39 protein-coding genes are annotated in these 55,362 nt (G+C 62.2%); 30 read left to right on the top strand and 9 right to left on the bottom strand.

Annotated features, from left to right (window positions below; translation table 11 throughout):
- Positions 1-662: 662 nt before the first annotated feature.
- Genes FWD29_02640 through FWD29_02630 form a run of 3 tightly spaced genes read left to right on the top strand, consistent with a single transcriptional unit; the run spans position 663 to position 4,215 of the window.
- Positions 663-1,412: a ComEA family DNA-binding protein gene (locus tag FWD29_02640; protein MCL2802845.1), complete on the top strand. Its 750-nt coding sequence runs from the start codon at positions 663-665 to the stop codon at positions 1,410-1,412.
- Positions 1,413-3,839 (top strand): ComEC/Rec2 family competence protein, encoded by a 2,427-nt coding sequence (locus tag FWD29_02635; GenBank protein MCL2802844.1) that lies wholly within the window; start codon positions 1,413-1,415, stop codon positions 3,837-3,839.
- The gene (locus FWD29_02630) at positions 3,832-4,215 is read left to right on the top strand and encodes a type II toxin-antitoxin system Phd/YefM family antitoxin (GenBank protein MCL2802843.1); all 384 of its coding nucleotides are present in this window, start codon (positions 3,832-3,834) and stop codon (positions 4,213-4,215) included. The genes FWD29_02635 and FWD29_02630 overlap by 8 nt, the downstream gene beginning before the upstream one ends.
- Positions 4,216-4,260: 45 nt before the next feature.
- Here FWD29_02630 and FWD29_02625 read toward each other — a convergent pair whose 3' ends face one another.
- A complete protein-coding gene (locus FWD29_02625; GenBank protein ID MCL2802842.1) occupies positions 4,261-4,863 on the bottom strand; it encodes a LysE/ArgO family amino acid transporter in 603 nt (200 codons plus the stop codon).
- A 17-nt stretch (positions 4,864-4,880) separates the two neighbouring features.
- On the opposite strand from FWD29_02625, the gene holA reads away from it, so the two are divergent.
- Positions 4,881-5,891, top strand: a complete 1,011-nt coding sequence (holA, locus tag FWD29_02620) for a DNA polymerase III subunit delta (protein ID MCL2802841.1) — start codon at positions 4,881-4,883, stop codon at positions 5,889-5,891.
- A 105-nt stretch (positions 5,892-5,996) separates the two neighbouring features.
- On the opposite strand, the gene rpsT is transcribed toward holA, so the two are convergent.
- Positions 5,997-6,257 (bottom strand): 30S ribosomal protein S20, encoded by a 261-nt coding sequence (gene rpsT / locus FWD29_02615; GenBank protein MCL2802840.1) that lies wholly within the window; start codon positions 6,255-6,257, stop codon positions 5,997-5,999.
- A 1,148-nt stretch (positions 6,258-7,405) separates the two neighbouring features.
- Between rpsT and FWD29_02610 the strand changes: the two genes are divergently transcribed.
- The 6 genes from FWD29_02610 to brxL are packed head-to-tail and all read left to right on the top strand — an operon-like array spanning position 7,406 to position 20,404.
- Positions 7,406-8,005 carry a DUF1819 family protein gene (locus FWD29_02610; GenBank protein MCL2802839.1) on the top strand — a complete coding sequence of 200 codons (600 nt, stop codon included), beginning with the start codon at positions 7,406-7,408 and terminating at the stop codon, positions 8,003-8,005.
- A complete protein-coding gene (locus FWD29_02605) occupies positions 8,002-8,619 on the top strand; it encodes a DUF1788 domain-containing protein (GenBank protein MCL2802838.1) in 618 nt (205 codons plus the stop codon). The genes FWD29_02610 and FWD29_02605 overlap by 4 nt, the downstream gene beginning before the upstream one ends.
- Positions 8,616-12,104, top strand: coding sequence for a BREX system P-loop protein BrxC (gene brxC / locus FWD29_02600; GenBank protein MCL2802837.1), 3,489 nt, complete (start codon positions 8,616-8,618; stop codon positions 12,102-12,104). Before FWD29_02605 ends, brxC begins: the two co-directional genes overlap by 4 nt.
- Positions 12,101-15,700: a BREX-1 system adenine-specific DNA-methyltransferase PglX gene (gene pglX, locus FWD29_02595; GenBank protein ID MCL2802836.1), complete on the top strand. Its 3,600-nt coding sequence runs from the start codon at positions 12,101-12,103 to the stop codon at positions 15,698-15,700. Before brxC ends, pglX begins: the two co-directional genes overlap by 4 nt.
- A complete protein-coding gene (gene pglZ / locus FWD29_02590; GenBank protein ID MCL2802835.1) occupies positions 15,700-18,201 on the top strand; it encodes a BREX-1 system phosphatase PglZ type A in 2,502 nt (833 codons plus the stop codon). Before pglX ends, pglZ begins: the two co-directional genes overlap by 1 nt.
- Before the next feature lie 7 nt (positions 18,202-18,208).
- Positions 18,209-20,404 carry a BREX system Lon protease-like protein BrxL gene (brxL, locus tag FWD29_02585; protein MCL2802834.1) on the top strand — a complete coding sequence of 732 codons (2,196 nt, stop codon included), beginning with the start codon at positions 18,209-18,211 and terminating at the stop codon, positions 20,402-20,404.
- A 262-nt stretch (positions 20,405-20,666) separates the two neighbouring features.
- Here brxL and FWD29_02580 read toward each other — a convergent pair whose 3' ends face one another.
- From FWD29_02580 to FWD29_02570, 3 genes are all read right to left on the bottom strand, one after another.
- Complete coding sequence (locus FWD29_02580; GenBank protein MCL2802833.1) at positions 20,667-22,247, bottom strand: hypothetical protein; 1,581 nt, start codon at positions 22,245-22,247, stop codon at positions 20,667-20,669.
- A 1,039-nt stretch (positions 22,248-23,286) separates the two neighbouring features.
- Entirely contained in the window at positions 23,287-23,769 is a 483-nt protein-coding gene (locus FWD29_02575; GenBank protein MCL2802832.1) for a hypothetical protein, read from the bottom strand.
- Between the two features lie 144 nt (positions 23,770-23,913).
- Complete coding sequence (locus FWD29_02570) at positions 23,914-26,634, bottom strand: hypothetical protein (GenBank protein MCL2802831.1); 2,721 nt, start codon at positions 26,632-26,634, stop codon at positions 23,914-23,916.
- A 263-nt stretch (positions 26,635-26,897) separates the two neighbouring features.
- Between FWD29_02570 and FWD29_02565 the strand changes: the two genes are divergently transcribed.
- The 4 genes from FWD29_02565 to FWD29_02550 all read left to right on the top strand — a co-directional run bounded on the left by FWD29_02565 (position 26,898) and on the right by FWD29_02550 (position 31,563).
- Positions 26,898-27,500 (top strand): thioredoxin domain-containing protein, encoded by a 603-nt coding sequence (locus FWD29_02565; protein MCL2802830.1) that lies wholly within the window; start codon positions 26,898-26,900, stop codon positions 27,498-27,500.
- A gap of 81 nt (positions 27,501-27,581) precedes the next feature.
- A complete protein-coding gene (gene lepA, locus FWD29_02560; protein ID MCL2802829.1) occupies positions 27,582-29,405 on the top strand; it encodes a translation elongation factor 4 in 1,824 nt (607 codons plus the stop codon).
- A gap of 6 nt (positions 29,406-29,411) precedes the next feature.
- A complete protein-coding gene (gene hemW, locus FWD29_02555) occupies positions 29,412-30,743 on the top strand; it encodes a radical SAM family heme chaperone HemW (protein ID MCL2802828.1) in 1,332 nt (443 codons plus the stop codon).
- Between the two features lie 199 nt (positions 30,744-30,942).
- Positions 30,943-31,563: a hypothetical protein gene (locus FWD29_02550; protein MCL2802827.1), complete on the top strand. Its 621-nt coding sequence runs from the start codon at positions 30,943-30,945 to the stop codon at positions 31,561-31,563.
- Between the two features lie 65 nt (positions 31,564-31,628).
- Here the strand turns inward: FWD29_02550 and FWD29_02545 are convergent, their stop codons facing one another.
- Entirely contained in the window at positions 31,629-36,074 is a 4,446-nt protein-coding gene (locus FWD29_02545) for an acyl-CoA dehydratase activase-related protein (protein ID MCL2802826.1), read from the bottom strand.
- A gap of 368 nt (positions 36,075-36,442) precedes the next feature.
- On the opposite strand from FWD29_02545, the gene FWD29_02540 reads away from it, so the two are divergent.
- From FWD29_02540 to leuA, 12 genes are all read left to right on the top strand, one after another.
- Positions 36,443-36,628 carry a hypothetical protein gene (locus FWD29_02540; GenBank protein MCL2802825.1) on the top strand — a complete coding sequence of 62 codons (186 nt, stop codon included), beginning with the start codon at positions 36,443-36,445 and terminating at the stop codon, positions 36,626-36,628.
- Positions 36,629-36,673: 45 nt separating this feature from the next.
- Positions 36,674-37,690, top strand: a complete 1,017-nt coding sequence (hrcA, locus tag FWD29_02535) for a heat-inducible transcriptional repressor HrcA (GenBank protein ID MCL2802824.1) — start codon at positions 36,674-36,676, stop codon at positions 37,688-37,690.
- Between the two features lie 16 nt (positions 37,691-37,706).
- Positions 37,707-38,867 carry a molecular chaperone DnaJ gene (gene dnaJ / locus FWD29_02530; GenBank protein MCL2802823.1) on the top strand — a complete coding sequence of 387 codons (1,161 nt, stop codon included), beginning with the start codon at positions 37,707-37,709 and terminating at the stop codon, positions 38,865-38,867.
- Positions 38,864-39,628, top strand: a complete 765-nt coding sequence (locus FWD29_02525) for a 16S rRNA (uracil(1498)-N(3))-methyltransferase (GenBank protein ID MCL2802822.1) — start codon at positions 38,864-38,866, stop codon at positions 39,626-39,628. Before dnaJ ends, FWD29_02525 begins: the two co-directional genes overlap by 4 nt.
- 15 nt (positions 39,629-39,643) lie before the next feature.
- Positions 39,644-39,985, top strand: a complete 342-nt coding sequence (locus tag FWD29_02520; GenBank protein MCL2802821.1) for an HIT domain-containing protein — start codon at positions 39,644-39,646, stop codon at positions 39,983-39,985.
- Positions 39,986-40,023: 38 nt separating this feature from the next.
- Positions 40,024-41,004 carry a PhoH family protein gene (locus FWD29_02515; GenBank protein ID MCL2802820.1) on the top strand — a complete coding sequence of 327 codons (981 nt, stop codon included), beginning with the start codon at positions 40,024-40,026 and terminating at the stop codon, positions 41,002-41,004.
- Positions 40,994-41,446, top strand: a complete 453-nt coding sequence (gene ybeY / locus FWD29_02510) for an rRNA maturation RNase YbeY (GenBank protein MCL2802819.1) — start codon at positions 40,994-40,996, stop codon at positions 41,444-41,446. The genes FWD29_02515 and ybeY overlap by 11 nt, the downstream gene beginning before the upstream one ends.
- A 15-nt stretch (positions 41,447-41,461) precedes the next feature.
- On the top strand, positions 41,462-42,484 hold the full coding sequence (locus FWD29_02505; GenBank protein ID MCL2802818.1) for a hemolysin family protein: 1,023 nt from the start codon (positions 41,462-41,464) through the stop codon (positions 42,482-42,484).
- The gene (locus tag FWD29_02500; GenBank protein ID MCL2802817.1) at positions 42,481-43,461 is read left to right on the top strand and encodes a GTPase Era; all 981 of its coding nucleotides are present in this window, start codon (positions 42,481-42,483) and stop codon (positions 43,459-43,461) included. Before FWD29_02505 ends, FWD29_02500 begins: the two co-directional genes overlap by 4 nt.
- 201 nt (positions 43,462-43,662) lie before the next feature.
- Positions 43,663-44,175 (top strand): hypothetical protein, encoded by a 513-nt coding sequence (locus FWD29_02495; GenBank protein MCL2802816.1) that lies wholly within the window; start codon positions 43,663-43,665, stop codon positions 44,173-44,175.
- Between the two features lie 132 nt (positions 44,176-44,307).
- Entirely contained in the window at positions 44,308-45,681 is a 1,374-nt protein-coding gene (locus tag FWD29_02490) for a PhoPQ-activated pathogenicity-related family protein (protein ID MCL2802815.1), read from the top strand.
- Between the two features lie 200 nt (positions 45,682-45,881).
- Entirely contained in the window at positions 45,882-47,612 is a 1,731-nt protein-coding gene (leuA, locus tag FWD29_02485) for a 2-isopropylmalate synthase (protein MCL2802814.1), read from the top strand.
- 190 nt (positions 47,613-47,802) lie between these two features.
- Here the strand turns inward: leuA and FWD29_02480 are convergent, their stop codons facing one another.
- The 3 genes from FWD29_02480 to FWD29_02470 form a co-directional block, all read right to left on the bottom strand.
- Positions 47,803-48,237 carry a type II toxin-antitoxin system VapC family toxin gene (locus tag FWD29_02480; GenBank protein MCL2802813.1) on the bottom strand — a complete coding sequence of 145 codons (435 nt, stop codon included), beginning with the start codon at positions 48,235-48,237 and terminating at the stop codon, positions 47,803-47,805.
- Positions 48,234-48,518, bottom strand: coding sequence for a type II toxin-antitoxin system prevent-host-death family antitoxin (locus tag FWD29_02475; GenBank protein ID MCL2802812.1), 285 nt, complete (start codon positions 48,516-48,518; stop codon positions 48,234-48,236). Before FWD29_02475 ends, FWD29_02480 begins: the two co-directional genes overlap by 4 nt.
- A 222-nt stretch (positions 48,519-48,740) precedes the next feature.
- Entirely contained in the window at positions 48,741-49,217 is a 477-nt protein-coding gene (locus FWD29_02470; protein ID MCL2802811.1) for a hypothetical protein, read from the bottom strand.
- A 54-nt stretch (positions 49,218-49,271) separates the two neighbouring features.
- Here FWD29_02470 and FWD29_02465 point away from each other — a divergent pair, with 54 nt between their 5' ends.
- The 4 genes from FWD29_02465 to FWD29_02450 all read left to right on the top strand — a co-directional run.
- Positions 49,272-50,099, top strand: a complete 828-nt coding sequence (locus FWD29_02465; protein ID MCL2802810.1) for a 1-acyl-sn-glycerol-3-phosphate acyltransferase — start codon at positions 49,272-49,274, stop codon at positions 50,097-50,099.
- A gap of 2 nt (positions 50,100-50,101) precedes the next feature.
- Positions 50,102-51,304 (top strand): pyrophosphate--fructose-6-phosphate 1-phosphotransferase, encoded by a 1,203-nt coding sequence (locus FWD29_02460; protein ID MCL2802809.1) that lies wholly within the window; start codon positions 50,102-50,104, stop codon positions 51,302-51,304.
- Between the two features lie 58 nt (positions 51,305-51,362).
- The gene (locus tag FWD29_02455) at positions 51,363-54,668 is read left to right on the top strand and encodes a L,D-transpeptidase family protein (GenBank protein MCL2802808.1); all 3,306 of its coding nucleotides are present in this window, start codon (positions 51,363-51,365) and stop codon (positions 54,666-54,668) included.
- Positions 54,669-54,776: 108 nt separating this feature from the next.
- Positions 54,777-55,362, top strand: a 586-nt coding sequence (locus tag FWD29_02450) for a 3-deoxy-7-phosphoheptulonate synthase (protein ID MCL2802807.1), incomplete at its 3' end; no start/stop codon positions are given.

Below are 55,362 nucleotides of genomic sequence, written 5' to 3'. Positions count from 1 at the left end.
TGGAGGTCTCGCCGCAGATTTCGGCCTCCGATCTTCAGGCCATTGTCCTGGCCGACGGCGAGGTCCAGCGCCTAGTCGCGGGCCGGGACATCCGGCGGGTGATTGTCCGTCCGCCCGGCCTGGTCAACCTAGTCGTCGCCTAGACCCGCCCCAACTCAATACCCGCGAGATCAAGCCTTGGCTGGAAAGGCCGGGGCGGCACAGCATCGTGGTCACGCGCCTTGACCCGGGAAACGCCCCGGCGTTTCTCGGGTCAAATGCCCGGAGCCAAACCCCGACCACAACACTGCGCCGCCCCTCGGTTCACCAGCGCGCACCTTGCGCCCGCGAGGTTGAGCCTTGGCATGAACCAGAGTGTGCCAAACCTCGATCTCGCGGCAGAAGCACAGGTGGAACCCACTTTCCCCGCGAGGTTGAGCCTTGGCATGAACCAGAGTGTGCCAAACCTCGATCTCGCGGCAGAAGTGCAGGTGAAACCCACTTTCCCCGCGAGGTTGAGCTTTGGCATAAGGGGCCGGGGCGGCCCGGGGCGGCCCGTCCCAGTTTTGGCCAGACCCAATTCGCGGTGCGAGGGCCGAATTAGGCGGGCCTAGGCCACCAGTGTTTTCCCATCGTCCACAGGCCGGGGTGCAAGGTTAGCCGGGCCTAGATACGGTGCGGCCATGAGTGAGGCCGACGACGTCATGGCACGGCTGCGGCTGCGGGCATCTCTGGCCGAGGCGGCAGATCCGGCTCTGCAACCCAAGGCCAGGTCCAGTGGTGCGGTAGGCCGGGCCCGCCAGGCCCTGGCCATGCATCCGGCGGCCGGTTTGGGCGCGGCCTTGGCTGTGGTAGCCCTAGTGGTTGGGGTCGGTACCTGGCAACTGGCTGGAGGCGGGACGGGAACTGACGGGCCGGCATCGGGCATTGAAATATCAGGTCAGGCCAGCCCGACACTAGACGAGACAGCAACCAGCCAGGCTGAACCCGGCCCGGTCATGGCATATGTCACCGGCGCGGTCAACCAACCAGGCGTGGTCGAATTGCCAGCCGGCGCTCGGGTTCAAGACGCCTTGGCCAAGGCCGGCGGGCCGCTGGCCGCAGCCGACCTAACAGTGCTCAACCTGGCGGCGGTAGTTGCCGACGGCGAACGGATCTATGTCCCGCTGCCAGGCGAGACGCCGCCACCGGTGATAGGGGGTGATAGTGGCAGCTCGGTCGGCAACGGCCAAAGCGGGTCTGGCCTGGTCAACGTCAATCTGGCCAGCCAAGAGGAGTTGACCGCCCTGCCCGGCATTGGACCGGTTCTGGCCGGACGAATCGTCGACTTCCGGGAAACCAATGGGCCGTTTGGTGGCCTGGGCGACCTGGCGCAGGTCAGCGGCATCGGGCCAAAATTGACCGCTTCGCTTGACGGCCTGGTGGCGTTCTAGGTGGCCCGGACCGGCCGCAAGTTTGACTTGCGGCTGGTTCTGCCGGCAGTGGTCGCCTGGCTCAGCGCCTTTGTCGGGGTGTTGCCGCCGCGGCTGCCGGTACTGCTGGGCGGGGTCTGCCTAACGACAGGCGGACTGGTCGCCCTGGTGGTTGAGCGGCGGCGGGGTGGGCGGCCCGGCCTGGCCGCCACCATCACCTTGGCGGCGGTGGCCAGCGGGGCGGTGGCTGTCTCGATCGGGTTGCAGGGTCTGATGGACCAGCGAGCCGACCTGGTCAAGGCGGCCAGCCAGGGCGAATTGGTGACAGTCTGGCTCAGAGTCGACGCCATGCCCAAGACGGTCACCTCGCAGCTAGGCGGTCCAGACCGGCTGATCATCGAGGGTCAGGCCGGCGGTGTGCGGACCCTGGCCTGGACCTGGCCGGATGGTCCAGATGGGCGAATCACCGCCGGTCACCAGGTCAAACTGAGGGCTAAAGCGGAGTTGACTGGCCGCGCCGAGGCTGCCCGCGTGGTGCTACTAAGCGCCCAGGTGGTGGAGGTGGTGTTGCCTGAGGGATGGCGCCGAGTTGTCTTCGACCTGCGGGCCGGGCTGCGCCAGGCGGTCGAGCCTCTGCCCGCCGAGGCTGCCGGGTTGTTGCCTGGAATCACAGTGGGCGACCGTTCCGGTTTGCCCGCGGCCTTGGATCAGGCCATGAAGGACACGTCGACCAGCCACATCACGGCGGTCTCGGGCGAGCATATGGCCATTGTCCTAAGCGCAGTACTTGGCCTGTTGACGTTGTTGCGCCTGCCCCGCGCGGCGGTGGCGGGTCTGGCCGGGGCGATCCTGGCTGGCTTCGCGGCCCTATGCGGCGGGCAGCCGTCGGTGTTGCGAGCCGGGTTGATGGCCGGGGTCAGCTTGATGGCCCTAGCCATGGGCCGGCGGCGGATCGCCCTGGGAGCGCTTTGTGCTGCGGTGATGGTGCTAGTGGTGATTGACCCATATATGGCCCGGTCCTATGGGCTGATGATGTCAGCCTCGGCCACCGGTTCGCTAATCCTGCTGGCGCCTTGGATGGGCTCTCGACTGGAGAGGGTCATGCCGAAACGGCTGGCCCAGGCCGTGGCACTGCCGACCTCGGCCCAACTGGCCTGTGCGCCCATCATCGTGATCTTCGCCGGACAGGCCTCGCTGGTTTCGGTGGTAGCAAACGTGCTGGCTGTGCCGGCTTTGCCAGTGGCCACCATGGGCGGCTTGTGGACCTGCCTGGTTTGGCCTTTTTCGTCGGAGTTGGCAGCTCTGGGCCTGTGGCCGGCTGGCCTAGCGGCCTGGTGGATCGCCACGGTAGCCCGCTGGTGTGCCACTTGGCCGATGGCGACCATCGCCTGGCCCAGCGGCCCGGCCGGAGGGCTGGGGTTACTTGGGGTGGTACTGGCGGTGGCCGGATTGGCCTGGTGGGCGCAGCGGTGGTCTATTCGCGGCCGGGGGGCCTTGGCTGCGGCCTTGGTTGCGGTGGTGCTGGTGGCTGGTCCGGGCCGCCAGCAGCTGAGACGGTTGTGGGAGCCAGGTCCCCCGGTTGATTGGCTGGTGGCGGTTTGCGACGTTGGCCAAGGCACGGCTGTTGTCCTGAATGCTGGCGGCGGTGCGGCCGTGCTTGTCGACGCCGGGCCTGAACCAGAAGCGGTCGACCGGTGTTTGTCCCGCCTCAAAGTGATGCGCCTTGAGGCGGTGGTCTTGACTCATTTTCACGCCGACCATATGGCCGGCCTAGAAGGTGCGGTCCGGGGACGCAACTGGCTGACCTTGGTTCATGGGCTGCCATGCGGTGGGCCGGACGCAGCCAGCCAAATCAGCGCCCAAGCCAGGCACGAAAATGCGCAGGAAATCACAATCGATTCAGTGGCTGGCCCCCGAGCGGCCCGGGCTGGGCCGGTTGACCTTTGGTTGATCCCTTCCAGATGGGACCGGCTTTGCCCTTCGGTGCCGGCTGGAAATGCCGCCGCCGGGGCGGAGGCGTCAAACCCGACGAAAACCGGCGCAGGCGAAGACTCCCTGTCGAATGACGCTGGCCTCAGTATCTTCGCCCGGGTCGACGGCCTGGCCGTTTGGCTGTTGGGGGATCTCGAGTCCGACGGTCAACAGGCCCTGCTGTCCTCGACCAGTGACCTGAGGGCTGCCGGTGATGCCGCCGGCGGGATCGTGGTGGTGGCCCACCACGGCTCGGCCCGCCAATCCGAGCCGCTGGGCCGGGCCCTGGCTCCGGCTTTGGCCGTCTTTTCGGTTGGCCCCAATGCGTATGGCCACCCCACCGAGGCCGCCCTGAAGCTTTACGGCCAGGCCGAGGTCGCCCGGACTGACCAATGTGGCCTGGTCACGGTGTCGAAGAGGGGCAATGCCGTGGTCTACACCGGGGACAAATGCGCCCCTGGAGGAGCCAGTGATTGATTCGACCGCCGGGGGCCCGAATAGTGGGATTCTTGGCCACAAGGCACCGCGCCGCCGCCGCGGTGTCGATACTGCTGGTATGACCGACCAGACCGGTGTCTACAAGGCGGTCTCCGCCTCGCAGTTCAGATCCAACTTTGGCGACACCATCGCCCACGCCGAGAAGAGAGACCACGCCGTCATTGTGACCCGCCACGGCACACCGGTCGCCGCGGTGATCGACTTTGGCCTGTTCGAGCGGATCTTCTCCATGCGGGCGGCTCTCGACCGCCTCTCGGCCCAGATAACCCGGGCCTTTTCCGACAAGCAGCTGCTCAATGGGATCGGCGAAATCGACCGCCTGGTAGAGGCCGCACGCCGCCGCCGGCCCTTTTGAAGTGGCGACCATGCCCCTAGTCTCAGGTGGCCGGCGAGGGCCAAGTCAGCCCAGGATGAGCGAGACAGCCAGGGTCCACATGATGGCGGTGATGACAATGTCCAAAACGCGCCAGGCTACGGGTGAGGCGAAAACTGGGCGCAGCCAACGGGCGCCAAAGCCAAGCGCAGTGAACCAGATCCAGCTTCCGGCCATGGCGCCGGCGGCGAAGGACCATTGGAGGGGTCGGTGAGAGTTCGCCACCGAACCGATCAACAGCACCGTGTCGATATAGACATGGGGGTTGAGGTAGGTCAATGCCAGGCAGGTGGCCAGGCAGCGGCCCAGGCTGACTGGCCTTCCTTCGCCGGTAGCGCTCATCGACTCAGATTTGAAAGCCCGGCGCAAGGTCAGGACACCGTAGACGATCAGGAATCCGACGCCGGCCCAGCGCAGGACTGGCAGCAACCAGTACGCCAGCCGGCTGACCTGCTCCAAGCCACCGGTACCAAGCGCCATCAGGATCATGTCCGAGGCGGCGCAGGCCACCACCACCCAGAAAACATGCTCGCGGCGCAGCCCTTGGCGCAGCACAAAGGCGTTTTGGGCGCCAATCACCACGATCAACGACAGACCGGTCCCCAGGCCGGCCAGCACTACCGGTAGCACCCGTCTAGGCTAGTTGCATGTCGTCACCCCGCAACCCGGTTATCAGCCACGATCAAGCCAAACCGGCTCCATTTGTGCTGATCACTGGGCCAGAAGAGTTGCTGGGTGAGCGGGCTGTGCAGCGGATAGTGGCTCTGGCGCGGCAAGACGACCCCGAGGTCGAGTTGAGCTATCTCGATGCCTCCGATCCGGCCGGTCCGCTGGTTCAAACCGCGGCCGGCGGGTCGCTTTTCGCCGAATCGAGTGTGGTGGTGGCCCAAAACGTGGGCCAGCTTTCGGAAGCCTTTTTGAACGATTCGCTGGCCTATCTGACCGCTCCGAACGACCTGGCCACCGTCATCTGGCGCCATCAAGGCGGCCAACGGGGCAAAAAGCTGCTCGACGCCCTGCGCCAAGCCGGCGCCAGCGAAGTGGCCTGCCTCGAAATCAAGTACGACTCCGAAAAATCCCGCTTCGCCCAAGGTGAGTTCGATGCCGCCCAGCGCCCAGCCGAGCCCGCCGCCATTCAGGCTCTGGTCGAAGCCGTCGGGGCCGACCTAAGGGAGCTCGCTTCGGCCTGCCAGCAGCTGATCAGCGACACCGATGGCCCCATCACCAAGGCCACCGTGGATCGCTATTACGGCGGGCGGGTCGAAGCCACCGGCTTTGCCGTAGCCGATTCGGCCATCCAAGGTGATGCGGCCAAAGCCATCGCCTTGGCCCGCCACGCCATGTCCTCCGGGGTTGATCCGTTACCGCTGGTGGCGGCCCTGGCGGCGAAGCTGCGCACGCTGGCCCGGGTCGGTGGCGCCAGGCGGGCCGGTTTGAATCCAACCAAGGACCTCAAGGTGGCGCCCTGGCAGGTTCAGAAGGCCCAGCGTGAGCTCCACCGCTGGAACGGCGCCACTTTGGGGCAGGCCATTAGGGCGGTAGCGAGGGCCGATGCCGAAATCAAGGGTTTGGGTGGAGCCCCGGGCAAGGTAGCCCGCGCCTATGCCGCCGAAAGAGCGATTCTGAAGGTGGCGCAGCTCAGCCGGTCCGGTTCGTAGGTGGCGCAGGGTAACGGCCACACCGCGTCGCACGCGATGCAGCTCTGCTCCCCGGAGAGGACGCGGTAAGAAAGCGCTGTGCGTTGGGTTTGTAGTAGGCGCCTACTACAAAGCTGCTACCTGCTTGGCCAGCGCTGATTTGCGGTTGGCCGCCTGGTTCTTGTGGATCACGCCTTTGGAGACGGCCTTGTCTAGCTTGCGAGCGGCCACGCGCAGAGCGCTGGTGGCGGCTGGCTTATCGCCTTCGTCAATCGCTTCGCGGGTGCGCCGGACGTAGGTCTTCAGCTCCGACTTGACGGCCTTGTTACGCAGCCGCCGCTTCTCATTGGTGCGGATGCGCTTCATCTGCGACTTAATGTTTGCCACTGGTTGCTTTGTCTTCCCTGTTAGCTCATGGGTTCACTGCCGCGCACACCAACCGGGCGCGCGCCAACCGCCAAGCCTACCAGCCAGGCCGGTTGGCCCTGGACAACCTACCTAGTTGGCCACTAGTCAGAGTTTTCCGCCTCCCGGGTGGACCGTTGCCTGCCCTTTCTGTGAATCAGCAGAGTGAAGGTTGCGACCGCTGCAACGAGGATGAGGCCGCCCGTGATCAAAGAGCCTGCCAAATATGCTCCGGGAGTGTTTCCATCCGACAGCCCTGGTCCGCTGCCTCCCAACGCGGCCACGCCTGCAATGAGGTAGAGCAGTCCCATTGTGCCGACAGACGGGAGCAAAAGTCTTCTCCATTTGCCCTGTGACGCTCCGAATGAGAGTCTCGTGTCGGATGGATAATCGGCCACATCGAGTCGTTCTCGTGGATACCCATCGACTAGGAGCGTCAGTGTCGCAGACTGCCCCTCTCGCAGGCGGCAGGGGGGTATCTCAACAACTGTCACGTCGATTACCGGTTGGCAAAGGCCTTCAAAACGAAGAACGCTCGCAATTTCGCAGCCGACGTCGATCCGCATTGGGCGGCGGTCGTCGAACTGGTCTGGGGTAATGTCTCTGGGCCCAAGATTCCTAAGAATGATCGTCTCCACCCCGGGTGCATCTAAAGCTCTTCCTCCAACCCTGATCTCTAGCTCGCTCGGAACCGGGACTGCAGGCGGCAGCAAGCTCGTGAAACTTCCATCGACCTGAAGGCGTCTAATCCGTGATCGGCGCCAGGTGATGGTGCCAAACACGACGGCCGCAACTAGGCTAAGCCCGCCAAGCCAGAGCCCTGGGTCAGAGGTGGACCAAGTGGTGGCATTCATGGGGCTGTCTCCTCAGAGGCGGCGTGGATTCGTCGCCGCCGTCTTTGTGCAAGGCTTGCCGGTGTTTGGGTGCCGTTGGTTGATCATAGCGGGCGGTTCCGCCTGCGCCGGCGGCCAATGAGCCACAACGGTTGATGCGCGGTAACCCAAGTGGCGAGGGAGCCTACTACGCTTGACGCCAGGTCAGCCGGATGAGTGAGGCTGGTGGCGGGCCGGGCATGTCGGTGCCGGCTTGTAGGCTGCTCTATTCGGCAGACGCTGGGGAAGGAGGCGGTGATGGCAACCAGTGATCCCTACCGCCTCTCATTTACCGTTGGCGGTCTTCTCTCCCAAGAAGCCGCAGTGGCCGCGCCGTTGTTCCTCGAATCGGGCGACTGGGAATTGGCGCGGACCGAGTTGATGGAACGCAACCTGCTAGGCACTCGTCTCCGGACCACCGCTCTTCGCGTCAGTCGTGAGGTTGTGCAGCGGCTAAGCGAGTTGTCCCGTGACGAGTTGCGCTGTCTAGCCCAGGCGCCGGGCACTGACCGCAACCACATAATGTGGGTGGCCGTTTGCCGTCGCTATCAGCTGGTGGGCCAATTCGCACAGTCCGTGCTCCGGGACAAGTATCTACTTGGTGACTTGTCGTTGGCATATGAGGACTTCGACCGGTTCTGCATCAGCCAGGCTTTGTGGCACGCCCAGCTCGAACAGCTCAAAGACTCAACCAGAGATAAGCTCCGCCGGAACCTGTTCCTGGCTTTGCGCCAGGCCGGTTTCCTCACAGAGACGGGCAGTATCGTCGAGCCGCTTCTGTCACCTCAGATTGCCGCACTGCTGGACCAGCGTGCGCCCAGCGACATCCGCTACTTCCCAGCAGGAGGCGCACTTTGACAGGCGAAACAGCCCGTGACCTTGGCCGCGAGGAGCAGAACATCCTGAAGGTGCTCGGCTCCGAGCGGTTCCTCAAGATGCAGGGACTCGGCAACGAGGTGCCATTTTACATATGGGCCTACCCTGCCAACCAGGAGCTAACAGCCCAGGCGGCCGCCAAGAGGATCCGCAACCAGCTCGAAACCAAACATGGCCTGGACGTCCCACAAATCGATCTATTTGCACTGACGGTCGAGTTGTTGGAGCAGCGCAAGGTGCTGCGCCGGCTAATTGAGGTTGAGCCCAAGCGGTCAAGGGAGGCCTTCCGCCGCGACCTCCAAAAGCTCCTGGACCCAGAGACACACTTGGTACCTGCCATCAAAGAGAGGTTGGCCCAAACGCCCAGCTACGACGTTCTGTTGGTAGTCGGGGTTGGCCAAGTCTTCCCTTTCATTCGCTCACACAGTTTGTTGAACAATCTGCACGCGGCCGTTTCCGGGCGGCCCATGCTGATGCTCTTTCCCGGCGAGTATCGCCAATCTGCCGCCCTTGGTTCGACTTTGGTGCTGTTTGATCAGCTCACCGATGATCAGTACTACCGAGCTAAGAACATCCTGGAACAGGAGCCGTCATGAACCCCGCCCCCCTGATTGCCGACATCTTCGCGAAGGACATCAACCGGCCCATCGAGGGAGTCATCAAGGCGGACGATGCCGCCAACCTGGCCACAGAAATTGACGAATACGTCCTGACTGGGGAAACCGCCTCGGCGCTGCTTGATTTGCTCGACAGCTACAACAGTTCCGGCAGCGGTGGCAACGGGGTATGGATCTCGGGCTTCTTTGGCTCAGGCAAGTCCCACCTGTTGAAAATGCTGGCGCACCTGCTGGGGGACGTGGCGGGCCAGTCCATCACGCGCCAAGACGTGGTGGTAACCTTCGCCGGCAAGGCCATTGGCGATTCAATGCTGACGGCCGCGCTGGGCAAGGCGGCCTCGATCCCAGCCACCACCTTGTTGTTCAACATCGACCAAAAAGCACCGCTCATCGACAAGAGCCAGACAGATGCCTTGCTTCAGGTCTTCCTCAAGGTGTTCAACGAGGTCAGGGGATACTACGGCAATGACCCCTCGGTCGCCCGGTTTGAACGAGACTTGGACCGGCGGGGTTTGCTGGACCAGTTCCGCCAAGCCTTCGAGCAGATCGCCGGTGTTCCTTGGGCTCAGGGTCGCGAAGAGGGCATTCTCCAAGAGCACGCCGTCACTCAGGCCTGGTCCATGGTCACCGGCGAGCCACCAAGTGACAGCATCCTAGGTCGCTACGAGGACAAGTACACCCTCTCGATTGAAGAGTTCGCGGATGAGGTCAAGGACTGGTTGGACGGCCAGTCACCCGACCACCGTCTGTTGTTCATGGCCGATGAAGTGGGTCAGTTCATTGGCACCAACACCAAGCTGATGCTGAACCTCCAAACGATTGTTGAGTCGCTGGCCACGCGCTGCCACGGCCGGGCCTGGGTCTTTGTCACCAGTCAGGAAGACATTGAGGGGGTGATTGGCGACCGGACCAAGACACAGGCCAATGACTTCTCCAAAATCCAGGCTCGTTTCGTCGCTCCAATGAGACTAACTAGCCGCGACCTTGAGGAGGTCATCAAGCGGCGTTTGTTGGATAAGACCGACGCGGCGGCCGGCAGCTTTGCCGGGTTGTACCACCAACAGCGGCCCAATTTCCGCACCCTTTTCGACTTCGTTGACGGGGCCAAGTCCTATCGCAACTACTCAGACCAGGACGATTTCACCGACCTTTATCCCTTTGTCCCTTACCAGCTGGCGCTCTTCCAGGATGCCCTAATTGGGCTGTCACTCCACAACGTCTTTGAAGGACGGCATTCTTCCGTTGGTGAGCGGTCAATGCTAGGGGTGGTTCAGGAGGTCGGCAAGCAGATGACCACCCGGCCAGTTGGCGCCCTGGTTTCGCTCGACGCCATGTTTGCTGGTATCGCCAAGTCGGTCAAGTCCACGGCCACCCGCAACCTCACCACCGCCCAAAACCTCCTTCCGGCCGGCAGCGAGACCGCCATCCGCCTGCTCATGGCCCTGTTCTTGGTCAAATACGTCGAGGGTTTCAAGGCCACGCCACGTAACCTCGCGGTCCTACTGATTGACCACTTTGGCCAAGATCTGACTGTTCTGGGTGAAGAGGTCCGCTTGGCCCTGGACACTTTGGAGCGGGAAACCTACGTTCAGCGAAGTGGTTCGAGCTATGAGTATTTGACCAACGAAGAACAGGACATTGAGCAAGAGATCAAGGGCACCGGCGTGGATTCCGGCGAGATTTCTGGCCTGCTGGCCAAGCTGATTGTCGAGGATGTCGCCAAGACCAACTCATGGACCCATGCCGCCACCGGCCGGGTCTTCAAATATGGTCTCCAGCTTGATGACTCTGCATACGGCCGGCAACACACTTTGTCCGTGCACTACATTTCCCCGGCGCTGGGGCAGGACCAAGACATCATCAAGGCCCAGTCGATGGGCCGGCCTGAGCTAAGGGTGGTCCTGGCGCATGACCCCAGGCTCTACGGAGATCTGAAGCTCCACCTCCAGACTGACAAGTACGTCAAGCTGACCATGCATTCTGGGTTGACCGAAACCCGGCGCTACATCCTCGAATCAAGAACTCGACTCAACCGACAGCGTCGTGACGAACTGGTCAAACGAATCCGGGGCGCCTTGGCCAACTCGACCATGGTCATCAACGGCGCCCAGGTTGCCGTCACGGCCACGGAACCAGAGGCCCGCCTAGACGAGGGCGTTGGCCAGCTGGTGGCCACTTTCTACACCCGGCTGCCTGACCTGGGCGGAGTGGCCTATTCCGAACCGGATATCGCCAAGGTGCTGGCCAACGACCCTGTGTTGCTGGCCGGCGACTTTGACAAGCTCCAGCCGCCAGCCGCCGAGCTGGCGTCCTACATCAACCAGCAGCGCGCCCAGGGCGCCATGGTCACGGTAAAGAAGATCATGGAACAGTTTGAGGACCGCCCCTACGGCTGGCCGCCCGGGGCCATTCTTTGCGTCATTGCCAAGCTGTTTGCCACCGACCAGGTGACCCTACACCTGGACGGCTCGGAGTTGGCCCGCACGCAAGTTGCCGAGGTGCTGCGCAACACCGCCAATCATCCCAATGTCGAGGTCACCGAGCAGCGCCAGTTCGACCAGGCCAAGGTCAACCAAGTCCGCACATTTGTTCAAGAGTTCTCTGCGGAGAATATCGCCACGGTTGACCCCAGAGACTTGGCCGCCCAGGTGAAGCTGCGCCTGGAGGACGAGCTGCGCCGCCTTGAGGCTCTCCGGTCCGCTCACGGCAGCTACCCGTTCATTAACGGCCTTGATCAGCCCATCTCCCGGTTGACCCAGGTGGTCAACCGACCCACCAGCTGGTACTTGGACCAGTTCACCGATTACATCGACCAGTTGCTTGAGGCCAAGCAGGACTTCATCGACCCAATCAGCTCGTTCCTGAATTCGTCGCAAAAGGACGTCTTCGATGAAGCCAGCCACCTCCTGGCCGCCAACCAGGACAACCGGCGCTACCTAACCGACGGTCAGGCCGAGCGTGTCGAGGCTTTACTAGCCGACCCGAACTTGATCCGCACCGGGGCCAACCGGCTGAAAGACGCGGCGGCTGCTTTCAAAGTGGCCGCCGGCGCCATCGTCAACGCCGAACGCGAGGCCGCGCTTGAACAGATCAGTGCCCGGATCGATGTCACGGTCCAAGGCGATGTGCTCGAGCAGGCTTCGCCTGAGGTGCTGGGGCAAGTCCAGCAGATCCAGGAGAGGGTTCTTGCGGCGGTGGCTGCGGCTACCAGCATCCCTGTGATCAAGCAGCTCCGAGAGGAGTTTGCCGCACAAGGTTTCCTGGAAATACTTGAACTGCTGGAGCCGGCCGGGCCCAAAGAGGCAGGCCCAACGCCCCGGGCTGCGCCCATTGTGTCGATCAGGTCCTTGCCCGCTCCCGCGCCTAAGGTGTTGCAGACCGTGGCCGATGTCGACGCTTACGTTGAGGAATTGCGTGTCACCTTGCAACAGGCGATCGACCAGGGCAAGAGGATTTCTTTGTGATTGACCGCCGCAAGCTTGAGGCCTTTGCCACATCGTCTCGCACTGAGCTAGTCCAGCAGGTTGCGGCTCGGGTGGGCATTGTCTTGGCGGCCTCGTCCACCGCCAGGGTCGAAGCGTCTGAGGCGGTAAGAGCCCTGGAGAAAGTGATTGCGGCACATGGCGGTGGGAAAGCCGGTCGCCAGTATGTCACCGAACAACAGGCCTATGTCTGGTTCAACCGGATCGTGGCTCTGCGTTTCATGGACGCTAACCGCTACACCAACACCCCGGTGGTTTCGCCGCCGGAGGGTTTTCCTGCCGGCCAGCCAGCATCACTGGCGGTGGTCAAGCGCGGTGACTTCGACCCCGAGGTCTACTGCAAGGCTGAGACCCGCCAGCGTATCACCGGGCTGCTGAATGGCTCTGTGCCCTCGAGTGATCCCCAAGGGGAGGCCTACGGCCTGGTGTTGGCTGCCCACTGCGCCTACTGGTCCAAGTCCATGCCCCTTATGTTCCAGCCGGAGGGCAACTACACCAGCCTGCTAATGCCGGCCAACCTGCTGGTAGAAGGCTCAGTCTTGGATCAGGCTGTGCAGTGCCTGGCACCAGAAGACTGCCAGGATGTCGAGGTTATTGGCTGGCTTTACCAGTACTACATCGCAGAGCGCAAAAACCAGGTCATGGCCGGTTTCAAGAAAGGCCTCAAAGCCGGTCCCAATGAGATCCCGCCGGCCACACAGCTGTTCACACCGGATTGGATTGTCCGCTACTTGGTACAGAACTCAGTGGGCCGGTTGTGGCTGCTGAACCACCCCGAATCCCAGCTGGCCCAGCAGATGGAGCACCTCATAGCGCCGGAAGGTGACCTAGGCGAGTTTCTCCACATCGACTCACCACAGGAACTGACTGTATGCGACCCGGCTTGCGGCTCGGGACACATGCTGACCTACGCCTTTGACCTGCTCTATGCCATCTACGCCGAGCAGGGCTACGCCCCGTCAAAGATCCCCGGGTTGATCCTGACCCACAACCTCTTTGGTCTGGAGATTGACGAGCGGGCCGGGGCGCTGGCGGCCTTTGCCCTCTGCATGAAGGCCAGGGCCAAGCAGCGTCGTTTCTTTACCACCGGCGTCAGGCCCAGCGTTTGTGTGCTCGAGCCGGTCAAGGTCAAACCGGACGAGCTCGATGGCCTGATCGACCCCGAGGCGGATGCGGGCGCTCAGGCCGCATTCTGGAACGCCTTCGAACATGCCAACACCTTCGGCTCGCTGCTGCGGGTCAATCCGGACCGGTTGGCCTTGGCCAAGTCTCAGTTGGCTCAGCGGGGCCTGTCCCCGTTTGACGGCGTCAGCGGGGACAGCCAGGCCAGGCTGGCTGAGCGGTGGGACCAACACGAGTCGCCGACCTTTGATCAAGTTGACCTGGATGGACGCCTGGAACAGGTGGTGAACCAGGCCGAATTCCTGGCCAGGCAGTACTCCGTTGTGGTGACCAACCCGCCATACATGGGCTCCCGCAACATGTCGACCCCACTCGCCACCTGGCTGAGAGACGAATACCCGAGCGGCAGGTCTGATCTGATGACTGCTTTCATGCTCCGGGCCGACGAAATGGCACACAACCAGGGCACTTGGGCGATCATCAACCTGCCTTCGTGGATGTTTTTGAAATCATTTGAGACCCTGCGGGAATGGCTGGTCAGCGAAGACTTCCTTTGTTTGATGGCGCACCTTGGGCGCGGGGTCTTTGGATCCGACTTCGGGTCCGTCGCCTTCATCGTTCAAAAGGCGCGATCCAGCGGGCGAAAGGGTGTCTACCGCAGGCTGTTCGAGCAACACGTTGAAGTCAGGTCAGTTGACAAGATCGAAGCGCTTTTCCTTGACAGGGCCTACAACAGTTTTGCGGTGGACCAGAAGTCTTTCAGGCACATCCCGGGCACGCCCATCGTCTACTGGCTTTCGGAGAAGATGCGCCGAGCCTTCACTCGGGGGCAGCCCATTGCCCAGGTGGCCAAGCCGTGTCAAGGATTGTCCACAGGGGACGTAATGCGCTTTGTGCGCCAGTGGTGGGAGATTGACAAAGACAACACGGCGATTGGCTGCCGCAACCGGCCCGCAGCTAGGGCTACCGGCCGGCGCTGGTTCCCGTACAACAAGGGAGGCGAATTCCGTCGCTGGCATGGGAACCAGCAAGAAGTGGTCAATTGGGAAAACGACGGAGCTGAACTCACGGGATTTCGCCCGCGTTCGGTGCTTCGGAATCCGGACACCTATTTCATGCCCTCGGTGGCATGGTCCGATGTCACGTCCGGCGCCCCCGCGTTCCGTCGCTTTCCGCCAGGGTTTATCCACGACGTAGTGGGCATGTCGCTGTTTTCTTCGGGCCAGGACGATCCAAAGCTCTTGGCGCTTCTAAACTCGGCTGTGGCGGCAGCTCTTCTCCAGGCGATTGCTCCGACCCTGCACCTCCCCACTGGATACGTTGCCAAGATGCCAGTGCCATGTAGATCCTTTGAAGGAGGTGCGGCAATTGAGGCGCTGGTGGCAGAGGCCAAGCGTGACTGGGACGACTTTGAGACTTCGTGGGACTTCGGCGCCAATCCGTTGCTCACCCAGCGCAACGACCACCCGATGGAGCAGGCCATAGAGGAGCATCGTTCCGTGTGGGACGAGCGTTCTGCGCAGCAGCAGGCTCTGGAAGAGGCCAACAACCGGGCCGTCGCCGAGCTCTACGACCTGGCAGACGAGGTTCCTTGTGAAGTGCCGTTGGAACGGGTCTCGCTGACCCGCAACACTGCCTTCCGCTGGCCGGGCAAGAATGAGGACGAGCGCAAAACCCTGTTTGCCGAAGAATCGGTCAAGGAGCTGCTGAGCTACACCGTGGGCTGCATCTTTGGCCGCTACTCGTTGGACCAACCCGGCCTAATCCTGGCCAGCCAGGGTGAGTCACTCGGCGACTACCTGGCCAAGGTGCCAGAGCCCCGATTCAGACCCAATGCTCACAACGTCATTCCTTTCACTGGTGAGACCTGGTTTGAAGGTGGTGTGGTGGCCCGTTGCCGCCAGTTCCTGCGGGTTGCTTTCGGTCAAGACCACTTTGACGACAACTTGGCCTACATCGACCAGACCTTGGGCAAACAAATGCGGCAGTATTTCCTGAGAGACTTTTACGCCGACCACATCAAACGCTACAAAGGCCGGCCCATCTATTGGCTCTTTTCTACCCGCCGCGACGGCAAGGGCGCCTTCAACGCCTTGATTTACCTGCACCGCTACACCCCGGAAACGCTCAGCCACCTACTGAACGACTACCTGCGGGAGTTCCAGACCAAGCTGCAAGCCGAGGCTAACGCCCTGAAATCGTCCGGCCAGGCCGCCGACCAGAAAAAGGCCAATGACCTGGCCTTGATGCTAACCGAATGCCAAGACTACGAACGCGATGTGCTCTACCCGTTGGTCTCCCGCAACCTCCGCCTCGATCTTGACGACGGTGTTCTGGTGAACTACCTGCGCCTGGGCCGGGCCGTGGCTGCCATCCCCGCCATCGAGAAGAATCGCCGCGACGTCGAGGGCTGGACCTGGCCCAAGCATCCACTCAGGCCGGAGGATGGTGTCTGATGATCGCACTGGCTTCGATCCAGGCCCAGCTCCAACAGCGGTTCGCCGGGGCGGACCCAACCTCCCGCCTAGTGATTTGGTCTGATCCAGAGGGCGAATTCAAAAGCCAACTCGATCAGTTTGACCTGCCTGGCGTGACGGTCCTGCGGGTCGACTCAGACGAATTCGCCATAAAGGTCCAGGTGCTTTCGGAAGAACCCGCCGCCAAGTTCCTGATCTATCGAGCCGGTCCACCACCTGCGACCAACCTGGACAACTGGCTGCTGGACCTGGAATTGACCTACGGTTTGTTCACAGCTGACAGGGAAGCCCTGCTCTCCCAAGATCTTGGGGTGCCGGCGGAGTTGGTCGAACACTACCCGGCGTTTTTCAACTCCGACAAGCGCAACACCAAGCTGGGTCAGCGAGTCTCGGCTGAAGATAGTGCCAAGGTCGCTACCGCCAAAATGGTGGCCACCGTCATCGGCTGCGAGGATCATTCGCTCGACATGATCTGGCGCCATCTGCTGCAAGAACACGCGGCGGGCCGGTCAACCTGGATTAACGAGATCACCAAGCTTGGGCTGGACGGCTACCACTGGGCCGGTACCAAAGAAATCTACGGCTACTCCAGCGATGCGCCATCGGTCGAAGACTTCATGCTGTGGGTCTTCGGTCTGGCCTGGCAGGGCTTTGCCTCAGACGTGCCGAACCAGTACCGCAACATCCAGCGCGATTTCAGTACTTGGAGCAATGACCTGCGTTTCACGCAGGCCTATTTGACCTTGGCCGAGATGTCCGCGGTCAGCCTGCGGATCAGCGAACAGCTGGCTGACCTTGACCTGCCGGAGCTGATGGAGCGGTTTGTCTTCCGTGAAGCCGACCAAGAGATAACCACTCGGCTGGCCGCTGGAGTGGAGCAGCGCACCTTGCTCGATCAGGACGTGAAGGACATGGCACGCAGCCGCCTGGCCGGTACCTGGGGCTCGGTTTTCGAACACCACTACCTGGCCCTGACGGCGGCCTCAACCTGCCTGACGCGAATTGACCTGGCTGACCTATCGATGGCCAGCCCGACCGAAGGTTTCCACCAATACACTGAGGCCTTTTTTGCCATTGACCAGGCCTACCGCCATTTCACCTGGCACTGTGACCAGATTGATAGCGACCCCACTTTGGCCGCCTTGCGTGCAAAGGTCGAGGGTTTCTACACGACCAGATTCCTCAGGCCCTTGGGCGATGAGTGGCAGCGCCAGGTCGACACCTTGGAGCAGTGGCGCGTCGAGGGCGTCACGCCGCAACGGCAGTTCTTTGCCAAGCACGTCCAAGGCCCCTACCTGTCTAAGGGCAACCGGATTGTGGTGCTGATTTCTGACGGGCTGCGCTACGAGGTGGCTGAGGAACTATGCCGCCGCATTCGCCGTGAGGACAAATTCGAGGGCAACTTGGACTCCGTGCTGAGCACTTTGCCTTCCTACACGCAGCTGGGTATGGCGGCCCTGCTGCCACACGAAACCTTGGCGTTTGCGGAAGACAAAAGCGCCCATGTGGCGGTTGACGGCAAACCTTCCAACGGCACGGCCAATCGGGGTAAGCTCCTGGACCAATGTGGCGGGGCGGCGCTTAGGTGCGAGGCCTTCTTGGAGCAGAGCCCTAGCCAGCGGCGTGAGACGCTGAAAGCCAGCCAGGTGCTGTACCTCTACCACGACTTGATTGACCGGACCGGCGAAGAACGCGCCACCGAAGGCGGCGTCTTTGATGCGGTGGAGCGAACCATCACCGACTTGATCAGGATTATCAAGGCTCTGGCCAGCGCCAATGCCAGCAACATCCTGGTCACCGCCGACCACGGCTTTCTCTATCAAGACAGCGGTTTGAATGAATCTGACTACCTCTCAGAGAAGCCTCATGGTGACCAGGTGCCGGTCATCAATCCGCGTTTCGCGCTGGGGCTGGGCTTGCTGCGGCAGCCCGCCTTTACCACCTTTACCTCGGCCCAACTTGGCCTGACCGGCCGGGTGGAAGCCCAAGTGCCCAGATCGATTCACCGGTTGAAAGCCGGCGGATCGGGCGTCAGGTACGTCCACGGTGGCGCCTCGCTACAGGAAGTGGTGGTGCCGGTCCTGGCCATCAACAAGAAGCGGGCGAAGGACACTGACCGGGTGGCCGTGCGTCCTATGGCCGACACAGACCGGATCACCACGGGTCAGATCACGGTCCACCTGTACCAAGAAGAACCTGTCACCGAGAAGATCCGGCCGCGTGAGCTTTTCGCAGCTCTCTACGTCGAGGACACCATGGTCTCCAACGAAGTTTGTGTGGTCTGCTCACAGACTTCATCCGAGAAACGCGACCGATTCCACCCGATCACCTTGGTGCTCAGCCGGCAAGCCGACCCGTTCAACGGCCAGACCATCGAGCTGAGGCTATTCGAGACAGTTGGCACATCACAACGCGTCCGTTACCCTCCGACGCTTCGTTTCACTCTCAACCGCACCTTCACCAGCGATTTCGACTTCTAGGACGGCCATGACAGAACCAAACGATCCGGCAATTGGCGCGCAGCCAGGTCAAACCGGCCCGCCCTCCGGCTCGCCTCAGCCCAGCCAACTGGACCGCAAGATCACGGCGGCCTTCCCAGGTGTAGTTGTCCGCAAGGATCTGGTCAAGGCGGTCAAAGGCAACGCAATAGTCCCCACTTACGTGCTGGAGTACCTGCTGGCGCAGTACGCGGCCACTGATGATGAGGCCACCATCAAAAGTGGCATTGACGCGGTGCGGAGCATTTTGCGCGACAACTATGTCCACCGTGGTGAGAGCCGCCTGATCCAGTCCCGGATCAAGGAGCAGGGGCGCTACCGGGTAATCGACAAGGTGTCGGTGGCGCTGAATGAGAAGCTGGATGTCTACGAGGCCGAATTCTCTAACCTTGGCATTAGCCGGGTGCTTGTGGCCGCCCAAACCGTGCGCCAGCATCCCAAGTTGCTTACTGGCGGGGTGTGGTGCATCAGCGAGATTGTCTACGCGCATTCTGGCGATTCCAAGGATGTGCCCTGGCGGTTGCACAGCCTTAAGCCAATCCAACTGTCGAACCTCGACATTTCCACCTACCAGCAGGCCCGGGCCCAGTTCACCACTGAGGAATGGATCGACCTGCTGCTCCAATCGATCGGCTTTGACCCAGCCTTGTTTGGCCGGCGGGCCAAGCTGTTGCATTTGGTCCGGCTGATTCCGTTTGTTGAACGCAACTACAATTTGGTTGAGCTGGGGCCCAAGGGGACCGGCAAGTCCCACATCTACTCGGAGTTTTCGCCGCACGGCATGTTGATTTCCGGTGGCGAGGTGACGGTGGCCAAGCTGTTCGTCAACAATGCCAATGGCCGGATTGGCCTGGTTGGTTACTGGGACTGTGTGGCCTTCGATGAGTTTGCCGGCAAGAAGAAGCGAGCCGACCGCGCGCTGGTTGACATCATGAAGAACTACATGGCTAACAAGTCCTTCTCCCGCGGGATTGAGACGCTGGGGGCAGAGGCATCCATGGTCTTCATTGGCAACACCGCCCACACGGTGCCTTACATGTTGAAGAACTCCGACCTGTTTGACGAGCTGCCTGAGCAGTACCACGACCCGGCCTTCCTTGACCGGATCCACTTCTACATCCCGGGCTGGGAGTTCGAGCAGATTCGCGGCGAGATGTTCTCTTCTGGGCACGGCTTCGTGGTGGACTACCTGGCCGAGGTGCTGCGCGATATGCGGGACACCGATTTCTCCGACAAGTTTCAGGACCACTTCGAGCTCTCGGGTGATATCTCCACCCGCGACCGGGACGGCATCCACAAGACCTTCTCTGGGCTGATGAAGCTGGTGCATCCCACCGGCGAGGCTTCTGCTGGCGAGATGGAGGCGCTGTTGCGGACCGCGGTCGAGGGGCGCAAACGGGTCAAAGACCAGTTGCTGCGGATTGACACCACCATGACCCCTGTCCGGTTCGGCTTTGCTGAGAGCGGTGGTGAGTGGTCCCCGGTTGCGACCTTAGAGGAAGACGAGTACCCCGAGCTCTACCACCGGGTGGCGGCCGAGCCGGAGCCTGGGACTGGGGAGGCCGATGCCGGGTCCCCGGCTGACTCTGGCGCGCCCTCGCCCGCGGGGTCAGCAGCCGATGCGGCGGCAGCTGGGGCGCCTGATGCCAAGCGACCTGCTGAGCCTTCAACGCCGGCACAGACCGTGCTGAAGCCTGGCCACCACAAGTTCGCCGAAGGCCGCCGCGGCTTCAGCTTCGACCGCTTCTTCGGCCCCTACCTCCGGGCCGCGACCCGGATCGAGGTGATCGATCCCTACATCCGCGCCTCCCACCAGATGCGGAATCTGGTGGAGCTGATCGAGACCATCACAAAGGTGACAGACCCCAGCGTTGAGGTGAAGGTGCACCTCACCACGAAGGTTGACGAAACCCCAGAAGAGGCCAAGAAGCAACTTGGCCTCCTGGAAGACGTGCGCACCAACGTGGCCGTGGCCGGAATCAGCTTCGACTACTCCTTTAGCGACACCATCCACGACCGCTCGATCCAGGCGGACACCGGCTGGCTAATAATCCTGGGCCGCGGCCTGGATGTGTTCCAACCTTTCGGTTCCAACTGGCTAGACCTGCGCCTGCGCCAACAGCGCTACCGCGCAGTCAAAGAATTCGAAATCACCTATGTCTTCGAGCCTCGCAATCGGTCGTGAGTTTCTGCTTGAGGCCGGCCACCGCATGCCTGGCCTGTTTGGGCCCACGTCGATGGGTCGGCGTTTTGGGGAGTTGCCAAGGCATGCGGCTGAGTGTCGACCATCGGCGAAAAGCCTTAGACAAACGGTATCCGAACAGATCGGATGCCCTATCATGAACGGCAAACCGCCATGCCCCTGGATTCTGAGTTTACGCAGACCAGCGTGACAAATTCCGGGTGACGGTCCTCGACTTTGAGGAGGTGGCTGCCACGGGGTTGACTCATCCACCTTGCAGGTCCTCCGGCGGCTCCTCAGTACCCAGCACAGCCTCGGTTCTACCTGTGTACTTGGAAAAGAACGGGAATCTGGTATCCGTATCCAGCACAGGTGGCCTGAGCGTCTCGCCAAGATGCGGGAGTATGGCTTTTGTCGCCCTCCTATGGATGACGATCGAAATAAACAGGGACACGATCACTGCCGCATTTACAGCCAAAGCGACTAGCCATGCCAAAACCAGAGGACTGGGGGGAATTTCGTGGCCAAACACCGCCGAGAATAGGCCAACACTGACGTTTACGATCATCGCAAACACCACCATCCGTCGCGGAGGGCTTAGAAGAATTCTCCTTACACCCTTCGGATCAGCGTGGACTGACCAGCCTGTCACCAGCGCCGAGCCAAGTAGCAACACCTCGAGCACGTTGTAGTAATTGTCCGGGTCAAACACCTTGGCGTTAAAAAAGAATGTGGCGTGACCACAACGCCACAGGAAATGCAGCAGCACAAGCAGGAACAGGCACATCGCCCCAGCCGCAAGGCTGAGCAAGGCCGGGACTGCAAAACCGGAAAGATCAGCAAACAGGCTAAGCCGGTAGCGGTAGTCATCGTGCCTCTGTTTGAGTCTGGCCCGATAGATTGCGAGGGTGCCCAAGGTTGCCGAAAAGTAGGTCGACTCTGCTATCTCGGCCCTACTGTTCTCATCTACTTCCGGGTTGACAGCGATGTGGGGCAACGACGCCAGCTGAAGGCCTTCTGGTAGGTGAATCCGAAGGTGCTCACGCTGAGCCTCCATGAACCCAGAGATCTTGATTTCATACGGGACACTCATCATGGCGAAGCGTGACCAAATACGGCCAGATCCCTTTTCTCGGTTGCGCATTTTCCCCTGGCCCAACTCAGAATACTGTTGTCGACCGGTAGGACCTGACAGAAGCTCGTATTCCACAAAACACGACGGCCTATTCTCGATGTCGGCCAGACGAACCTCGATTGTGGGCAGGGAGTTGATTGTGAATCGCATTAGGAATGCCAGGAATTGCGGGTCACGCATCGCTGCCCTCAGTGCGTCCTTGTCCGGCTGCGCGAGGCTTTTGATGCCAGCCCAAAGCGGTGGCAACGGCATTTTGGATCCGTTCGCCTTTCCTGATCCAGTTATTATCTGGAAGTCTTTTTTGACTGGGAATCCGTAGCAGATATCAAATAGTACCTGAATTGCGGCTTTTGAGAGGCTTCTGCGAGGCTCCTCTGGCATGCAATCGAGTAGTATGGACACAGCGGCAGTTGAGACTTCGTCGCGTGTGAGTCGGGTCGCCGGCTTACCGTCGACGGTTGCGACGAAGCGTTTCTCAATGTCCTTCTTCAGCCATCCCAGTGGGACGAGAATCCGGTCAATTGGTCCGCAAGTTTCCGCGATTCGACTGAGCTTGGAGACGTCAATTTCGAACTTCACCGACCGTCCGACACCGTCTTCTGTCAGGGGGAATAGCGACTCCTCTCTTCGGCGAATCCATTCCATGTCATTGGACATGAGTTGCCGGATGAGTTCACTCAGACACTTGTCCTTGGGGGTAAGAGACTGCATTGGCATAGCACCTTGGGGGAGTGGGGCCGAGGCTGTGTTCTAGAAGTCGAGCTCTTCCGGGTTAAGATCGCCGATGCCCTGCCCGCCCCCGTTACCATCGGTGCGCGGCGTGCCTCCGTGGCTGAACCAGTCACGGACACCTCGACGGAACGGCTTCGGAATCTTGCCCTTACGCGGAACCCTCTCCGCGTGGGATTGAGCAAGGTGAGCCTCCGTCGTCGGCGTCGGATTCTTGAGCATCTTCAGGTCACTTCCGATCTCGCTGGGTCCAAAAGCACGAGGAATCTGTCGCCGAGGACGGGGGCTTGTGATCTCCCCAGTATCAGGCACCGCGCCAGTGCACGTTCATTGGCAGCAAGATAGCCACAGGCACAACCTGCCGGCACCTGGGCCGAGCCGCTCGCCCGGCCTACCACGAGCATCTGGACTTTCCCTCCAGTGCACCCGGCACGCGAGAAAGACGACGGGTGCATCATTACTGGCCGGACCCGCGCATAGAGCCCGGCCGCACCAGTTTACCCCAGATTGGAGACGTGGCTATGGCACCCTTTGCGGTGGGCGTGTTGGGCCGAACCAGTGAACCCGGTGCTGGCGTCGTAACCGAAGCGGCACCATCCACCAGCAAAAACGGGTTTGTCGACAGAGGGCAGCTTTGACCTCGGCTGCACGGCAACTTGGTCCGGTCACCGTCGGATCGCATGAGGCCTTGCGCTGGACTAGTCCAACCACGGGTCGTGGCGGGAATAGAAGCCTGTCTCAGGCCCGGTGGATAGGAAGTAGCCCACCAGCCCTCGACGCAGCGGCCTCATCCGAGAGTAGCTGATGTAGCAAATCCCCGGCATCGTCACGGGCCGCGACGGACTGGCTAGCTAGGTGTCCCCAGCCCAGGTCGACCCAGAGACCTCTCCATCAGGGCGGATATGGGCTAACCAGTTTCTCTGGGTCGGGGCCTGGGCGTGTGCCGGCCCATCGGCATCAACGGGCTGAACCCGCGCCTCCGCCAACAGGACTACCGCGCCATCGAAGAATTCGAAATCACTTACGTCCCCCAAGACCCCCAAGCCACAAACACCTGAACGCTTTCGACCCACGACCGCAGCCCATCGCCGGCCAGATCGGGGACTATGCGTGGGTTTCGACTGCTTAGCGCTCTAGGTGCGCCAAAGGGGCCGCCGTTTTCCAGCCACTGAGGGAAGCGGGCCACGAGAGGTGCCAGGTCATGCGCAAAGATCTGCCAGGCCTGCTTCGGTTCACCCACCTCGATCGTCAGGTTGACCAACGCCTTCGCTAGCTGACGCTGGATTCTGGGGTCGCCAGCGAAGTCGGCGGCTAGCGGTCTAAGTTCGCCGTCAATGATCCGTCTGGCCTGCTCTGGCTCGACCACCTTGTTCGACAGGTTGAACAGAGCCATTGCCAGTTGAAGCTGGATGTCGGGGTTATTGGGGAACTTGACGGCCGGCGGTTTGAGACCGCGTTCAACAATCTCCCTGACTTGACCCGGCTCACTCAGAGTGGCTGTCAAGTTGGCCAGCGCCATCGCTAGCTGAACTTAAATGTCGGGGTTGTCAGGGAAGCTGGCGGTCAACGGTTTGAGCTCACCATCGAACATCCGCCTGGGCTCGCACCGGCTCACCGATCTTGTGCGTCAAGTTGAATAGCGCTCGCGCTAGTCGAAGTTGAATTCGGGGTTGTCGGGGAAGTTGGCGGCCAGTGGCTTTAGTTCATTGTCGATGATTTGCCTGATCTGCTCCGGCTCACCGGTCTTGTACGTCAGGTTGACCAGCGCTTGCGCTAGAGGAAGGTGAATGTTGGGGTTGTCGGGGAAGTTGGCGGCCAGTGGTGTGAGTTCATTGTCAATGGTCTGCCTGATTTGCTCCGGCTCACCAGTCCGGTACGCCAGGTTGAACAGCGCTCGCGCTAGTCGAACGTGAATGTCGGGGTTGTCGGGGAAGTTGGCGGCCAGTGGTGTGAGTTCAATGTCAATTATCTGCTTGGTCTGCCCTGGCTCACCGGTCTTGTACGTCAGGTTGACCAGCGCTTGCGCTAGAAGGAGGTGAATGTTGGGGTTGTCGGGGAAGTTGGCGGCCAGTGGCTTTAGTTCATCATCGATGATCTGCCTGGCCTGCTCTGGCTCACCGATCTTGTAGGTCAGGTTGAATAGCGCTTGCGCTAGTGGAAGGTGAATGTCGGGGTTGTCGGGGAAGTCGGCGGCCAGGGGTTTGAGTTCACCGTCAATTATCTGCCTGGCCTGCTCTGGCTCACCAACATCGACCGCCAGGTTGACCAGCGCTATCGCCATGCTGAGGGCCTGTGTTTCTTCCCCGACTCCACCAGGGAGCTCACCCAGCGGCCGGAGAGCCTTTACTGCATGATCCGCGCTGACGACATTCGCGAGACCCGCCATGGCCAATGCGTAGGCTTCCTTTGGCCTGGGTCCGGTGCTCTCAAGCAGTGCCAGGCAGCCGTGACAGCCGAGGTTGGCAACGCAGGGGTCTGCATCAGACGGCGGTTGCAGCAAGCCTGCGTCAGGAACAAGCATCGTGCCGAATCCGGTCTCATCACCCCCAGCCGTCCCTTCTGCAAAGTCGAGGCAAGCGCGCTCCAAAAACCCCTGGAACTGTGTGGGCCTGTTTGCCCAGGCACAGGACACGAGTCGGGTCAGGTCTTCGTCTTTGACCACACGTGCTCGGGTGAGAGCCAAGAACTCTCCAGCGATGTCTGGCGTGTACGGTTCAACGTCAGCAGCATGAGATCCCGCGTGGCTACGGATCAGTGCCGCGAAAGCGAGCCTGTTCCCAGCTGAAACGCCGTCGTCGACTGTTCTGGCTGCGTAGCTTCCCGAAGGCAGGCCGCGAATGTCCTCGATTCCACCAGAGACGGTTGCATAGGCCCACAGATCCAGTACAGCGCTTGGATGGTAGCTGCCTTCAGATTGTTGACAGGCTTTCTCGACGATCTCCTTTTCATGTTGGTAGATGAATTGGAGCAGGCTCGCCAGTGTTGCTGTTACCTCACGGGCCTTAGCTGGGTCTTCCAACCAGGCCTTGGCAACGTAAAGCAAGTAGAGGGGCCTGCTGTGCCCTTGGTCGATTTGGTTAAGCCGACTGATCACGTCATCCAATGCGTTAGCGGGCACAAATACTGATCGAAGGGTTTCTTTCATGTCGGTGTTTGTCATTTGAGGCAGACTGATTACACACCGTCCGTCGTTGTCACGGTGGAGCCGCTGTTCAGCGCCTCTGCCTGCCCCACTGGTCAGCTGCTGGTACCAGGTTGGTTCTGCACCAAAGCTTTCCCTACCGTCCGAGCCTCCCAGTGTGGTGAACTCGTTTCGGTCCAGCAGCAGCAACCTTAGGCGGTGCTGCCTGGCTTGCTGATTCAATTCGTTGATCCAGCGGCCGACTCTTGCCGCCCGCCCGGTCAAATAGTCGACCACCACCAGCAAGTCTTGTGGATAGTCCCAATTGCTGAAGGTTTTCTCGAAGAACGGATCCCGAAGAAAAAGGGTCCGCCAACCTCTCTTCTCGTACTCTCGACACAGTTCGTAGGCAAGGCGACTCTTGCCGGTGCCGCCCGGTCCAGTAATGGCCGCCCAGGCCACCTTTGCCTCCGAATCGCAAAAGCCGTGCAAGCGCTTTCGCTCCTCGGTGCGGCCCACGAACGCAACTTTGCCGGAGAGGTAATCCAGCAAAGTGTCTCTGGCCGGGCGAAAGGACTCCTGTTTGCCTAGGTAGCCGGCAAAGTCTCCAGTGGTGGCCGCGTCAAGGATCTCCACCGCGACCTGGTGCGTTGCTTCGCTAGTTGCACCAACTTCCTTGACGGTGCCTTCCTTCGCTGTTGCCTCCATCATTTTCTCTAGGGCTTTGAGCTCGTTCAGGACCTGCTTGAAGTACTGGGCATTCGGGTTGCGAAGGCTCTCGAGGACGCGTGCCACGTGCTTGAGTTGGAGGTCAAACATGGCAACTTGTTGGCCGCCACCGCTTTGCTCAATTGAGTCCCGCAGTTCCTGGCCACCCACGGCGAGCAGGGTCTTGTGGATCTCAGGAAAGGTTGGGTCGTTGATGGCCTTCACCAGGGCGGATTCCCGTCGCGTCAGGAGTTTCGCAATCCGCTCCGCTACGGTGGCCATTTGTTCTTCAAGGTCGCCATCTTTGGCCAATTCGGTGGTTAGCCATTCCTTGGTAACACCCTGCGCATATGCCCGGGCCAATGGGCTGTCCTTTCGGCGCACCCACGCTCTGGCCTCTTTGAACATGGTGCCACCAGGAGCGACCAGTCCAGCCAGGGGTGCGATGGTACCTGCGGACGCCGCCGCGATCACTGCAACTCCTATTGTCGCCAGTGCGGTGCCAACGTTGACCGTTGGGTCGGTCATCCTTCTAGCCACGTCCACAATTGTGGCAGCATCTTGGATCAGAATTGGTGTGGGGCTGGCGGCGGCGTCGCCGTGCGGGGCGCCGATTGTCAGGCGGCCGGGATTGTTGATTCTTGGCGCCTGTGAAGTCTTCTGAACAACTGCCGAGTTGGAGCGGCCGGCTTTGGTGCAAGGCCCTACGCTGTGATCAGTCCAAGTTGTGGGACCCCGCGGGGAATAGGAGCCTGTACCCTGCCCGTTGGACATAGACAGTTGTCAGCTTCCAGGAGTCATCAATGCAGTCAATCCCGGGCATCGTCACGGGTATCGATGGGCGGGCCAGTCTTGTACCCCCTGCCCAGATCAGCCCGGAGGCGTCCAGGATTGATGTGTTCGTCGATTACATGTGCCCGTTCTGTGATCGCTTCGAGTACCAGCACGGCTCGGAGATCAAAGACCTAGTCGATGCGGGCGACGTAGTTCTGGTGACGCACCCGTTGGCCTTTTTGGACCGGATGTCCGGGGATTCGCTTTACTCCTCGCGGGCGGCGGCGGCGGCCTACGCCATGGCGGCAGTCGCGCCGGACCGTTTTGCCGCTTTCAGCCAGGCCCTGTGGACCAACCGCCCGGACGAAAACACCCCAGGGCTTTCGCAAGACGAGCTGGTCGCCCTGGCTGAAGCAGCCGGCATCGGACCAAGCCAGACCCGCGCCATGACTGACCTGCCCTACCTCGATATGGTCCAGATCGCCACGGCTCTGGCCATCGACTTTGGCGTGGCCGGTACGCCAACCATCCTGCTAACCACACCCGAATCCGGTACCCGCCAGTGGGATCCAGGCACAACGGTTAAAGAAGCGCTGTGCCGGCTGGAGGAGGGGCAAAAGGACGAATGCTAGCGGCCGGTCGAACGCGCCAGTGAGCTGGGGCGACAGGGCGGCGGCGGGCACTGGTCTGGGCGACAGATAGGATTGGCCATCGTGTCCAACCGTGTCGACCCGGCTCTGATCCGCAATTTCTGCATAATTGCGCATATTGACCACGGCAAATCGACGTTGGCGGACCGGATGCTGCAACTAACCGGGGCGGTCGACGAGCGGGTCATGCGCGACCAGTACCTCGACAAGATGGAGATCGAACGCGAACGCGGTATCACCATCAAGTCCCAGGCCGTGCGCCTAGTTTGGCCGGCCGATGGCGCCGAATACATCTTGAACATGATCGACACCCCCGGCCATGTCGATTTCTCCTACGAAGTCTCGCGCTCACTGGCGGCCTGTGAAGGCGCGGTGTTGCTGGTCGACGCCGCTCAAGGGATTGAAGCCCAGACCTTGGCCAATTTGTACATGGCGCTGGAAAACGACCTCGACATCATCCCGGTGCTAAACAAGATCGACCTGCCGGCCTCCCAACCCGACAAATGTGCAGAGGAGGTGGCCCACTTGCTGGGCTGCCAACCGGAAGACTGCCTGATGGTTTCCGGCAAAACCGGCGATGGCGTCAGGGAACTGCTTGACACGATTGTGCACCGGGTGACTCCGCCCACCGGGCAGCCAGACGAGCCGGCCCGGGCGCTGATCTTCGATTCGGTCTACGACACCTACCGTGGCGTGGTGACCTACGTCCGGGTCGTCGACGGCCATATTTCGGCCCGTGAACGCCTGACCATGATGTCGACCAAAACCGCCCACGAGCTCCTGGAAATCGGCGTGATTTCGCCGGACCCGACCCCGACCAAGTCGCTGGGCGTGGGCGAGGTCGGCTACCTGATCACCGGCGTCAAAGACGTCCGCCAATCCCGGGTTGGCGACACCGTCACGGCCTACACCCACCCGGCCAAGACACCGCTGGCCGGCTACCGAGACCCGAAACCGATGGTGTTTTCCGGTTTGTATCCAATTGACGGGACCGACTACCCGGCGCTGCGCGATGCCCTGGACAAGCTCAGACTGAACGATGCGGCCTTGAGCTACGAGCCGGAGACGTCTGCTGCTTTGGGTTTCGGGTTTAGGTGTGGCTTTTTGGGGCTGTTGCATCTGGAAATCATTCGCGAGCGGTTGGAACGCGAATTTGATCTGGATCTTATCTCGACCGCCCCCAATGTGGTCTACCAGGTAACAATGGAAAGCGGCGAAGTAGTCCAGGTCACCAATCCGTCCGAATACCCCGGCGGCAAAGTGGCTCACGTCGAAGAACCGGTGGTGCGGGCGGGTATCTTGACCCCCTCGGAGTACATTGGCTCGATTATGGAGTTGTGCCAGCAGCGCCGCGGCCAACTATTGGGCATGGACTACCTGTCCGAAGAACGGGTTGAAATGCGCTACAACCTGCCGCTGGCCGAGATCGTTTTCGACTTCTTCGACCAGTTGAAATCCAAAACCCGCGGCTACGCCTCGCTAGATTACGAACCTGAAGGCACCCAAGAATCCGATCTGGTCAAAGTCGACATCCTGCTGCAAGGCGAAACGGTCGACGCCTTTTCGGCAATTGTGCATCAAGACAAGGCTTACTCCTACGGTGTGATGATGGCCGGCCGGTTGAGAAAGCTGATCCCGCGCCAGCAATTCGAAGTGCCAATCCAAGCCGCCGTGGGAGCCCGGGTGATTGCCCGGGAAAACGTCCGCGCCCTGCGCAAAGACGTGTTGGCGAAATGCTACGGCGGCGATATCACGCGCAAACGCAAACTGCTCGAGCGGCAAAAAGAGGGTAAAAAGCGGATGAAGACAATAGGCCGGGTCGAGGTGCCGCAAGAAGCCTTCATCGCGGCCTTGTCGAACGAAGATGCGGCCGAGGGCAAAAAGTAGGCCGCCGTGGCAGGGCTCGCGTCCGGCGCCGGGACAGGGGCGCCGTCACGCGCCGTGACTTGGGGCGATGCCGCCGCATCGCCAAAGTCACATGCCCGGAGCCAAACCCCGACTGCCCCCCTTTACCCGCCGCCTCGTGCCGGCGGTCACCTTGGGGACATCGACCGTCAAGGGCGGGGCCTGGGTGTTTACGTGCACGTGCCGTTTTGCCTGCGGCGTTGTGGCTACTGCGATTTCAATACCTATACTGCGGCCGATCTTCGGGTCGGGTTTGTCGACCTGGCCGTTGCTGAGATGCGGTTGGTGGCGGGTCTGCTGCCCGATGGCGATGGCCGGGGTGCGGTGGCGAGCTCGCCGGCGGGTGGTGGAGCCGCAGGCGGTGTTGGTCCAGCAGGGACGGTTTTCTTTGGTGGCGGCACGCCGACCTTGCTGCGGCTAGAAAACCTGGCCAGGTTGCTGGACGAGGTGCGGGTCGTTTGGGGCCTGGCCGCTGGGGCCGAGGTCACCTGTGAGGCCAATCCCGATTCGGTTGACCAGCCCTACATCGAAGGGCTGGCCAAGGCTGGTTTCACGCGCTTGTCGGTGGGCATGCAGTCTGCTGATCCGGCGGTGCTGGCTACTTTGGAGCGGAGCCATTCACCTGAGCGGGTTGGCCAGGTGGTGGCTTGGTGCCGGGCAGCTGGTTTGGAGGTGTCGGTTGACCTAATCTACGGCACACCGGGGGAGTCAATGGCATCTTGGCAAGGTAGCCTTCAAGCCGCGCTTGACCTGGGAGTAGACCACATTTCCTGCTACGCCTTGACGGTCGAGCCGAGTACGGCCATGGGCCGGCGGCTGGCCGCCGGCCAGTTGCCGCCAATCGACCAGGATGACCAAGCCGCCAAATACGAACTAGCCGACCAACTGCTGAGCCAGCGAGGCCTGGAATGGTACGAAATCTCGAACTGGGCCCGGCCCGGTCACGAATGCCGCCACAACCTGGGTTACTGGACGGGCGGCAATTGGTGGGGGATTGGACCAGGCGCCCACGGCGCCATTGGATCCCGGCGGTACTGGAACCTGCGCCACCCCAGTGACCATGCCGCCGCCCTGGCGGCCGGCCGGCGGCCGGTTGAAGACACTGAAGTGGTTGCAGGCCAAGCTGCCCGCCTGGAGAGGATCATGCTCGGACTGCGCCTGAGCCAGGGTCTGCCTCAGGCGGCGGTTGATCCCAAGGCCACGGACGGCATCGGCCAACTGCGGGCGGACGGCCTGGTCACGCTGCCAGGTGACCGGATTGTCCTGACCCTCAAAGGCCGCCTGCTGGCAGACACGGTCACCCGAGCGTTGGCCCCTTGACCACCAACGCCAACGGGCCGGCGAGTAGTTGGTCCCAGGGCGGGCCGGGCGACAGCCAGCTTGGCGCCGCGAGCCATGCGCCCGGGCCACCGCCTGCCGTCAGCCGAATGAGCCCTGTGGGCCTTGAGCCTGAACAGCCACCGGACTGGCCGCGGCTAAACTGCCACCTAGCTAGTCCTGAAGTCGAAGGAGGCCGGTCGTGTCAAACCAAGCCAAAAAGAAGCCAGGAATCGCCGGGATTGTCTTGGGAATCGTTTTGATGGTCTTTGGTCCAGTGATAGGAGTGGTGTTGATCGTGGTCACGGCGGTCGCGGCGACCGCCGACATCAGAGACGCGCAGATCTTTGATCCCGGCGATGGAAATGCCACGCTTGAGCTGTCCGGCGGCCAAGAAATGGGGCTCTGGGTCAACTACGACGGCTACGGAAACTGCAGGGTGCTTGACCAAGCTGGGGGAATCCTGCCCTTCAATGATTCGGGCTACGTGTCTCAGCAGGTCAACAACTACTCCTTGGCGGCGACTTTCACACCCCCGGTCGACGGCAGCTACGTCATTGAATGCAGTTCGAGCAACGCAAACCTCCGCTTCAAGGTCGCGCCAACTCTGGCTGGCGGGAAACTGGCCGGCGGCATTGTGGCCGGTGTTCTGGCGATTATCGTGCTCTTCCTCGGCGGGCTGGCTTGGCTGATTGTGACGCTGGTGCGCCGATCCAACTGGAACAAGCGCAATGCCCCTCCCGCCCCCGGCTACGGCCCACCTGGCGCCAGTCCACAGGGCTACGGCCCGGGCTACGTCCCACCGCAATATCCCACGAGCTAGGACCCTGGCAAACTAAAGCGCACAGGGTTAAGGTGAGGTCCGGCATCGGCCGTTGGCGCCAGACACTAGGTCGGGGACTTGGTCCGCAAACCCACTTGTGCTGCCTGGCGGTCGGCTGCACCACCGGATCTGGGATCGGAAATGTCTGCCGGGCCATGTGCCTCAGCGGCCAGGGCGCTTGAAGCCAGCAGCAGCTTGATCCGGTTGAGCTGGTTGACCTGGCTGGCACCCGGGTCGTAGTCGATGGCGGCAATGCCAACCTCGGGGTGGCGGCGCATGATTTCGCGGAACATGCCCTTGCCGGTGACGTGGTTGGGCAGGCAGGCGAAGGGCTGGGCGCAAATGACCGAACGCACGCCGGATTCGATCAACTCCAAGACCTCGGCCGTCAGCAGCCAGCCTTCACCGGCTTGGTTGCCCAGCGAGGCCACCGTTTGGGCCTCGCGCACCATGGTCGGCATATCGCCCGGACCAGCGAAGTCAAGCTCGGCTCGCTCCAGGGCGTGGCGCACCGGAGTCCGGTAACGCTCCAAGAACCGGCGCAACCAGCGTTTGAAATACTGGGATTTGCCGCCCACTCCCAGGTTGGCGTAATTCCATTCCGCGGCGTACATGCCGTTCAGAACAAATTCCATTAGCCCTGGTAGAACCGCTTCACAGGCTTCGGATTCGACCACGTCAACGACGTCGTTATTGGCGTAGGGGTGGAATTTGACCAGGATTTCGCCCACAATGCCGACCCGCGGTTTGCGCGGTTCGCCCCTCAACTCCAGGCTGTCGAAGGCGTGGACGGCGTCTTCAACCAGCGCCCTGAAGGTGCCAACACCGGCCATCAGATGGCGCCGAGCCGTGGCGTCCCACTGCCAGTAGAGCGCCATGGCCGCGCCGGTTGTGGCCTCATATGGCCGAGTCCGCAGCACCAGGGTCTGCAACAGGTCGCCCAGCACAATCGCCTTGATGGCCCGGTGGGCCAGCGGCAAGGTCAGCTTGAAACCGGGGTTGGATTCCAGGCCCTGGGTTGACAGCGCGATCACCGGCACCTGGGTGTAGCCGGCCTCGAGCAGAGCCTTGCGCAGCAGCCCGGTGTAGTTGGTGGCCCGGCACATGCCGCCGGTCTGAGTAATTAGCACCGAGGTGTTATCCGGGTCATAGCGGCCCTGCTTGAAGGCGTTGACCAGCTGGCCTACCACCATCACGGCCGGGTAGCAGGAATCGTTGTTGACGTGGGTCAGGCCGGTTTCGACATCCTGGGCGGTGGTCTGGTGCAGCACCTCGACCCGGTAGCCCGAACGCCTAAAAGCGGCCTCCAGCAGCGAGAAATGCACCGGTGCCATTTGCGGGGCAATGATGGTGTGCTCGGCCTTCATCTGCTTGGTGAAAAGGCGCCGCCGGTGGGCGTATGAGTTGTCCGATGCCGGCCCGGCCAGTTCGACCCGACCCTCGCCTTGGTCTTGGGCGGCCTGGGTAGCCTCGGTTGCTGGCTGTCCGGTTGCAGGCAGATCGGTCGCTGAGAGTCCGGTTGGTGACTGCTCGTTGGCCTGCTGCTCGGCCCGGGCCCGTTTGGCCCGCTCGGCAGCCGCGGCGGCCAGCGAACGCAGGCGGATGCGGGCCGCGCCCAGGTTAGACACCTCATCGATTTTGAGCACGGTGTAGACCTGGCCGTGCGCTTGCAGGATCTCCGCCACCTGGTCGGTGGTGATGGCATCCAGGCCGCAGCCAAACGAATTCAGCTGAACCAGTTCGACATTGTCCAGGTGTGTGACGGCTTCAGCCGCGGCGTAAAGGCGCGAATGGTAGGCCCACTGGTCACGGGACCTGAGCGGGCGCTCGACCTGGCCCAGGTGGGCGACCGCATCTTCGGTCAGCACCGCCATGCCCAAGGAAGTGATCAACTCGGGAATGCCGTGGTGGATTTCGGGATCAACGTGATAGGGCCGGCCAGCTAGGACCAAAGCCGTGACGCCGTTTTGGCGGCAGTAGTCCAAGGCGTCCTCGCCGGCCTGGCGCATATCAGCGGCGAAGGCTTCTTGTTCGGCGTAGCCAGCCTTGACGGCGGCCTGGGCCTCTTCAGCGGTGACATCCCATTTGGCGAAAATCTCGACCACCCGTTTGGCCAAGTGATCCGGCAGCGCCAGGTTGACAAATGGGTGGATGAACTCGACCTGGTCGGCAGAGCCGGTCCTAAGGGCAGGGATGTTGTTGGAAATGACCTGCGGGTAGGAGGTGACAATGGGGCAGTTGTAGTGGTTGTCGGCGCCCTCGACCAGGTGGCGTTCGTAGCTGACCGAAGGGTAGAAAATGGTCTTGACGCCGCGGGAAATGAGCTGCTCAATATGCCCATGTACCAGTTTGGCCGGGTAGCAGATGTTTTCAGAGGCGATCGAGTCCATGCCGGTCTCGAACAGCTCGTGGTTTGACCGGCCAGAGGTGATGACCTTGAAACCCAGCTTGGTCAAAATGGTGAACCACAGCGGATAGTTCTCATACAAATTGAGCGCTCTGGGTAGGCCGATGGGGCCGCGGTGGGCGGCTTTGTCGGTTAGGCGCCTGTAGGAGAACAGCCGGCTGTATTTGGTGGCATAGAGGTTTGGCAGGGTTGTGCCAGGACTGCCCGGCTCAGCCCCGCGCTCGCAGCGGTTGCCGCTGACGTGGCGGCCGCCATCGCCAAAGGTCGAAATGGTGCACTGGCAGTGGTTTTGACACAGCTTGCAGGTTTCAGTGGCGGTGGCGACGCTGATCTGTTTCAGCTCGACCGGACTGAGCAGTCGCGACGGCTGGCCTGGTTTGAAGCGGGCTTTGGCGATTAGGGCCGCGCCAAAGGCGCCCATCAAGCCGGCGATATTTGGCCGGATCACCTCTAGGGAGGTGACCAGCTCGAAAGCCCTGAGCACGGCGTCGTTGAGGAAGGTGCCGCCTTGGACCACCACGCGTTCGCCTAGCTGACCGGCGTGGCGCAGCTTGATGACCTTATACAAGGCGTTGCGGACCACGGCGTAGCTCAGCCCGGCCGAAATATCGCCAACCGAGGCACCTTCTTTTTGGGCCTGTTTGACGGCCGAGTTCATGAAGACGGTGCAACGCGAACCAAGGTCTGGTGGGTTGAAGGCCGCCAAGGCGGCCGCCACGAAGCCATCGAGCGGCAAGTTGAGCGATTTGGCGAAGGTTTGAAGGAATGAGCCACACCCAGAAGAACAGGCCTCGTTGACGCAGATCGAATCGATCACGCCGTCTTTGATCGACAGGTACTTCATGTCCTGGCCGCCAATGTCGATGACGGAGGTGACTGCCGGCTCGAGGTGCTCGGCCGCCCGGTAGTGGGCCATGGTCTCGACTTCGCCTTCGTCGACGTGCAAGGCGGCCCGGATCAGCGACTCACCGTAGCCGGTGACACAGCTCTTGGCGATGATGGCCTGACCGGGCAGCTGTTGGCGGGCGTTGGCCACGATCTGGGCGGCCGCCGCGATTGGGTCGCCGCCGTTTTCGGCATAGTGGGAGAAGACAATCCGATCCATCGAGTCAATCACCACCGCCTTGATGGTGGTCGAACCAGCGTCAATGCCCAAGAAACAGGTACCTTTGGCGTGCCTAGTCTCGACCATCGGCACATTGGCGGCGGCGTGGCGCCGGTCGAAGGCGGCCCGGTCGTTGGCTGTGGCAAATAGCGGCGCCAAGTGCCCGGCGCCGCCATTTCTCAGGTCGAGCCGCCTGGCCTTGGCTTCGAGGCCGGTCAGGGACTCGTCCTGGTTGGTGGCACTGAGGGCGGCCCCATAGGCCACGGCCATATGGGCGTCAGCCGGCGCAACCAGCTCGCTGACCTGGTCGCCCAGAGCCCGGCCAAAGGCGGCCCGCAGTTGGGGCAGGAAATGCAGCGGCCCTCCCAACAGCACCACCTGGCCGGTGATCTTGCGACCACAAGCCAACCCGGCGATGGTCTGGGTGGCGACGGCTCCAAAGATCGAGGCCGCCAAATCGCTGTGAGCGGCGCCATCGTTCAACAGCGGCTGCAAGTCGGATTTGGCAAAGACGCCACAGCGTGAGGCAATCGGATAGAGCGTCTTGTATTGCGAGGCCAAAGCGTCCAGCCCGGCCGCATCGGTCTTCAGCAAGGTCGCCATCTGGTCAATGAAGGCGCCAGTGCCACCGGCACAGGTGCCATTCATACGTTGTTCTGGGACCGCTCCAAGGAAGGTGATCTTGGCGTCCTCACCGCCCAGTTCGATGATGACGCTGGCCTGGGGTGCAATCACCTGAACGGCCGCGGTCTCGGCCAGGACCTCTTGGACAAATCCGGTTCTCAGGGCCTCGGCCACACCCAGCCCGGCCGAGCCGGTCATGGCCACCGCGGCCTGAACCCCACCAAAACGCTGGGCCAGTTCGCCCAACAGTTTGGCTAGCTCGATGTGAATATCGGCGTGGTGGCGTCGGTAGTCCTCGAAAACAACCTGTTCGCCGGCCAGCAGTACCGCCTTGATAGTGGTCGAACCGATGTCGACGCCAAGACGGTACTTCATGGCGCCTCGCCCAGGAGGTGGTGGCTCGAAGCGGGCGAAACCAGGGCCATGCCGCAATACCTCCTCTGGGATTGTCCTTTCCAGCAGGCTATCCCAGCCAGCACCAATAGGCCAAGCCGCCGCCTCCGGCACCATCGACATGAACACCTCGATGATGCTCTTGGATCGACCTGAACACCTCAATGATGCTCTTGGATCGACCTGAACACCTCGATGATTCGCCCGGATCGACCTGAACGCATCAATGATGCCCGCGGATTGACATGAACACCTCGATGATTCGCCCGGATCGACCTGAACGCATCAATGATGCCCCCGGATTGACATGAACACCTCGATGATTCGCCCGGATCGACCTGAACACCTGGATGACGGTGATTCCGACCCACCTGGGCAAAGACCTGAGGTCTGTCATCGAGGCGTTCATGTCGATTTGCCGCTGTCATCGAGGCGTTCAACTCGATTTGCCGCTGTCATCGAGGCGGTCAACTCAATCTGCAACGGTCAATCAACCGTTCAACTCAATCGTTGGTGGAAGCAGCGCCACCAAGTAGAATTAGCACTCCCATGTCCCGAGTGCTACCGGAGGCCAGATCACCATGTTGGACGCCAGGCGCCTGAAGGTGCTCCGCGCCATCGTGGAGGACTACGTATCGACCCGGGAACCGGTTGGTTCCAGGGCCCTGGTTGAGCGGCACAGCCTCGACGTTTCGCCGGCCACTATTCGCAATGACATGGCGGCTCTGGAGGAAGCCGGGCTAATCGCGCAGCCGCATACCTCGGCCGGCCGGGTGCCAACCGACGCCGGCTACCGAATGTTTGTCGACCAATTGGCCACCGTCAAACCACTATCAAAAGCTGAGCGCCGGGCCATCAATGCCCTACTAGACGGCGAGTTGGACCTTGACCAGGTAGTAGAGCGGGCCGTGCGGACCTTGACCTTGCTGACCCACCAGGTCGCCATGGTCCAATACCCCTCCTTCGGGTCCTCGACTCTGCGCCACGTTGAGCTAATTGGGCTCGAACCGGATCGCTGCCTGGCGGTCATGATTGCCGAGACCGGCCGGGTCGAACAGCGGGTCGTCCATTTGCCGGTCAACCTTGACCGCGAGGCTGGCCTGAAACTGCGGGTCAGGCTAATGGAGGTAGCCGCCGGCCGCCGGCCGCAGCAGGCCATGACGGAACTGGACGCCTTGCCAGGTGAGTTCCCGCCGGCCCAACGCCCGGCCGTGGCGGCAATTGCCCAGGTGGTCAAAGACACTTTGCAGGAAGGCCAGGCAGATCGGGTCGTCATGGCCGGAACCTTCAACTTGGCCCGGTCCAGCCCGGACTTCGACGGCTCGATCCTGCCGCTACTCGAAGCCATCGAAGAACAAGTCGTCCTGCTCAAACTGTTAGGCGAACTGGTGGCGGACACCGGCCAGGTGGCCATCAGAATTGGCAGCGAGAACACCCATCCGGGTTTGCTGCAAGCCTCGCTGGTAACCGCGCCCTATGGCCAGGGTGAGGCAGTGGGACGCATCGCCGTGCTGGGGCCCACCCGGATGGATTACCCTGGCTCGATTGCGGTGGTCCGCGCCATCGCCTTGTATCTGTCACGCATATTGGCCCAATAAGGACAGTTAGGAATCTGTGAAGGACTACTACGCCACGCTGGGGGTGCCCCGCACCGCCACCCAAGAGGAAATCAAGCGGGCCTACCGCCGCCTCTCCCGCGAGCTTCACCCCGATGTGGCCGGCGCCACCGAAGGCGCCGAGGAGCGCTTCAAAGAGGTCAACGCCGCCTATGAGGTGCTCTCCGACGTAGACAAACGCGAAATGTTTGACATGGGCGTTGACCCTCTGGCGCCTGGTGGCGGCGGTGCGCCCGGTGGCGGTTTCCCATTTGGGCAGGCCAGCGGCTTTGGCGGTTTTGGCGACCTGTTCGAGACCCTGTTCAACGCGGCCGGCGGCGGGACCGGGCGGCGCGGTCCGGCCTCGCGGGTGGCGCCCGGGCGTGAACAGTTGGAGCGGGTGTCGATTGATTTGGCCGATGCCGTATTTGGGCTACAGAGGGAGCTGACCTTTTCGACCTTCCTGGCTTGCGGCAGCTGTCATGGCAACGGCTGCGCCCAAGGCGCCAGCCCCGAAACCTGCCAAGCCTGTCAGGGCCGGGGCGCCCGCGAGCGGATTGTCCGCTCTTTGTTGGGCGATATGCGCACAGCCGAGGTCTGCCGCCAATGCCAGGGCTTTGGCGATTTGATCACCCAGCCCTGTCCCGAATGCTCTGGTCATGGCCGGGTCACAGGCACGCGTACGGTCAGCCTGGAGATCCCGGCTGGGGTTGACACGGGCAATCGGATCCGGCTGGCCGGTCAGGGCGAGGCCGGGCCAGGTGGTGGTCCCAACGGCGATCTCTTCATCGACTTGGTAGTCAAACCAGACCGCGACTTTGTTCGCCAGGGCGACGATCTGCATTGCGCTTTGCGGCTGCCCATGACCGCCGCGGCCCTTGGGGCTGGGCTTGAGATCAACACTTTTGACGGGCCTCAGGCCGTCAACGTGCCGCCGGGCACCCAACCGGGCGAGATGATCAAACTTGACGGACTTGGCGTGGGTCACCTGCGCGGCCGGGGCCGGGGAGACCTGTGGATTGTGCTTCAGGTCGAAGTGCCGAAAGACTTGGCCGAACCTCAAGCAGAGTTGCTGCGTGAATTGGCCCGCCAACGCGGCGAGGAACGGCCGGAGGCGGTGCTGGCCAGCACCAGTCCCGGCTTGTTTGGCCGGCTCAAGGACAAGCTGCAGGGCAAGTGACTGACGCAGTCTTTTTGACCGCCCAGGGCGCTGACTTGGTACCCGGCCAAGTGGTGGAATTGGATCAGGCCGAAGCCCACCACGCCGGTGCTGCCTTCAGAGCCCGGCCCGGTGAAACGGTCGAAGTGGTCAACGGCTCTGGTCTGCGCGGCCAAGGCGTGGTCGAGGCGGTGGACGGCGGCCGGGTGGCGGTGGCAATTGGCCAGGTGGTAGCCGAACCCCCACCGGCCGTAGAGCTGACACTGGTCCAGGCCCTGGCCAAACACAAACGAGACGAACAAGCCATCACGGCGGCGACCGAGTTAGGGATCGACCGGGTTGTGCCCTGGCAAGCGGAACGCTCGGTGGTGCGCTGGCAAAACGCCGACAAAGCCGAAGTGGGCCGGGCCAGGTGGCAGGCGCTGGTACGGGCGGCCAGCAAAGTGGCCCGGCGGGCCTACCTGCCGCCGGTCGAGCCGCTGGTGATCGAAGCCGGCCTGGTGAAAGTCCTATCCGCATTGGGCGGCACCACCTTGGTACTACACGAGTCAGCCCAAATACCGCTGACCGCCTGGGCGGCCAGTTGGACAACCAGCCCAAGCCACCGGATCAACTTGGTGGTTGGGCCGGAAGGCGGCCTGTCCAATGGTGAGGTCGAGATTCTTGGCGCCCTGGCCGGTAGCCAAGTGGTGCGATTGGGTCCAAATGTGCTGCGCACCTCGACCGCCGGGCCAGCCGCCCTGGCCGTGGTTTGTGCCTTGGTTGGCCGGTTCGACCATTAGGGTGGTGTTATGTCGATGCCGTTGGACTGCCTGTTCTGCAAAATCGTGAGTGGCGAAGTCCCAGCGGAGGTGGTTGCCCAAAATGACCGGGCCATCGCCTTTGCCGACATCAACCCCCAGGCACCGGTGCATGTCTTGGTCATCCCGCGCGAACACTACGCCGACGTGGCCGCCCTGGCGGCAGCCGATTCGACCGCCCTGGCTGATCTGGTCTCCTTGGCCCAGCAAGTCGCCCTGGAGGCGGCTGACGGCCAATTCAGGTTGGTTTTCAACTCTGGTCCCCAGGCCGGCCAAAGTGTCTACCACGTCCACGGCCATGTCATTGCTGGCGCCAGACTTGGATGGACGCCTGCGTGAAGCCAGATAGCAGAGCCGTCGAAGGCCCCGGGCAGGTTCTGCGCACCATCAAGGTGGCTCGCCCAGAGGTCATGATGGGGTTGCTGGGCCGGGCCGATTCAACCCTGCAAGCCATTGAACAGGCCTGTCAGCCAGCCGATGTTCATGTGCGCGGCGACGTTATTTCTGTCAGGGGCGCGCCCGGTGTGGCCGATGCCGCCACGGCCTTGGTTTCAGAGCTCCTGGCGATTTTGGAGCGGGGTGGGACGGTTGGCCCCAGTGACGTACCAACCGTGGCTTCGATGCTGGCTCAGGCCCGCACCGGCCAAGATACCCCGCCGCCAGCCCAGGTTTTGACCCAGTCAATCTTGTCTTCGCGCGGCAAAACAGTTAGGCCCAAGACCTTGGGCCAAAAACGCTACGTTGACGCCATCGACCAGCACACCATCACCTTTGGCATTGGGCCGGCCGGCACTGGCAAGACCTACTTGGCCATGGCCAAAGCCGTGCGCGCCCTGCAAGACAAGCAGGTCAACCGCATAATCTTGACCCGTCCGGCGGTCGAGGCGGGCGAGCGTCTGGGCTTTTTGCCCGGCACGCTGGGCGAGAAAATCGACCCCTACCTCAGGCCACTACACGACGCGCTGCAGGACATGATGGAGCCGGACCATATCCCGCGTCTGATGGAAGCCGGCACTATCGAGGTCGCCCCGTTGGCCTATATGCGCGGACGGACTCTGAATGACGCCTTCATCATTTTGGACGAGGCCCAAAACACCACGGCCGAACAAATGAAGATGTTCCTCACCCGCCTGGGTTTTGGCGCCACCATGGTAGTGACAGGTGACGTCACCCAGACCGACCTGCCCGGTGGGGTGACTAGTGGGCTGCGCACCGTACGCGAGATCCTGCGTGGTATTGACGATCTCGCTTTTGTCGAGCTGACCAGCCGAGATGTAGTACGCCACCGCTTGGTTAGCTATGTCATCGAAGCCTGGGCGGAACACGACCTGCGCCGCAGAGGCAAGCGTGGCGATTGACGTTCTGAACGAAACCACCACCCAGGTCGATGAGACTGAGTTCATGGCTCTGGGCCGGTTTGTCCTAGACGCCATGGGTGTGCACCCGCAGGCTGATCTGGTCATTTCGCTGATTGACGCCAAGGCTATGGCCGAGCTGCACCAGCGTTTCCTCAATGAGGAAGGCCCCACCGATGTTTTGAGTTTCCCGATGGATGAGCTCAGGCCCGGCTCCGGCGAGCAGTCCGGCCAGCCCGGTGTGCTCGGTGACGTGGTGGTTTGCCCCGAAGTGGCGGCCCGCCAGGCCCAGGAACTGGGCCACTCGGCCACTGAGGAGATGCTGGTGCTAACGGTGCATGGAATTCTCCATTTGCTCGGCTTTGATCACGCCGAAGGCGGCCAACACGACGCCATGTTCGCCCTGCAGCGCAAGTTGCTACTGGCCTTCTTGGCTTCCAGATAGGCCGCGGGCGCAGCGATGAGGCTCCAATGGTGGCTGGTGGTGGTCTGGGCAGTGGCCACGGGGGTCCTGGTGGTAGCGGTCATCTCAGCCTTGGCCGCCTCAGCCGTGGGCCGGCGCTGGTTGACCGGCTCGGCCGGACCGGCGCCCGGACTCGAAGGTCACAGCCGGCTGTCAACCCTGGCTACGGCCTTGGCCAGGCCATGGCTGGCGCTGGCACGCGGCATCGGCGCCTCGCAATCCCAAGGCCTAACGGCCGAGCAGCTAGCCGAACTGGTCGAAAACGTCTCCACCACCGAAGAAATCGAAGACGAAGACCGCGAAATGTTGTCCTCCGTGGCCCAGTTGGGCCAGCAGCTGACCCGCGAACTAATGGTGCCGCGCACCGAAGTGGTGGCGATTGAGGCGGATAAGCCGCTGCGCAAGGCCATGAGCTTGTTTTTGCGTTCGGGCCATTCGCGTGTGCCGGTAGTGGGGCCAGAGGGTTTGGACGATGTGCGCGGCCTGGTCTATCTCAAAGACGTCGCCTTGGTGATGCAGGCTCAGGCCGATGCCGCCGGCTCGCCGGTGGCCGATCACTGCCGGCCGGTGGTTTTTGTCCCAGAATCAAAACCGGCCGATGACCTGCTGCGCGAACTGCAAGCCATGGGCACTCACATGGTCATGGTGGTCGACGAATACGGCGGTGTGGCCGGCCTGGTGACACTTGAAGACGTGCTGGAGGAGATCGTTGGCGAGCTGACTGACGAACATGACCCGACCCCGCTCGAAGCCACCGACATGGGTGACGGTTTTTGGCGGGTGCCGACCCGCTGGGAGCTGGACCAGCTGGGGGAGCTGTTTGACCTGGAAATCGACGACGAAGACGTCGACACGGTGGGCGGTTTACTGGCCAAGGCGGCCGGGCGCGTGCCCATCGCCGGCACCAAAGTCGAGGTCAGCGGCCTTGAACTGGCGGCCGAGCGGTTCGAGGGTCGGCGCAAACAAGTCTCAACTGTCTTGGCACGGCGGTTGCAGGTGGATCCGGCGGCCGGGCAGTGAGCGAATTCAGGTCCGGCTTCGCTGCCATTGTGGGCCGGCCCAACGTGGGCAAGTCGACTCTAGCCAATGCGCTGGTGGGCCAGAAAGTGGCCATCACGTCTTCGAAACCGGAGACCACACGCGGCGCGATTAGGGCCATCATCCAGCGGGATGACGCCCAGGTGGTCTTGGTCGACACCCCCGGGCTGCACCGCCCTAGGACCGAGCTGGGTTCGCGCTTGAACGACATGGTTCACGGAGCTTTGGCCGATGTCGACGCGGTCGTGGTGGCCCTGCCGGCTGACCAGAAGATTGGCCCGGGCGACCGTTTCCTACTTGGTGCGGTGCCAAAGGGGCTGGCCACAGTGGTGGTGGTGACCAAAGTCGACAAGGTCTCACCGACTGGGCTGGTCGAAAAGCTGACCGAGGTCGACGCCGCCGTCTCGCCGGCGGTGGGCGCAAATCGCCCGCCGGCCAAAGCGCGGCCAGCGGGCTCAGGTTCCGGCCCCCAGAAAAAGCCGGACGAGACTCTCCGCGGCCGGTGCGCCGGCATCGTGCCTGTGAGTGCGGTCAAAGGCAGCGGCCTAGAGGAACTCGCCTCAGTTCTGACCGGCTTGATGCCGCTGGGTCCAAAGTGGTACCCCGAAGACCAAGTGACGGACCAGGACTTGGCCGTGCGCCTGGCCGAGTTGGTGCGCGAGGCCGGTCTAGAAGCCATGCGGGACGAACTGCCGCATTCAATCGCCGTGCTGGTCGAGGAGATTGAACGGCCTGAGGGCCCGGGTGTGACGCGGGTTAGGGCCTCGCTCTTTGTCGAACGCGATTCGCAAAAGGGCATCGTCATTGGTCACCGTGGGTCGCGGCTCAAGGCCATAGGCTCGGCCGCCCGGCCTGGAATCGAAGCCCTGATTGGCGGCAAGGTTTTCTTGGAGATCCACGTCAAAGTGGCCAAGGATTGGCAGCGCGACCCCAAAGCCCTGCGCCGCCTCGGCTTCTAACCACCTCCTAGCCCATCGCCTGCCACCCCTGACCAGCCCCTGACCAGCTGTTTTGCCGCGAGGTTGAGCTTTGGCATGATCCGGCTCTGACCAGCCCCTTTCCCGCGAGGTTAGGTTCTGGCATGAATCTGGCATTATGCGAAAGCTCGATCTCGCGGGGGAGGTGGTTTCGGTCTCGCGGGTGGAGGTGGTGTCCGGTGAGTGGGCAGTGCCGGGAAAAACGAGATCAAGGCGGGACGGGCGGTAATACTTGGGCGCATGGGGCACTTCGATTTGCCGTCGCCAATTCCGAGCGCCGGCATCAAGGTGGTGCTGGATACGCCGGTGGCGTTGGCTGGGCTGGCCTATCCGGCCAGCTACCCCGGATACTTGATAGAAGCCTGGCGGAAAGGGGCGCTCAACTGGATTACTGGTTTGGCTCAGTTGAGCGAAATCGAATGGGTCGTAGGGCGCATTTGCGGCAGGCGGCTAGCCGGGCCAAGCCCGGAGATGCTTTCCGGGCTGCTGCGACTTTTCACCACTGCAGTTGAGCCAGGGCCGGTTTTCGACCCTCAAACAAGAACCCCATGGGACGCCATGCTGGTCAGCCTCCATCTTGAAGGCGCAGCCAGGCGCATCGTGACCTCGTCAACCAGCCTGTTGGCCCTGGCAGACCGATACCCGGTGGTGACGCCCAGAACGCTTTGGCACGAGCTCCACGACGATCAGTGCTGAAGAACCCGGCAACGATGCCGTAAACGGGTTGCCAGTGCTGGTGTTCACGCCACATGTCCGGGCACGGGGGGGGCGAGGCCGCGGCGCCCTGACCTGCTGGGCCGAGCCGCGGCCAGGCCATAGGATTTGGGCGTGGCACTACCGAAGTGGCGGGTGCGGCCCATGCCCGGTCGCACGGTGCCACAACGGCCGGAGACAGCCATCGAAGGCGGTCCTGAACTGCCCAAACACGAAGCGATTGAAGAACTGGCGCGCCTTGACCTGGACGGAGTTGCGACCATCGTGGCCGTCACCCGGCCTGGGGCAAAAGGCCGGTTTCCGGTTTTGGTTTTCCATCACGGCGCCGGCACCGGCAACCACACCGCCTACAGAGAACACAGCCTGATCCTGGCGGCCATGGGAGTCGTCTGTCTCACGCCGGATAAGAATCTTCAGAAGTACTCCACCTTCAACCGCGACTACCAGCACATGGCCAGACAGTACGTTGACCTGGCCCAGTGGGCCAGGCGCCAACCTTGGGCCATGGAATCATTCACTGGCTACTACGGTGAATCAGAAGGCGCTTGGACGGCCGAGGTCTCCGCCCGGCTCGACCGCGAGGCCGGCCTGATGGTGCTGGTTTCCTCACCGGAAGTGACGCCTCGCCAGCAGGCCTTCTACGCCGCCTCGACCTACCTGATGTCGGTGGGCGCGCCGGCCCCCTTGCTTGATGCGGCTGTGCGATTCGTAGGCGCAACAATGCCGCCAGGCACAATGGGCTACGGCGACTTTGACGTTACCGAATACCGCCAAGACCTGACCATGCCGGTATTCATGGCCTTCGGTACGGCCGATCTTTCGATGCCAATAGATCAAGCCGCGCAGCTGGTCCTAGACCAGGCCCCCGGGCCAGTCACAGTGCGCTACTACGGCCAAGCCAACCACGGGCTGAGGCAAGGGCGGGACCAACGACTGCTGCCGGACTTCTTCTTGGACCTGGCCACCTGGATTCAGGCGCTTTGCCAAGAAAACCTTCGCGCCGGCATCGGCCCACAGATTGCCGGTTCGCCACCAGACCAGCCGTTCTGGGTAGACCAGGTGCCCAAGGCGCCGGCCGTGTTGTGGAGCGGGGGCGCGGCGGCAACGGCTCTGGCCGCGATTGGGACCAGCTTCGCCAGGGGCGAAGGCACACCCGGCCGGCGCCGAATCTTCACTGCGTTCCGCCTGGGCACACTGGCCAGCTTCGCCGGCTACGTCGGCTATTTGATCATGGTGGTCCAACTGGCGGCCAACTATCGCCAGGTTCCTTGGGCCGTCAAACTGGGCTACCGCGCGGTCCAAGCCAGCGGCCTTTTGACAGCCCTAGCAGGGACGATGGCGGTCCGCCGGGCTCGCCGCGACGGCGGTCGCCTAGGCGCGGGGCTGGCCGGCGGGGCCCTAGTGCTGGCACTGTTGGGCTACTGGGGTGGGCTGGGACGCCTGCGCCAAGCCAGGCTAGACGAAGCCGGCCCCATCGACCTGAGCTAGGCCAGGGCGAGACCGGTCAAAGGCATGGTCAGATGCGACCTCAGCGGTTGGCGTAGTAGGGTAGGCGGCACTATGCGCAGTTTTAGCCTGCTTCTGCCCAGCCGCGACGGGGCCTAAACGGACCGGTTCCCCGCCGCGGTGGTTGTTCTGCCCGGTCATGCATCCTCACATCAGACCAACTCAGCAGAAAGCGGCAGCACATGAATGCCAAAACCAAAACAGAAATGCCTGTGCACAAATACAAGCCCTTTGCCACAATCGACCTGCCTGACCGCCAGTGGCCCAGCCGCTCTATCACCAAGGCGCCGCGCTGGCTTTCGACCGATCTGCGGGACGGCAATCAGGCTCTGATTGAACCGATGGACCCGGCCCGCAAGCGCAAAATGTTCGACCTGTTGGCCCAAATGGGCTACAAGGAGATCGAGGTCGGTTTCCCCAGCGCCTCGCAGACCGACTTCGACTTTGTGCGCTCGCTGGTGGCTGATGACGCCGTGCCACCGGACGTGACTTGTTCGGTGCTAACCCAGGCCCGGACCGATTTGATCGACCGGACTATCCAATCCATAGTTGGGCTGCCACGGGCAACGGTGCATTTGTATAACGCCACCGCGCCGCTGTTTCGCCAGGTGGTTTTTCGGGCCGACAAGGCCGCTACCAGGGAGATGGCCGTCAGCGGCACCCGCGATGTGATCGACTACGGCGCCAAATACCTCGATGACGATGTGGTTTTTGGCTACCAGTACAGCCCGGAGATCTTCATCGACACCGAACTCGACTTTGCCTTAGAGGTTTGCGAGGCGGTTATGGACACCTGGCAGGTGGGGCCCGGCCGGGAAATCATTTTGAACCTGCCGGCCACGGTCGAACGGGCCACCCCCAACGTCTATGCAGATCAGATCGAATGGATGGGCCGCCAGCTGAGCCGGCGCGAGCATATCGCCTTGTCGGTTCACCCCCACAATGACCGCGGCACCGCTGTGGCCAGCGCCGAACTGGCCATTATGGCTGGCGCTGATCGGGTCGAAGGCTGCCTTTTTGGCCAAGGCGAACGTACCGGCAATGTTGACCTGGTGACCCTTGGCATGAATCTTTACACCCAGGGGATCGACCCGGGTATCGACTTCCGCGACATTGACCACATCCGGCGCACAGTTGAGCAGTGCAGCCGCATGGAGGTTGACCCGAGGGCGCCTTATGGCGGCGACCTAGTCTTCACGGCCTTTTCCGGCTCACACCAAGACGCCATCAAGAAAGGACTTGAAGCCCGCGAGGCCAAAGCCGTCGCTGCCGGCGTCGATGAGATCGAAATGCCTTGGGAGGTGCCCTATTTGCCGGTTGACCCACGTGATGTGGGCCGGACCTACGAGGCCGTTATCCGCGTCAATTCGCAAAGTGGCAAAGGCGGTGTGGCCTACTTGGTCAAATCGGCCGGACATTTGGACCTGCCACGCCGGCTGCAAGTCGAGTTCTCGCGTGTGATCCAGGCCCAGACTGACGCCACCGGCCAAGAGATGACCGCTGATGAGTTGTGGCACGCCTTCGAGGACGAGTTCCTGCCGGCCGACCAGGCCAACGGGCTTGAGCCGTGGGGCCGGTTCGCCTTCACCGGCCTAAAGCAGCTTTCGGCCCAGGCGGGGGAAACCCAGGTGCGCACCGAGGTGTCCGATGCCGGGACTCGCCTGAGCCTTCAAGGCGTCGGTAACGGCCCAATCGACGCTTTTGTGCGCGCCTGGCGCGATGCCACCGGTATCGATGTGGCGGTCTTGGACTACTCCGAGCACGCCTTGTCGACCGGAGGCGACGCCTCGGCCGCGGCCTACCTCGAATGCGAGGTCGAGGGCCAAACCTTGTGGGGCGTTGGTATTGACCCGTCAATCACCAGCGCCTCGTTCAAGGCCTTGATCAGCGCCGTCAACCGCGCCCTGCGCTAGGGCCGGGGTCCAGGGGGCCGATCCCACCCAGGCCGGCACCTTCACCGGCGAGGTCGAGGCCTGGCATAAGCTCGTGCCAAAGCTCGGTCTCGCTGTAAAGGAGCTGGTCAGGGGTTGGTCAGGGACTAGTTTATGCGGAAGCTCGACCTCGCGAATTGAGGGGCGGACCGGTGCTGGTCAGGGGCTGGGTTCAGACTTGGGCGCCGGCCACGTCGATGACGTTAAGGCCCATGACCCGCCAGGCAGCTAACAGGTCCTGGTCGCCCGCAACTGCCACCAGATGGTCGGCTTGAAGCGCCAGGGCGGTGGCTGCGTGGATGGCGTCATAGCCGCGCAGAGCGTGCTCCAGGGCGAGGGAACCGGCGCGGTTGGCTATGCTGCGATCAGGCATGACGAGGTCTAGTTCTTCAAGTCTGGTCTCTAACAGCTCGAGTGCTTGGCTGTGCTGTTGTCCCGTCAGTCGCCCCAGTCGCAGCGCCTGGGCTAGAGCAGCGTGTGCCTCGGCCACGAGCAGGATCGAGGAGATTCGCACGTCGCAGGCCTGCCAGGTCTGCGCGCATGGCGGGCTGGAGGGTTCGGCTATGACCAACGGCACCACGGCTGAGGTGTCAAAATAGCCAATCACCGGCGCTGTTGTCTCACCAAGTCGGAGACTGTGCCCGCCGCCGCCACCGGGGCGGCCAGGCCGGTGGGCTGCCGCGGGGCAGGCTCAATCAGGCCTTGGGCCAGCAGGCGCTCGTAGGCGGACTGTCCGGCAACGGGGACTAGGCAAGCCACGGGCTTGCCGTGCTCAGTCAACGTGTAGGTACGCCCGGCCTTGACGTCCTCAATGTAGTCAGACAGCTTGGCCCTCAGTTGTCGCAGGCCAACGGTCGAGGCGGGTTGGTTTGTTACAACAGTAGGCATGCAATAAGTGTACACCGTGCTCTGCACAGGCTACTGTTGTCCCCGCCCCTACGGAATGATGCGGAAGCTCGACTTCGCATGTGTTGGTGCTGGTCAGGGGCTGGTTTGTGCGGAAGCTCGACCTCGCGAACTGAGGGGTGGACCGGGGCTGGTCAGGGACTGGTTTATGCGAGGGCTCAACCTCGCGCACTGAGGGGCGGACCGGCGCTGGTCAGGGGCTGGTCAGACTTGGGCGCCGGTGTCGTCGTCCTCCGGGTCGCGGCGGTGAGGCATGCGCCAAATCAGGAAGGCGCCGCCGCCCACGGCGGCGGCCAGGCCCATCCAGGCCACGATTGGATCAAGGGCCGGGCGGACAATGGTCCAGACCACCGCCGTCAGCACCCCGCCCACTAGAGCAATCCAGCCCAGGGTCAGCCCAGGGTCGCCGCCCAGCACCGGCGGGGCCTCGGGCGGCTCGAAATGCTCTTCTACCTCTGGAGCTTCCCAATCCCGCGGCCCTGCCAAGGTGGGTTCAGGAGGAAAGCCCGCTTCGTCATCGGACAAAACCTCAGGCCCTAACTCGACTGGCATGGCATGGTGGATGGTGCGCTCTTGAGCGCTTTGGGTCAGGTCAGTTGGGAGATCCCTGGCTAGTTCTTCGGCCAGCTCGCGCCAACGCTGCTCGAAGGACTCAGGGCCGTCCAAATTGCGCTCGCTCACAGGTTTCACTCTAGAGTGGTCTAGACGTTCAAAGTCGAACCGAGGGGAGGCGGTGTGTTCTACTGGCTGGTCAAGGCAGTGGTAGCCCCCTTCATGCGGGCGGTCTACCATCCCTGGTCACGCGGCACTGAACACATTCCTTCCAAAGGTCCAGCCATTCTGGCCGGTAACCACCTAGCTGTCATCGATTCGTTTTTCTTGCCAATCCTGGTTCCCAGGCGTGTCTATTTCATTGCCAAGGCGGACTACTTCACCGGCAAGGGTGTCAAGGGGCGGCTGGTAGCCGGTTTCATGCGTGGATTGGGCATGATCCCGGTCGACCGTTCCGGCGGCAAGGCGGCCTTGGCTTCGCTCAACCAAGGGCTACAGGTGCTTCAGAGCGGGCACCTATTCGGTATCTACCCGGAGGGCACACGCAGCCCTGACGGGCGCTTATACCGGGGAAAAACCGGTGTTGCCCGCTTGGCCATTGAATCAGGGGCGCCGGTTATCCCGGTCGCCATGATTGGCACTAACTTGGCTCAGCCGGTGGGCAAGCGGATCCCCAAACGGGTCAGAATTGGGCTGGTTATTGGCCAACCGCTGGACTTTTCGCGCTACGCCGGGCGGGAAGACGACCGCTTTGTCTTGCGATCAGTCACCGACGAAATCATGTACGCCCTAATGGAACTGTCCGGCCAGGAGTACATCGACGTATATGCCGCTACCATGAAGGCACGTCTGGCCGCCGGGGCGCCGGCGCCAGAAGCCGAATCAATGCCAATCGCGCCCGGTGGACGGCCGCGTCCGGCAGGCCTTGAAGCGCCAGAGCCGCCTGACACGCCGCCCGCCAGCGAAGACCCAAACCCCAAGGCCGGCGCGGCCGGTCCCGAGCAGGAGTGATAATGACAATCAAACGAGTAGCACTATTGACTGCCGGCGGCTTCGCGCCGTGTCTCTCAAGCGCCGTTGCTGGGCTCGTGGAGCGCTACACCGAGGTAGCACCCGAGGTCGAGATCCTGGTTTACGAATACGGCTATCACGGATTGCTGACCGGCAATTCCTACACCCTGGGAGACGAGGCCAAGGCCAAGGTCGAGACCCTGTACAACTTTGGCGGCAGCCCCATCGGTAATTCCCGCGTCAAACTGACCAACGCCGCTGACCTGCAACGCCGCGGGCTGGTGGCGGAAGGCCAGGACCCGTTGGCGGCGGCCGCGGAGCGCCTTAGGACCGACCACGTCGACGTGCTGCACACCATTGGCGGCGATGACACTAACACCACCGCCGCTGACTTGGCCGAATACCTGCACCAGCACGACTACGAAATGGTCGTGGTGGGCCTGCCCAAGACCATCGACAACGATGTCATCCCGATCAAGCAGTCTTTGGGGGCTTTTACCGCCGCGGAACAATCTTCGCTATTCGCGCAGAACATCATTGGTGAGCACCGCTCCAACCCGCGCATGCTGATTGTCCATGAGGTCATGGGCCGGGGCTGCGGTTGGCTAACAGGCGCCGCAGCGGCCGAGTATCGTCGCTGGTTAGGCGAGCAAGACTGGAATCCGGCGCTCGGATTGACGAAGGAACGCTGGGACATCCACGGTGTCTACATCCCCGAAATGGAAGTCGATCTTGACGCTGAATCGCGCCGCTTGAAGCAGATCATGGATCGTATTGGCAACGTCAACATTTTCCTGTCTGAAGGCGCCGGCGTTGAGACCATTGTCAGGGAGATGGAAGTCTCTGGCCAAGAGGTAGTACGCGATCCGTTTGGCCACGTCAAGCTGGACATGATCAACCCCGGCAGCTGGTATGCGCGGGAGTTTGCCGAGCGGATTGGCGCTGAGAAGACCATGGTCCAGAAGTCCGGCTACTTCAGCCGCTCGGCCAAGTCGAATGAACGCGACCGCAACCTGATTAAGCTAATGACGGATTTGGCTGTCGATTGTGCAATTGAGGGGACTAGCGGCGTCATAGGCCATGACGAAGAAGGCGGCGACAAGCTAAGCTGCATAGCGTTCGGACGCATCAAGGGCGGCAAGGCCTTTGATACGACGAAGCCGTGGTTCCAAGACCTCCTCGAGGCGATTGGGCAGCCACACTAGTCAATCGTTGTCTCTAGGGATCTGGCGGGCGTCGCCAGGTCCCTAGAGGCGCCATGTAGTGCGGGAGTTTGGCATGGACAAGGCTGGCCCGGAGGATCAGCCCCAGGAAAGGACCGGCCCGGAAGGGCCGGTTCAGCCTGCCGATCCAGCCGCGACCGCGCCGGCCCAGGATCAGGCGGCCAGTAACGTGCCCGATGCCGCAACCCCCGCGAGCTTAGGCGCTTCGGCTGGCCAGTTGCCACCGGAGGCGAGTCCCCAGGCTAGCCAGGCGGCAGATCAGGAACTGCCCGAGCATGAGCTAACCGCCGAGGCCGCCATGGCCGAGGTCGTCATGCAGACCGAGTTGTCAGCTGAACCCAAGGACAGGCCTGACGAGCCCGAGGCAACTGGCGGCGAAGCGCCCAGTTCGGAAACCGATACCGAGGTTGGGCCAACCGGCACCGACACCGAGGCAGCGACTGATGAACCTGAGGCAACTGGTGACGATGCGCCCAGTTCGGAATCCGATACCGAGGTTGAGCCAACTGACGGCGACACCGAGGCAGCGACTGGTGAACCTGAGGCAACTGGCGGCGATGCACCCAGTTCGGAAACCGGTACCGAGGTTGCGGCAGCCGAACCTGAGCAAACTGGCGGCGATGCACCCAGTTCGGAAACCGCCACCGAGGTTGAGCCAACCGGCGCTGACACTGGGCTAGCGACTGGTGAACCTGAGGCAACTGGTGACGATGCACCCAGTTCGGAAACCGCCACCGAGGTTGAGCCAACCGGCACCGACACCGAGGCAGCGGCAGGCGAGCCTGAGGCAACTGATGGCGATGCACCCAGTTTGGAAACCGAAACCGAGGTTGAACCCGCTGGCGGCGACACCGAGGCAGCGGCAGGTGAGCCTGAGGCAACTGATGGCGATGCACCCAGTTTGGAAACCGAAACCGAGGTTGAACCCGCTGGCGGCGACACCGAGGCAGCGGCAGGTGAGCCTGAGGCAACTGATGGCGAAGCGCCCAGCTCGGAAACCGAAACCGAGGTTGAACCCACTGACGCCGACACCGAGGCAGCGGCAGTCGAACCCGAGGCAACTGATGGCGAAGCACCCAGTTCGGAAACCGACACCGAGGTTGAGCCCGCTGGCACCGACACCGCGGTTGAGCCAACCGGCGCTGACACTGGGCTAGCGACTGGTGAGCCTGAGGCAACTGATGGCGACGCACCCAGTTCGGAAACCGACACCGAGGTTGAACCCACTGACGGCGACACCGAGGTTGAGCCAACCGGCACCGACACCGAGGTTGAGCCAACCGGCGGCGACACCGACGCAGCGGCAGGCGAACACGAGGCAACTGATGGCGATGCGCCCAGTTCGGAAACCGACACCGAGGTTGAGCCAACCGGCGCTGACACTGGGCTAGCGACTGGTGAGCTTGAGGCAACTGGACCCGAAGCAGCCGAACCAGTGGCTGACGAGGCCAGAGCCAAAGGCGAGCTTGTTGCGCCCAAGCCAGTCGACGAGGCCACGACCGAGACTGATGAGCCACAGACCGAGGTCATCGCGCCGGTGGCTGCCGCAGGCGTCGACGAGCCAGCCAAGGCCGGGCCAACCGAACCAGACGACGGCGGGGCCAAGACAGAGGTTCTCCAGGCGATACCCGATGTCGAGGTGGCTGAGCCCACCGCCGCAGAAGCCGTGGCCGAAGAGGTCAAGGCTGAACCAGCGGCCATAGAGACTGAGCCGGCCGCACCGTCAACACCAGTGGCCGGCCTTGACACGGCCGGCCCGGCCACAGCGATACTGCCGCCGGAGGCAAAGCCTGTGGCAGCGTCCGAGCCAACCACCCACCCAACTAGGGCTGACCTGGCCAAGGAACAACCGGCATCGGGCAAGAAGGCTGCCAAAGAAACCCGGCGAGCCAAGAAGAGGGCCAAAAAGCCCAAGCGCCGCCGCGGGAGGAAGATTGCCCTAACCCTGGTCATTGTGCTGGTCCTGGCCACTGTTGGCGGCGCCTACGGGGCCATCCGCTTCTTCGAAACCAGGGCTAACCCGGGCGTCACCTTGGCCGGCCTGAGCGTGGTCGGCAAGTCCAAGGGCGAGGTCACCAACCTGGTGGACAGACTGGAAAACAACTTCCAAATGGAGTTCACCGACGGAAAGAAAAAGGTCACCGGCTCCGCCAAACAAATGGGCGTCAAGTTCGACCAAGCTCAAACCGTGTCGAATGTGATGAGGGCGGGCAAAGCCCTGGCGCCCTGGTTCGCCATCAACCCGTGGAGCGAGAAACCGGTCGCGCTGGTGGCGACGGTCAACCAGGTGGTCTTACGCGACTTCCTCGACGCTGAGTTTGTCCCAGCTGAAGACGAAGCGGTCAACGCCGCCGTTGAACTAACCGAAGACGGCACAGCCTTTGAGGTTGTGGCCGGCAAAATTGGACTTGGCGTCAAAGTTGAGCCAGTCGTTGAGGCTTTCAAGGTGGCGCTGACCGGCCAGGCCAACGGCGCCCACCGGATCGAGTTGATTGACGCCCCGCCCATGATCAGCGATCAAGCGGCCGCCAAGGCGGCTGAAACGGCCAACGCTGACATGGCTCTGGCCATCACGTTTACCTCAGAGTCCTGGGACGCCGCCGTGCCCAGCTTCACCGTGCCCCCGTCCACTATTGCCGAATGGATGGAGATCACCCCCAGTGAAGATGGCCGCGAGCTGAATGTCGGCTTTGACCAGGCGGCGGTCGAGCGAGACCTACCGGAAATGCTCGACCAAACCATTGGCAAGCCGTCCCGGCCGCAAATCACGGTCACGCGGCCGGATAACGGCGAGGACATAGGCGTTAGCCAATGGGGCCTGAATGGTTACATCGTCTCTGGGACCGACGCTCTGGCGGCCCAGACTGTGGCGGCGCTGGACACTTCGGAGTCGATCACAATACCGGTTGAGCTCGAAGAAGATGGTTACGTCGAGGAACGTCAAGAGGCGCCTAGTGACTTCGACGTTCCAGATGGTTCCCCTTGGGTCGATGTCAACCTGTCGACCTTTAGGGCTACGACCTACCGTGGCACCACTCCGATCAACTCATACATCATCTCGACCGGTCGCAGCTCCATTGGCCACGGAACCCCTTCCGGTACTTTCTACGTCTACATGAAGTACGAATTCCAGATCATGAGGGGGCCGCCCTCTGATCCTTATGAGGCGCCCACCAACTGGGTGTCGTATTTCAGCGGGGGAGTGGCTTTCCATTCAGCCCCGTGGAACGAGCCGAACGGCTGGGGCATGGAGGTCTCGCACGGCTGCGTCAATATGCAGACCTGGGCGGCCAGAGAGATGTTTGACTTTGCCCCAGTTGGCACCAAAGTGGAGGTCCACCACTGAGCCGCGCCTGCTTGGTCTGGGGTCTGACCGCCTGGAGGGCGCTGTGAGGTCGCCAGTGAAACACCTGGCGGCGGCAAGGCAGGGCCAGGGCGGCTAAGCTTGCCGGCGATGGATCTACACACCTCGCCCGCTGACTTGGACTCCTATCAGCGCTTCCCGGCCAGCCAGCAACCGCATTGGCCCAGCGAAGACGAGCTGACGGCTGCCACCGCGGCCCTGGCGGCCCAGCCGCCCTTGGTCTTCGCCGGCGAGGCCGACGAGCTGACCGAGCGACTAGCCAAAGCCCAAGTTGGGGATGCTTTTGTGCTGCAAGGCGGCGACTGCGCTGAGAACTTCACCGAGGGTCAAGCAGACAGGATCTCGAAAAAGATCCGAACCATTTTGCAGATGGCAGTGGTGTTGACTTACGGCGGTTCGCTGCCCGTGGTCAAACTTGGCCGGATAGCCGGGCAATACGCCAAACCGCGTTCTGCTGACACAGAGACCCGTGACGGCGTCACCTTGCCGGCCTATCGGGGCGATGCCGTCAACGCTTACGCTTTCACCGAGGCGGACCGCCGCCCCGACCCCTGGCGCATGGTTGAGGCCTACCACCATTCAGCCTCGGCCCTGAACTTGGCCCGGGCTTTCACCAAGGGTGGTTTTGCCGATTTGCGTCGGGTCCAGGAATGGAACCGTGGGTTCACAGACAACC

The sequence above is a fragment of the Micrococcales bacterium genome, from assembly GCA_009784895.1.
In the GTDB taxonomy this organism is placed as follows: domain Bacteria; phylum Actinomycetota; class Actinomycetes; order Actinomycetales; family WQXJ01; genus WQXJ01.
The sequence above is the reverse complement of the archived record's forward strand: the minus strand, read 5'-3'. Positions and strand labels throughout refer to the sequence as shown.

Coding starts and splice junctions, on each gene's coding strand:
- brxC (MCL2802837.1), top strand. CDS start 8,616: ATGAACCCCGCCCCCCTGATTGCCGACATCTTCGCGAAGGACATCAAC.
- hrcA (MCL2802824.1), top strand. CDS start 36,674: ATGTTGGACGCCAGGCGCCTGAAGGTGCTCCGCGCCATCGTGGAGGAC.
- pglZ (MCL2802835.1), top strand. CDS start 15,700: ATGATCGCACTGGCTTCGATCCAGGCCCAGCTCCAACAGCGGTTCGCC.
- leuA (MCL2802814.1), top strand. CDS start 45,882: ATGAATGCCAAAACCAAAACAGAAATGCCTGTGCACAAATACAAGCCC.
- FWD29_02505 (MCL2802818.1), top strand. CDS start 41,462: ATGAGGCTCCAATGGTGGCTGGTGGTGGTCTGGGCAGTGGCCACGGGG.
- FWD29_02545 (MCL2802826.1), bottom strand. CDS start 36,074: ATGAAGTACCGTCTTGGCGTCGACATCGGTTCGACCACTATCAAGGCG.
- FWD29_02475 (MCL2802812.1), bottom strand. CDS start 48,518: ATGCCTACTGTTGTAACAAACCAACCCGCCTCGACCGTTGGCCTGCGA.
- FWD29_02540 (MCL2802825.1), top strand. CDS start 36,443: ATGACGGTGATTCCGACCCACCTGGGCAAAGACCTGAGGTCTGTCATC.
- FWD29_02565 (MCL2802830.1), top strand. CDS start 26,898: ATGCAGTCAATCCCGGGCATCGTCACGGGTATCGATGGGCGGGCCAGT.
- FWD29_02640 (MCL2802845.1), top strand. CDS start 663: ATGAGTGAGGCCGACGACGTCATGGCACGGCTGCGGCTGCGGGCATCT.
- FWD29_02610 (MCL2802839.1), top strand. CDS start 7,406: ATGGCAACCAGTGATCCCTACCGCCTCTCATTTACCGTTGGCGGTCTT.
- FWD29_02580 (MCL2802833.1), bottom strand. CDS start 22,247: ATGCAGTCTCTTACCCCCAAGGACAAGTGTCTGAGTGAACTCATCCGG.
- FWD29_02520 (MCL2802821.1), top strand. CDS start 39,644: ATGCCGTTGGACTGCCTGTTCTGCAAAATCGTGAGTGGCGAAGTCCCA.
- holA (MCL2802841.1), top strand. CDS start 4,881: ATGTCGTCACCCCGCAACCCGGTTATCAGCCACGATCAAGCCAAACCG.
- brxL (MCL2802834.1), top strand. CDS start 18,209: ATGACAGAACCAAACGATCCGGCAATTGGCGCGCAGCCAGGTCAAACC.
- FWD29_02460 (MCL2802809.1), top strand. CDS start 50,102: ATGACAATCAAACGAGTAGCACTATTGACTGCCGGCGGCTTCGCGCCG.